The sequence below is a fragment of the Avibacterium endocarditidis genome (assembly GCF_965138825.1).
Lineage (GTDB): Bacteria > Pseudomonadota > Gammaproteobacteria > Enterobacterales > Pasteurellaceae > Avibacterium > Avibacterium endocarditidis.
In genome coordinates, this window is the sequence record NZ_CBCSDH010000008.1 from 56,190 (window position 1) to 102,812 (window position 46,623).

39 protein-coding genes, 7 tRNA genes and 2 pseudogenes (1 of these 48 cut by a window edge) are annotated in these 46,623 nt (G+C 42.2%); 19 read left to right on the forward strand and 29 right to left on the reverse strand.

Features of this window, described 5'->3' with window-relative positions:
* A protein-coding gene (locus tag ACNAV8_RS06265) for an ABC transporter permease (protein ID WP_103855520.1) crosses the window boundary here: on the forward strand, nucleotides 1-1,441 show its 3' portion. 215 nt of this gene lie to the left of the window's left edge; 1,441 of the gene's 1,656 nt are visible here — the last part of the coding sequence; its start codon lies off the left edge, out of view; the stop codon is at nucleotides 1,439-1,441.
* A 2-nt stretch (nucleotides 1,442-1,443) separates the two neighbouring features.
* Nucleotides 1,444-2,469 carry an ABC transporter ATP-binding protein gene (locus ACNAV8_RS06270; protein ID WP_415777399.1) on the forward strand — a complete coding sequence of 342 codons (1,026 nt, stop codon included), beginning with the start codon at nucleotides 1,444-1,446 and terminating at the stop codon, nucleotides 2,467-2,469.
* Nucleotides 2,470-2,543: 74 nt separating this feature from the next.
* Here the strand turns inward: ACNAV8_RS06270 and ACNAV8_RS06275 are convergent.
* A tRNA-Ala gene (locus ACNAV8_RS06275) sits at nucleotides 2,544-2,619 on the reverse strand.
* Between the two features lie 94 nt (nucleotides 2,620-2,713).
* Nucleotides 2,714-4,156, reverse strand: coding sequence for a glutamate--tRNA ligase (gene gltX / locus ACNAV8_RS06280; RefSeq protein WP_415777400.1), 1,443 nt, complete (start codon nucleotides 4,154-4,156; stop codon nucleotides 2,714-2,716).
* Nucleotides 4,157-4,332: 176 nt separating this feature from the next.
* Between gltX and ACNAV8_RS06285 the strand changes: the two genes are divergently transcribed.
* From ACNAV8_RS06285 to ACNAV8_RS06295, 3 genes are all read left to right on the forward strand, one after another.
* Nucleotides 4,333-4,408, forward strand: a tRNA-Val gene (locus ACNAV8_RS06285).
* A 40-nt stretch (nucleotides 4,409-4,448) separates the two neighbouring features.
* Nucleotides 4,449-4,524 (forward strand) — tRNA-Val (locus ACNAV8_RS06290).
* 68 nt (nucleotides 4,525-4,592) lie between these two features.
* Nucleotides 4,593-4,668: transfer RNA gene (locus ACNAV8_RS06295), tRNA-Val, on the forward strand.
* 152 nt (nucleotides 4,669-4,820) lie between these two features.
* Here the strand turns inward: ACNAV8_RS06295 and mreD are convergent.
* The 4 genes from mreD to uvrA form a co-directional block, all read right to left on the reverse strand.
* Nucleotides 4,821-5,309 carry a rod shape-determining protein MreD gene (gene mreD, locus ACNAV8_RS06300; RefSeq protein WP_103855256.1) on the reverse strand — a complete coding sequence of 163 codons (489 nt, stop codon included), beginning with the start codon at nucleotides 5,307-5,309 and terminating at the stop codon, nucleotides 4,821-4,823.
* Entirely contained in the window at nucleotides 5,309-6,355 is a 1,047-nt protein-coding gene (mreC, locus tag ACNAV8_RS06305) for a rod shape-determining protein MreC (RefSeq protein WP_415777401.1), read from the reverse strand. Before mreC ends, mreD begins: the two co-directional genes overlap by 1 nt.
* Before the next feature lie 70 nt (nucleotides 6,356-6,425).
* A complete protein-coding gene (locus tag ACNAV8_RS06310) occupies nucleotides 6,426-7,472 on the reverse strand; it encodes a rod shape-determining protein (protein ID WP_103854180.1) in 1,047 nt (348 codons plus the stop codon).
* 148 nt (nucleotides 7,473-7,620) lie between these two features.
* Nucleotides 7,621-10,449 (reverse strand): excinuclease ABC subunit UvrA, encoded by a 2,829-nt coding sequence (gene uvrA, locus ACNAV8_RS06315; RefSeq protein ID WP_415777402.1) that lies wholly within the window; start codon nucleotides 10,447-10,449, stop codon nucleotides 7,621-7,623.
* A 171-nt stretch (nucleotides 10,450-10,620) separates the two neighbouring features.
* On the opposite strand from uvrA, the gene ssb reads away from it, so the two are divergent.
* From ssb to ACNAV8_RS06340, 5 genes are all read left to right on the forward strand, one after another.
* Entirely contained in the window at nucleotides 10,621-11,157 is a 537-nt protein-coding gene (gene ssb / locus ACNAV8_RS06320; RefSeq protein WP_103855258.1) for a single-stranded DNA-binding protein, read from the forward strand.
* A gap of 334 nt (nucleotides 11,158-11,491) precedes the next feature.
* Entirely contained in the window at nucleotides 11,492-13,363 is a 1,872-nt protein-coding gene (locus ACNAV8_RS06325; RefSeq protein WP_103855259.1) for a PTS mannitol transporter subunit IICBA, read from the forward strand.
* A 67-nt stretch (nucleotides 13,364-13,430) separates the two neighbouring features.
* A complete protein-coding gene (locus ACNAV8_RS06330) occupies nucleotides 13,431-14,585 on the forward strand; it encodes a mannitol-1-phosphate 5-dehydrogenase (protein ID WP_103855260.1) in 1,155 nt (384 codons plus the stop codon).
* 45 nt (nucleotides 14,586-14,630) lie between these two features.
* On the forward strand, nucleotides 14,631-15,140 hold the full coding sequence (locus ACNAV8_RS06335) for an MltR family transcriptional regulator (protein ID WP_103855261.1): 510 nt from the start codon (nucleotides 14,631-14,633) through the stop codon (nucleotides 15,138-15,140).
* Nucleotides 15,141-15,269: 129 nt separating this feature from the next.
* Nucleotides 15,270-15,923 (forward strand): IS1595 family transposase, encoded by a 654-nt coding sequence (locus ACNAV8_RS06340; protein WP_415777404.1) that lies wholly within the window; start codon nucleotides 15,270-15,272, stop codon nucleotides 15,921-15,923.
* Nucleotides 15,924-16,114: 191 nt separating this feature from the next.
* Here ACNAV8_RS06340 and ACNAV8_RS06345 read toward each other — a convergent pair whose 3' ends face one another.
* Together ACNAV8_RS06345 and ACNAV8_RS06350 are read right to left on the reverse strand one after the other, a co-directional pair.
* Nucleotides 16,115-16,852 (reverse strand): ADP-ribosylglycohydrolase family protein, encoded by a 738-nt coding sequence (locus tag ACNAV8_RS06345; RefSeq protein ID WP_219827889.1) that lies wholly within the window; start codon nucleotides 16,850-16,852, stop codon nucleotides 16,115-16,117.
* Nucleotides 16,853-16,885: 33 nt separating this feature from the next.
* Nucleotides 16,886-17,323, reverse strand: coding sequence for a GNAT family N-acetyltransferase (locus ACNAV8_RS06350; RefSeq protein ID WP_103855262.1), 438 nt, complete (start codon nucleotides 17,321-17,323; stop codon nucleotides 16,886-16,888).
* A gap of 158 nt (nucleotides 17,324-17,481) precedes the next feature.
* Between ACNAV8_RS06350 and polA the strand changes: the two genes are divergently transcribed.
* Nucleotides 17,482-20,343 (forward strand): DNA polymerase I, encoded by a 2,862-nt coding sequence (polA, locus tag ACNAV8_RS06355; protein ID WP_415777405.1) that lies wholly within the window; start codon nucleotides 17,482-17,484, stop codon nucleotides 20,341-20,343.
* Nucleotides 20,344-20,417: 74 nt separating this feature from the next.
* Here polA and ACNAV8_RS06360 read toward each other — a convergent pair whose 3' ends face one another.
* Together ACNAV8_RS06360 and ACNAV8_RS06365 are read right to left on the reverse strand one after the other, a co-directional pair.
* The gene (locus tag ACNAV8_RS06360) at nucleotides 20,418-22,202 is read right to left on the reverse strand and encodes a cation:proton antiporter (RefSeq protein WP_103855264.1); all 1,785 of its coding nucleotides are present in this window, start codon (nucleotides 22,200-22,202) and stop codon (nucleotides 20,418-20,420) included.
* A gap of 111 nt (nucleotides 22,203-22,313) precedes the next feature.
* Entirely contained in the window at nucleotides 22,314-24,341 is a 2,028-nt protein-coding gene (locus tag ACNAV8_RS06365; RefSeq protein ID WP_103855265.1) for a BCCT family transporter, read from the reverse strand.
* 442 nt (nucleotides 24,342-24,783) lie between these two features.
* Between ACNAV8_RS06365 and copM the strand changes: the two genes are divergently transcribed.
* Entirely contained in the window at nucleotides 24,784-25,134 is a 351-nt protein-coding gene (copM, locus tag ACNAV8_RS06370; protein ID WP_103855266.1) for a CopM family metallochaperone, read from the forward strand.
* A 159-nt stretch (nucleotides 25,135-25,293) separates the two neighbouring features.
* Nucleotides 25,294-26,424, forward strand: a complete 1,131-nt coding sequence (gene dprA / locus ACNAV8_RS06375; RefSeq protein WP_103855267.1) for a DNA-processing protein DprA — start codon at nucleotides 25,294-25,296, stop codon at nucleotides 26,422-26,424.
* A 7-nt stretch (nucleotides 26,425-26,431) separates the two neighbouring features.
* Here the strand turns inward: dprA and rsmD are convergent, their stop codons facing one another.
* Nucleotides 26,432-27,043 (reverse strand): 16S rRNA (guanine(966)-N(2))-methyltransferase RsmD, encoded by a 612-nt coding sequence (gene rsmD, locus ACNAV8_RS06380; RefSeq protein WP_103855268.1) that lies wholly within the window; start codon nucleotides 27,041-27,043, stop codon nucleotides 26,432-26,434.
* Nucleotides 27,044-27,381: 338 nt separating this feature from the next.
* Here rsmD and ftsY point away from each other — a divergent pair.
* Nucleotides 27,382-28,611: pseudogene (gene ftsY, locus ACNAV8_RS06385) on the forward strand (signal recognition particle-docking protein FtsY); the annotation flags it as partial.
* Between the two features lie 64 nt (nucleotides 28,612-28,675).
* Here ftsY and glpQ read toward each other — a convergent pair.
* Together glpQ and glpT are read right to left on the reverse strand one after the other, a co-directional pair.
* Complete coding sequence (gene glpQ, locus ACNAV8_RS06390) at nucleotides 28,676-29,773, reverse strand: glycerophosphodiester phosphodiesterase (protein ID WP_415777406.1); 1,098 nt, start codon at nucleotides 29,771-29,773, stop codon at nucleotides 28,676-28,678.
* A 93-nt stretch (nucleotides 29,774-29,866) separates the two neighbouring features.
* Nucleotides 29,867-31,312 carry a glycerol-3-phosphate transporter gene (gene glpT, locus ACNAV8_RS06395; protein WP_103855269.1) on the reverse strand — a complete coding sequence of 482 codons (1,446 nt, stop codon included), beginning with the start codon at nucleotides 31,310-31,312 and terminating at the stop codon, nucleotides 29,867-29,869.
* Nucleotides 31,313-31,597: 285 nt separating this feature from the next.
* Between glpT and glpA the strand changes: the two genes are divergently transcribed.
* From glpA to glpC, 3 genes are read left to right on the forward strand one after another with little or no spacing between them, the layout of a single operon-like run.
* Nucleotides 31,598-33,289, forward strand: a complete 1,692-nt coding sequence (gene glpA, locus ACNAV8_RS06400) for an anaerobic glycerol-3-phosphate dehydrogenase subunit A (protein ID WP_103855270.1) — start codon at nucleotides 31,598-31,600, stop codon at nucleotides 33,287-33,289.
* Nucleotides 33,279-34,586 (forward strand): glycerol-3-phosphate dehydrogenase subunit GlpB, encoded by a 1,308-nt coding sequence (gene glpB, locus ACNAV8_RS06405; protein WP_103855271.1) that lies wholly within the window; start codon nucleotides 33,279-33,281, stop codon nucleotides 34,584-34,586. The genes glpA and glpB overlap by 11 nt, the downstream gene beginning before the upstream one ends.
* Nucleotides 34,586-35,854, forward strand: a complete 1,269-nt coding sequence (gene glpC, locus ACNAV8_RS06410) for an anaerobic glycerol-3-phosphate dehydrogenase subunit GlpC (RefSeq protein ID WP_415777407.1) — start codon at nucleotides 34,586-34,588, stop codon at nucleotides 35,852-35,854. The genes glpB and glpC overlap by 1 nt, the downstream gene beginning before the upstream one ends.
* A gap of 43 nt (nucleotides 35,855-35,897) precedes the next feature.
* On the opposite strand, the gene ACNAV8_RS06415 is transcribed toward glpC, so the two are convergent.
* On the reverse strand, nucleotides 35,898-36,656 hold the full coding sequence (locus tag ACNAV8_RS06415) for a DeoR/GlpR family transcriptional regulator (RefSeq protein WP_103854240.1): 759 nt from the start codon (nucleotides 36,654-36,656) through the stop codon (nucleotides 35,898-35,900).
* Nucleotides 36,657-36,683: 27 nt separating this feature from the next.
* Entirely contained in the window at nucleotides 36,684-37,550 is an 867-nt protein-coding gene (locus ACNAV8_RS06420; protein WP_415777408.1) for a rhomboid family intramembrane serine protease, read from the reverse strand.
* A gap of 46 nt (nucleotides 37,551-37,596) precedes the next feature.
* Between ACNAV8_RS06420 and ACNAV8_RS06425 the strand changes: the two genes are divergently transcribed.
* Nucleotides 37,597-37,917, forward strand: a complete 321-nt coding sequence (locus ACNAV8_RS06425; protein WP_103855832.1) for a DUF5389 domain-containing protein — start codon at nucleotides 37,597-37,599, stop codon at nucleotides 37,915-37,917.
* A 145-nt stretch (nucleotides 37,918-38,062) separates the two neighbouring features.
* On the opposite strand, the gene purT is transcribed toward ACNAV8_RS06425, so the two are convergent.
* From purT to ACNAV8_RS06450, 5 genes are all read right to left on the reverse strand, one after another.
* Complete coding sequence (gene purT / locus ACNAV8_RS06430; protein WP_415777409.1) at nucleotides 38,063-39,244, reverse strand: formate-dependent phosphoribosylglycinamide formyltransferase; 1,182 nt, start codon at nucleotides 39,242-39,244, stop codon at nucleotides 38,063-38,065.
* 26 nt (nucleotides 39,245-39,270) lie between these two features.
* Entirely contained in the window at nucleotides 39,271-39,777 is a 507-nt protein-coding gene (luxS, locus tag ACNAV8_RS06435; RefSeq protein WP_103855833.1) for an S-ribosylhomocysteine lyase, read from the reverse strand.
* 375 nt (nucleotides 39,778-40,152) lie between these two features.
* The gene (locus ACNAV8_RS06440; RefSeq protein WP_103855834.1) at nucleotides 40,153-40,608 is read right to left on the reverse strand and encodes a YqaA family protein; all 456 of its coding nucleotides are present in this window, start codon (nucleotides 40,606-40,608) and stop codon (nucleotides 40,153-40,155) included.
* Nucleotides 40,601-41,209, reverse strand: coding sequence for a sugar O-acetyltransferase (locus ACNAV8_RS06445; RefSeq protein ID WP_103855835.1), 609 nt, complete (start codon nucleotides 41,207-41,209; stop codon nucleotides 40,601-40,603). Before ACNAV8_RS06445 ends, ACNAV8_RS06440 begins: the two co-directional genes overlap by 8 nt.
* Complete coding sequence (locus tag ACNAV8_RS06450) at nucleotides 41,210-41,812, reverse strand: beta-phosphoglucomutase family hydrolase (RefSeq protein WP_103855836.1); 603 nt, start codon at nucleotides 41,810-41,812, stop codon at nucleotides 41,210-41,212.
* Between the two features lie 156 nt (nucleotides 41,813-41,968).
* On the opposite strand from ACNAV8_RS06450, the gene ACNAV8_RS06455 reads away from it, so the two are divergent.
* Complete coding sequence (locus tag ACNAV8_RS06455; RefSeq protein WP_103854248.1) at nucleotides 41,969-42,340, forward strand: hypothetical protein; 372 nt, start codon at nucleotides 41,969-41,971, stop codon at nucleotides 42,338-42,340.
* Between the two features lie 78 nt (nucleotides 42,341-42,418).
* Here ACNAV8_RS06455 and ACNAV8_RS06460 read toward each other — a convergent pair.
* The 9 genes and pseudogenes from ACNAV8_RS06460 to ACNAV8_RS06500 form a co-directional block, all read right to left on the reverse strand.
* Nucleotides 42,419-42,495: transfer RNA gene (locus ACNAV8_RS06460), tRNA-Arg, on the reverse strand.
* 62 nt (nucleotides 42,496-42,557) lie between these two features.
* Nucleotides 42,558-42,634 (reverse strand) — tRNA-Arg (locus tag ACNAV8_RS06465).
* A gap of 10 nt (nucleotides 42,635-42,644) precedes the next feature.
* Nucleotides 42,645-42,734, reverse strand: a tRNA-Ser gene (locus ACNAV8_RS06470).
* Between the two features lie 111 nt (nucleotides 42,735-42,845).
* Nucleotides 42,846-44,858, reverse strand: coding sequence for a DNA helicase Rep (gene rep / locus ACNAV8_RS06475; protein WP_103855838.1), 2,013 nt, complete (start codon nucleotides 44,856-44,858; stop codon nucleotides 42,846-42,848).
* Nucleotides 44,855-45,076, reverse strand: coding sequence for a YceK/YidQ family lipoprotein (locus tag ACNAV8_RS06480; RefSeq protein ID WP_103855839.1), 222 nt, complete (start codon nucleotides 45,074-45,076; stop codon nucleotides 44,855-44,857). Before ACNAV8_RS06480 ends, rep begins: the two co-directional genes overlap by 4 nt.
* Nucleotides 45,077-45,176: 100 nt before the next feature.
* A complete protein-coding gene (locus ACNAV8_RS06485; protein WP_415777410.1) occupies nucleotides 45,177-46,025 on the reverse strand; it encodes a DMT family transporter in 849 nt (282 codons plus the stop codon).
* 16 nt (nucleotides 46,026-46,041) lie between these two features.
* A complete protein-coding gene (locus ACNAV8_RS06490) occupies nucleotides 46,042-46,251 on the reverse strand; it encodes a hypothetical protein (RefSeq protein WP_219827912.1) in 210 nt (69 codons plus the stop codon).
* Nucleotides 46,230-46,436, reverse strand: a complete 207-nt coding sequence (locus ACNAV8_RS06495; RefSeq protein ID WP_219827913.1) for a hypothetical protein — start codon at nucleotides 46,434-46,436, stop codon at nucleotides 46,230-46,232. The genes ACNAV8_RS06490 and ACNAV8_RS06495 overlap by 22 nt, the downstream gene beginning before the upstream one ends.
* 88 nt (nucleotides 46,437-46,524) lie before the next feature.
* Nucleotides 46,525-46,623: pseudogene (locus ACNAV8_RS06500) on the reverse strand (IS1595 family transposase); the annotation flags it as partial.

A 46,623-nucleotide genomic window follows, 5' to 3' on the forward strand; every position in this document is an offset into this window, starting at 1 on the left:
TTTATGCTTTGCCTTGCCCTGCGCATTTTTGGTGTCGCGTTATCATTTTGTTGGCAAAACGCTGTTGCAATGGTTACTTTGCCTGCCCCTTGCCATTCCTGCGTATTTATCTGCCTATCTTTACACGGATTTTTTAGACTATCCCGGCATCGTGCAACAAAGTTTACGCACTTGGTTTGATTGGCAAAGCAAGCAAGATTATTGGTTTCCTTCCATTCGCAGTCTAGGCGGCGCTTGCTTTATTTTGGCGCTGTCGTTGTATCCTTATATTTTCTTATTAGTCAGAATGGCGTTGATGGAGCAAGGCGACAATTTACAGCAAAGCGCAAAACTGTTGGGCGCAAGCCGCTGGCGTGTGTTTTACAAAATTACCTTTGCCCTTATCCGACCAGCTATTGCGGTGGGTTGTGCTTTGGTGGCAATGGAAACCTTGGGCGATTTTGGCACGGTAGCGTTTTTTGCCATTCCTTCACTCACTACGGCGATTTACGACACTTGGCTTGGCTTTGGCGATTTGCAAGCCGCAGCGCAGATTTCTCTGTTTATGCTCGGGTTGTTAGTGCTATTTATCAGCATTGAGCGTTATGCACGCCGCCAGCAGCGCTATTATCAACGTTCAGGACAGCGTCCTGCGCAAACCCAACGGCTCAATGGACTAGGCTGGGGATTATTGTTATTCAGCACACTGTTAATTATTCTTGCATTTTTTATCCCGCTCTTTCAGCTGAGTTATTGGTCAATTATCTATTTTGAACAAGCGTGGACAGCAGATTTCTGGCAATATAGCCAAAACAGCTTGCTAGTTTCTGGGCTAGCAATGATCATCTGCGTATGCTTAGCGTTATTAATGCACTTTTGGGCAAGGTTACGCCCAACACCTTTGGCAAAAATAGCCGTGCGCTTTTCTGCGCTAGGTTACGCTATTCCCGGAACAGTTCTGGCAATCGGCTTGTTAATTCCTTTTACCTTTGCCGATCATCAACTTAACCGCTTGTTAAAATGGCTTGATTTGCCAATGCTGGGCTTGGTGTTTTCAGGCTCAATTTTCGCCTTGGTGTCCGCTTATGTGATCCGCTTTTCAGCAATGGCTTTGGGTAGCTTAGAAACTAGCTTGAGCCAAATTCCGCCGTCTTTAGATATGGCAGGCAGAATGTTAGGCTATAAATCTGGGGGAATTTGGCGCAAAATCCACTTACCCCTAATGCGCAAAGGCATTTTCACTGCATTATTGCTGGTTTTTATTGAAAGTATGAAAGAACTCAATGCGTCTTTATTGTTGCGTCCGTTTAATTTTGATACGCTCGCCACCCACGTTTTCACCTTTACTTCAGATGAACAGCTTGAACGCGCCGCTTTGCCCGCCTTAGTGCTTATTTTAGTGGGGATTATTCCCGTGTTGATTTTAACTCGTTCTTTACTGCAATCAGGGAAAAAAGCTTAATAATGAATACCTTAGATATTACCCATTTAACCTGCTGCTATAACAATCAGCCCATTTTGCAAGATCTTAATTTATCCATAGAAAATGATGATATTGTGTGTTTGCTCGGTGCAAGTGGCTGCGGAAAAACCACCTTGCTCAAAGCCGTTGCAGGATTAATTCCGCTAAGTGCAGGTAATATTCGTTTGCAAGACAAAGAAATCCAACATCTTGAGGCGAATGAGCGAGAAATAGGGCTGATCTTTCAAGATTATGCGCTTTTCCCCCATTTAACCGTGGCGGAAAATATTCTATTTGGTTTGCATCAAATAAATAAAAGCGAGCAAACAAAAACCTTACAAAAAATGACCGCACTTGTGCATTTACAAGGGTTGGAAAAACGCTATCCCCACGAGCTTTCGGGCGGCCAGCAACAGCGCGTTGCCATTGCCCGCGCGCTAGCTTGTCAGCCCAAATTATTATTGCTTGATGAACCTTTTTCTAACATTGATAGCCAAGTTCGCCATCAAATGATCGAAGAAATTCGCCATATTCTAAAACAACAGCATATTCCCGCCATTTTCGTTACCCATAGCAAAGAAGAAGCCTTTCTCTTTGCGGATAAATTAGCGGTAATGAACCAAGGGAAAATCTGCCAAATCGGCGCGCCAAGCGCGGTTTACCAACAGCCAAACTGCCCTTTTGTCGCCAACTTTTTGGGGGAAATGAATTATCTGCCTTGCCAGCCTATTGATGATCAGCATTGCCAATCGATACTTGGCGTGCATTTGTGTTCCACCCATCAATCACAACAAGCACCGAGTTATCTCGCAATCCGCCCCGAACAACTACAATTATGCGTGCCAGATGCCCCAATACAAGCCAATGGCATTATTCGCCAACAACGTTTTCTAGGCGCTTATTATAAATATCAAGTGGAAATGACTGGCTTAGAACTCATCATTACAAGCAAACAATCTTTGCCCCTAGGTGCGAGGGTTCAAGTATTATATGAGAAAGAAAGTGGGGTAATCTTTGCTGAAAAATAATGCGTTGAAAATTGGAATGTTATATAGGCTATAAAAAGTAAAAGCCTTGAAATTTCTTTCAAGGCTTTAAAATCTGGTGGAGATAATCGGGATCGAACCGACGACCTCTTGAATGCCATTCAAGCGCTCTCCCAACTGAGCTATATCCCCGTAAATGTGTCGCTTATAATAATTAGCAGAATGAATGCTGTCAATATTAAATTCACTGCATTCATTCGCTAGATTAAATATTAAGCGCTTTATATTAGGCGTTTTGTGCCTTGATAAAATCAATCGCTTTTTGAATGCGGGCGAGGGAGCGCTCGCGCCCGATGCCAACTAGGGTAACGTCCATTGATGGAGATTGCCCTGCGCCTGTTACCGCAACACGCAATGGCATACCTACTTTGCCCATTCCTACGCCGAGTTCTTCTGCTGTTTGTTCAATAGCTTGGTGAATTGGCTCAGCCGCCCATTGAGAAAGTGCGGTCAATTTTTCTTTGACTTTTTCAAGTGCTTCAACCGCTCCAGATTTAAAGTGTTTTTTCACCGCACTTTCGTCAAAATGATCAAAATCTTCAAAAAAGTAACGGCTTGCAGTTGCCATTTCTTTTAACGTCTTACAGCGTTCACCAAGCATTACAACAATCTCGCTTAATGCTGGCCCATTGCTAGTGTCAATGCCTTGGTGCTGATAATGCCAGGCAAGGTGTTTAGCCACATATTCAGGCGGTAATTCACGAATATAATGATGGTTTAACCATAACAATTTTTCTGTGTTAAATGCGCTGGCAGATTTGCTTACCTGAGTTAATTCAAACAACTTGATCATTTCTTCTACGGAGAAAATCTCTTGATCGCCGTGTCCCCAACCTAAGCGTACTAAATAGTTGAGCAAGGCTTCAGGGAGAAAGCCATCATCGCGATATTGCATTACGCTCACTGCACCGTGGCGTTTAGACAATTTCTGTCCGTCATCACCTAGGATCATTGAAACGTGTGCATAAGTCGGAATTGGCGCATTTAACGCCTTCAAAATATTAATTTGACGAGGAGTATTATTGATATGATCTTCACCGCGTACAACGTGCGTAATGCCCATATCCCAGTCGTCAATCACTACGCAGAAGTTATATGTTGGTGAACCATCAGTACGGCGAATAATTAAATCATCAAGCTCGCTGTTGCTGATCTCAATGCGTCCACGCACGGCATCATCAAATACCACGGAACCTTCTTGTGGGTTTTTGAAACGCACAACGTGAGGAGCATCTGGATTCTCAGGCGCGTGATGTAAGCAATAACCATCATAACGTGGTTTTTCTTTATTTTTTTCTTGCTCATTGCGTAAATTTTCTAAACGCTCTTTGGAGCAATAACAACGATAAGCCAAGCCCTGTTCAAGCATTTGATCAATTACTTGATTATAACGATCAAAACGTTTCGTTTGGTAATAAGGGCCGTGATCCCAAGCTAAGTTAAGCCATTCCATTCCTTCTAAAATCGCTTGCGTGGCTTCTGGCGTAGAACGTTCTAAATCAGTATCTTCAATGCGTAATACAAATTCACCTTGGTTATGTTTTGCAAATAGCCAAGAATATAATGCGGTTCTTGCACCGCCAACGTGCAAATAGCCTGTTGGGCTAGGCGCAAAGCGAGTACGAACTTTCACGGACGGATCTAAATTAAATAGCGGTTCTGCTTTCATTTTATTTATAACCTTTGTTTACAGTAAAATTAAATCGGCGGTATTGTACTATGAGTTCATCTAATTCACGATAAAAAAAGCAAGTTTATGTTTATTTTTACAACACTTAAACAAAAATATGCAAAAACTTATTGACTGTGTTTTGAGAACACTTATAATGCCAACCCACAACACAAGGGCGATTAGCTCAGTTGGGAGAGCACCTCCCTTACAAGGAGGGGGTCACTGGTTCGAGACCGGTATCGCCCACCACTTTTTTTAAGGACTTGTGTTGTAATGCTTAAACTAACGTGGGCGATTAGCTCAGTTGGGAGAGCACCTCCCTTACAAGGAGGGGGTCACTGGTTCGAGACCGGTATCGCCCACCACTCTAGTTTAAGTTCCCAGTTTAACTTTTCACAAAGTTAAATCCGATAGCTAGAAATAGCATTCTGTCGGGCGATTAGCTCAGTTGGGAGAGCACCTCCCTTACAAGGAGGGGGTCACTGGTTCGAGACCGGTATCGCCCACCACTCTTTTTCTTTTATAACTCTATTACATCTGAAAACTTTACTGGTTTTTGTTATATTTCTTATTCAACAATAAAAATCTCTTTCAATTTAATTTACTAATTAAGTTTATCCAATTAAAAGAGATCTAAATTATTTCTAATTCATTAGCAGTATTATCCAATATGGAATTGCTTTGCTACTTTTCTCAATAACAAGAATATCCAAGGCCATAATACGCCAGTGGTAATTGCGCCAAAAATCTCTTGCCAATTAAAGACTGCACTATGCAAGAATAGCTCAACAATAAAAATTCCTATTCTTACACCAAAAACAGCGAGAATAACAAATATTCCTTGCATCCATAAAGATAAATTCCGGATTAATACGCTATTCACTGCAAGCAAATAAGCAAAAACAGAAAGCACTAACGCGTGGATTCCCAAGGTTGAACCGAGTACAAGATCCCAAGCAATTCCCATAAGAAATGCTGTACCGACACTAATTTTTGAAGGCATTGCTAAGATCCAATAAGTTAAGACCAGCAATAACCACGCAGGCTTGAAATTATGCAGGCTAGTTGGCCAAGGTGCAATTTCTAACACCATTGCAATTAAAAAGGTGGATACAATAAACAATAATTGTAAAACAGCACGACCTCGCATTAATCTTCCTCTCGATAATGTTGCAATTCAGGATCAACAGGTTCAGAAGGCATTTCCATTTGTTCCGTATGAATCTCCTCTAAAGTTGGAGTTGATGATTTTTCTTCTGGCTCTTCCGCTGTCATAGACGGTTGCACAATTTCTTGCTTTTTCTGAGTTTCAAGACGCTGACGAACGGCTTTGCGCACATCTTCTGGCGTACTAGAATTTACTTTACGCATATCTTCATTGGTTGGCCATAAAAGTAAGACATAACGTAAACGCTCAATCGATGCGAGTGGTTTTGCCGTGATAGTGGCGAAATAATTTTTTCCATCGCGCGATACATTTTCCACAATAGCCACAGGATACCCCTCGAGGAAACGTCCACCTAACCCTGATGTAACCAATAAATCCCCTTTCACAATATCCACTGATCGTGGCACGTTGTCTAGGGTGAGTTCATCACTGTGTCCTGTACCACTGGCGATCACACGCACATCATTACGCAATACTTGCACAGGAATGGAATGGGTAACGTCCGTTAGTAACAGCACGCGACTGGTGTTGCTTCCTACAGAAATAATCTGCCCTACTACGCCTTTTTCATCAATAACTGGTTGCCCCACATAAGCACCGTCATTTTCCCCTTGGTTAATGACCACTTGCTGGCGATAAACATCAGTTTCTGCGGTTAAAACCTCAGCGATTTTTTTGTATTCATCGGTGCGCAATGGCGAATTTAGCAATAAACGTAAGCGTTGGTTTTCTACTTTTAGTTGATCCAATAACAGTAAGTCGGCATTTTTTTCGCGCAGTTGTTCTCTTAGGACTTTGTTTTCGATTTGTAATTTGTTGGTATCAACAAGATTGTAGGACACACCATCTAATACGGTTCTTGGGGTGTTGGCAAGATAATAAACGCCACCAATTGCTGTTTCCATTATGCTACGTGCTTTTATCATTGTGTTGGTTTGCCCATCAAATAAAATCAGCACAATAGAAGCAATCACGGCAAAAATTAAACGAATGCCAAGGTAGGGAGCTTTTCCAAAGATCGGTTTCATTAATATGGCTCAGAAAGAAGTGCGGTCAAATTTTTAGCATTTTTTGACCGCACTTTTATAACATTGCAAATTAAATATCGTCGCTGAAAATATCAGCACCGTGCATATCTAATGCTTCGCCACCACCACGAGCAACACAGGTCAGTGGATCATCAGCAACAATCACAGGCACGCCAGTTTCTTTCGATAATAAAATATCAATATTACGCAATAACGCACCACCACCTGTTAGCACGATACCGCGTTCAAAAATATCCGCAGCGTGTTCTGGTTGACATTCTTCAAGCGCAGTACGCACAGCAGTAACAATACCGTTTAATGGCTGTTGGATAGCTTCCAACACATCGCGTGAATTTAAGGTAAAGGTTCTTGGCGCACCTTCTGCAAGGTTGTGTCCGTGAACTTCTAGCTCTTTAATTTCATCACCTTCTTGAATATAGGCTGTACCAATTTCTTCTTTGATGCGCTCTGCGGTTGGTTCGCCAATGATAGAACCAAAAGTACGGCGTACATAGGCGATAATGGCTTCATCAAAACGGTCGCCACCAATGCGCACAGAAGAAGAATAAACGATGCCGTTTAAAGAAATCACCGCGACTTCCGTTGTACCGCCACCAATATCAATCACCATTGATCCTGTTGCTGTGGAAACAGGCAATTTAGCCCCGATTGCCGCAGCCATCGGCTCTTCAATTAAGTACACTTCGCGCGCGCCTGCACCTAAGGCAGATTCTTTAATCGCACGGCGTTCCACTTGGGTTGCGCCTGCTGGTACACAGACTAAAACTCGCGGGCTTGGGCGCATAAAGTTGCCGCTATGTACTTGTTTAATGAAGTATTGCAACATTTTTTCGGTTACCGAGAAATCCGCGATAACGCCATCTTTCATTGGGCGAATGGCTAAAATGCTTTTCGGTGTACGGCCGAGCATTAATTTTGCTTCTTTCCCTACTGCCGCAATGCTTTTCATCGATCCTGCACGGCCTTGACGAATTGCCACCACAGAAGGTTCATTTAGCACGATTCCTTGCCCTTTCACATAAATTAATGTGTTCGCTGTACCTAAATCAATAGAAAGATCGTTTGAGAATAAACCACGAATTTTTTTAAATAACATAAGAATTCCGTTAAAGTAACTGTATAAAAAACACTCACGCGTAAGTGTGAGAAAAATTGCGCTAAATGTATCAAAAAATCAGCATTGATAACAGCTATTTTTATCAAATAGCTGGAAAAAATTAGCGAACTTTCGTTTCCTTACATTTTTACTTCGCAAGGATTTGCTTAAGAAAGCGTGCGGTGTGTGATCCTTTCACTTTTGCCACCTGCTCTGGTGTACCTGTGGCAATGATCTCACCACCGCCACTTCCCCCTTCAGGGCCAAGATCTACAATCCAATCTGCGGTTTTAATCACATCTAAATTATGCTCAATTACCACAATGGTGTTGCCTTGATCACGCAAGCGGTGCAGCACTTCAAGGAGCTGTTTAATGTCCGCAAAATGCAAACCTGTTGTTGGTTCATCAAGGATATATAAGGTTTTGCCCGTATCTCGTTTTGATAATTCCGTGGCTAATTTCACCCGTTGCGCTTCACCGCCAGATAGGGTGGTGGAAGATTGCCCTAGACGAATATAGGATAGCCCTACGTCCATCAAGGTTTGCAATTTGCGCGCAATTTGTGGAATGGCATCGAAAAATTCTCGCGCTTCTTCCACCGTCATATCCAACACTTGATTAATGGTTTTGCCTTTGTAGCGAATTTCCAAAGTTTCACGATTGTAGCGTTTGCCTTTACATTGATCGCAAGGAACATACACATCAGGTAAAAAGTGCATTTCTACTTTGATCACCCCGTCCCCTTGGCAGGCTTCGCAACGTCCGCCACGCACGTTGAAACTAAAGCGTCCGGGATTATAGCCACGCGCACGGGATTCTGGCACCCCTGCGAATAATTCGCGAATTGGCGTGAATAATCCTGTGTAAGTAGCAGGATTAGAGCGTGGCGTGCGTCCAATTGGGCTTTGATCAATATCGATCACTTTGTCAAAAAATTCTAATCCTTGAATGGATTTATACGGTACGGCTTGCGCATTTTCCGCGCGGTTTAAAGCACTTTGCGCCAGTGGAAATAGGGTATCGTTAATCAGCGTAGATTTGCCTGACCCTGAAACCCCTGTAACACAAGTAAACAAGCCCACAGGGATTTCTAAATTGACATTTTTCAGATTATTGCCCGCAGCGCCTTTGAGTTTTAAGATTTTTTCTTTATCAAGTGCGGTGCGTTTTTTTGGAATTTCTATTTTTTCTTTGCCTGATAAGAATTTCCCCGTCAGTGAGTTTGGATTTAGCATAATTTCTTGCGCTGTACCTTGAGCCACCACGCTGCCGCCGTGCACGCCAGCACCCGGGCCAATATCAATAATATGATCTGCCGCTAGAATAGCATCTTCATCGTGTTCCACCACAATCACCGTGTTACCTAAATTTCTTAGGTGAATCAAGGTGTTAAGTAAGCGTTCATTATCTCGTTGATGCAAGCCAATGGAAGGCTCATCAAGCACATACATCACGCCAACCAAGCCCGCACCAATTTGGCTAGCTAGACGAATACGTTGCGCTTCACCACCAGAAAGGGTTTCTGCAGAACGAGAAAGAGAAAGATAATTCAGCCCCACATTGACCAAAAATTGCAAGCGCTCTTTGATTTCTTTGAGAATTTTATCGGCAATTTGCGCGCGCTGTCCGCTTAGGGTAAGGCTATCCACAAAATTAAAGGCTTCACCAATGCTTTTTTCGGAAACCTCAGGCAGATTTGTTTCGCCAATAAAAACATTACGAGCTTCAGGGCGCAAACGCGAACCACCGCAATCTTTACAAGGACGCGTGCTGATATTTTTCGCCAATTCTTCACGCACAGACATTGATTCTGTTTCTTTATAACGGCGCGCCATATTATTGAGAATACCTTCAAAACTATGACGGCGTAGCACCACATCGCCACGGTCATTCATATATTGGAATTCAATTTCTTCTTTGCCTGAACCGTGCAAAATAATGTGTTGAATTTTTTTAGGTAAATCTTCAAACGGGCTTTCCACGTCAAAACCATAATGTTTGGCGAGAGAAGTCAGCATCTGGTAATAATAGAAATTACGCCGATCCCAACCTTTAATCGCACCACCTGCTAAGGAAATGCTTGGATTTTGCACCACGCGTTTTTCATCAAAATATTGCTGAACCCCCAAGCCATCACAAGTCGGGCAAGCCCCCGCAGGATTATTAAAGGAAAATAAACGAGGCTCAAGTTCTGGTACAGAATAGCCACAATGCGGACAAGCAAAGTTTGCGGAAAACAGCAATTCTTCCGCTTTCGGATCGTCCATATTCGCCGCCACTGCCGTGCCGCCAGAAAGTTCTAACGCAGTTTCAAAGGATTCCGCTAAGCGGGTTGCCAAATCTGGACGAACTTTAAAGCGATCCACCACCACTTCAATGGTGTGCTTTTTCTGTAATTCTAATTTTGGTGGATCAGAAAGATCGCAAATTTCCCCATCAATTCTGGCGCGGATATAACCTTGCGCGGCAATATGTTCTAAAATTTTAATATGTTCCCCTTTGCGATCTTTCACCACCGGGGCAAGCAACATCATTCGGCTTTCTTCCGGCAATGCCAGCACCTTATCCACCATCTGGCTAATCGTTTGCGCCGCTAACGGAATATGATGATTTGGGCAACGTGGTTCGCCCACACGAGCAAATAGCAAACGCAAATAATCGTGGATTTCCGTGATCGTCCCCACCGTAGAACGCGGATTATGCGAGGTGGATTTTTGTTCAATGGAAATCGCAGGGGATAGCCCTTCAATATGATCCACATCGGGCTTTTCCATTAACGATAAAAACTGACGCGCATATGCTGAAAGGGATTCCACATAACGGCGCTGTCCTTCGGCATAAAGGGTATCAAAGGCCAGTGAAGATTTCCCTGAGCCAGAAAGCCCGGTAATCACAATTAATTTATCCCGCGGAATCGTCAGATTAATATTTTTTAAATTATGGGTTCTCGCCCCACGTACTTCTATTTTTTCCATAATCTTTTTGTCTGTTCAAGCAATTTAAGGTTATTTTACGATCATTATCGCATAATCTGAAATAACTGTGCAAATATCCAGTTAATTTGTCTGGAATTAATAGCTTTTTCTCTTTTTTTAGGGCAAAATAACGAAAATTTTTATCGCACTTAACATCAGACAGAGGAATTTATGGCTGGAGTAAACAAAGTTATTATCGTAGGAAACCTAGGAAACGATCCTGAAATTCGCACAATGCCAAACGGCGAAGCCGTGGCGAACATTAGCGTAGCAACCAGTGAAAGCTGGATGGATAAAAACACCGGTGAACGCCGTGAGATCACCGAATGGCATCGCATTGTGTTCTATCGCCGTCAAGCTGAAATTGTGGGGGAATATTTGCGCAAAGGCTCAAAAGTTTATGTTGAAGGGCGTTTAAGAACGCGCAAATGGCAAGATCAAAATGGCCAAGATCGCTACACTACAGAAATCCAAGGTGATGTGCTACAAATGCTAGACAGCCGCGCAGAACGTGGTCAAGGCGGCTATGCACCACAGGGTGGAGGATATGCCCAACAAGGTGGTGGCTATGCAAGCTCACAAGGGGGAAATCAATATGCTCAACCTGCACAACCAACATACCAAGCATCAAAAGCAGCGCCACAGCCAATACCAGCTCCACAGCCAGTGATTGATGATGTGCCATTAGATGATGATATTCCTTTCTAATTCATTCCAAACTGCTTGGTGGGCACCAAGCAGTTTTTGTTTTTCTTTGTAAAATCTCAATATCCCTTTTTACCTATTTTATTTCTCAATATAACATTGATGAAATAAATCCTTCTCTACACTTTCTACAATCAATTTATGTGATATAGATCACATAAAATTCTACCTCAATAAAATTATGTGATCTTCATCACATTTTACTTTTGTGCAGCCAAAAATATCTTGTGATCTACTTCACATTTTTAAACTTAAAAATTTTGGCTTTGATTTTGCCTTTGCTATGCTTTCGTTCATTAAATGGACACAACTCACTTCACAATTAATGAGGTTAATTATGTTATCTGCAAATGCAAAGCTTAAGGTTCAAAGTTTTGGACGCTTTTTATCGAATATGGTAATGCCAAATATTGGGGCATTTATTGCGTGGGGATTTATCACCGCACTTTTCATTCCAACGGGCTGGGTGCCGAATGAAACCTTGGCGAAACTCGTTGGTCCGATGATCACCTATTTATTGCCATTATTAATTGGTTATACTGGGGGGAAATTAGTCGGTGGCGATCGTGGTGCGGTTGTGGGTGCGATTACCACGGCTGGGGTGATTATTGGGACAGATATTCCAATGTTCCTTGGTGCAATGATTGCAGGGCCAACAGGTGGTTGGGCGATTAAACACTTTGACCGTTGGGCTGATGGTAAAATCAAAAGCGGTTTTGAAATGCTGGTGAATAACTTTTCATCAGGCATTATCGGAATGTTGCTTGCTATTTTATTCTTCTTAGTGGTAGGCCCTGCGGTAAAAGTGCTTTCCACAACCTTGGCTGCAGGGGTAGATGTATTAGTACAAGCGCATTTGTTGCCACTCACTTCTATTTTTGTTGAGCCTGCGAAAATCCTTTTCTTAAATAATGCGATTAACCACGGAATTTTCTCACCACTAGGTATTCAACAATCACAAGAACTTGGTCAATCTATTTTCTTCTTGATTGAAGCAAACCCAGGCCCAGGTTTAGGGGTATTATTAGCCTATATTTTATTTGGTAAAGGTTCAGCGAAACAAACCGCAGGTGGGGCGGCTGTGATCCACTTCTTCGGTGGGATTCACGAAATTTATTTCCCTTATGTGTTAATGAATCCACGTCTATTAATCGCGGTTATCGCAGGAGGAATGACAGGCGTATTTACCTTGGTGTTATTTAATGCAGGGCTTATTGCACCAGCTTCACCGGGTTCGATTATTGCTGTATTGGCGATGACTCCTGCCCATTCTATCTTTGGCGTACTTTGTTCCGTGGCATTAGCGACCTTGGTTTCTTTCCTTATTGCCGCGTTCTTCTTAAAAATTCAAAAAGAAGACACATCAGATAAATTAGAAGAAGCGCAAGCAGCATCAAAAGCAATGAAAGGTGGTGTGGCAAAACCAGTAACTGACTACAAAGGCTTGCAAAAAATCTTTGTATCTTGCGATGCAGGAATGGGATCAAGTGCGATGGGTGCAAGTATGCTACGCAAAAAAGTGAAAGATGCAGGCTTGCCAATTGAGGTGGCGAACTGTGCAATCAATGACTTGCCAGATAATGCAAGATTAGTGATCACGCATCAAGACTTAACTTTACGCGCACAAAAACAAGTGCCAAATGCAATGCATCTTTCTTTAACCAATTTCTTAGATAATAAATTCTATGATAATTTGGTGAATGAATTAAAAGCACATTTCGCAGAAGCAGCCGCAAAATCGGCAGACAGCGTAGAAGTGGCAGAAATGGACGGTGCAACCTTCAACCTAAGTGCGGATCAAATTTTCTTAGGATTGAAAGCAGAAAATAAACAAGATGCCATTCGTTTTGCTGGTGAACAATTAGTGAAAGCAGGTTTCGTGTTGCCAAGTTATGTGGACGCAATGTTTGAACGCGAAGAATTAGTTTCCACTTACCTAGGCGAAGGCTTAGCCGTGCCACACGGTACGGTTGATGCAAAAGATGCCGTATTGAAAACAGGTATCGTAGTATGTCAATATTCTGAAGGCGTACGCTTTACTGAGGAAGAAGACGGCGTAGCCAAATTAGTGATTGGTATCGCCGCGCGCAATAATGAACATATTCAAGTGCTAACTGCTATCACTAACGCCTTAGACAGCGAAGAAGCGATTGCAACACTGACCACCACAAATAATGTGGAAGAGGTGTTAGCCTTACTTAAATCTTAAAGTGCGGTCAAAAATGGCATCGTTTTTGCGATGCCATTTCTCATTATTGATGTTATTGGAGAAAAAAATGAAAGCATTACATTTTGGGGCAGGAAATATCGGACGAGGTTTCATCGGAAAATTGCTCGCAGACAGTGGTATTGAAGTGATTTTTGCCGATGTGAATGATGATGTTATTCGATTATTACAAGAACAAAAAAGCTACAACGTAAAAGTGGTGGGGGAAACGGTTAATCGAATTGAGCAGGTGTCTAATGTAACAGGCGTTAATTCAAAAGATGAAAATGCTCTGATTGACTTATTTAAACAAGTGGATTTAGTCACCACTGCCGTTGGGCCAAATGTACTAAAAATTATTGCTAGCACCATTGCCAAAGGCTTGGTGGCACGTCTTGAAGCAGGCAACAAACAGCCACTCAATATCATTGCGTGCGAAAATATGGTGCGTGGGACAACCTTCTTAAAAGAGCAGGTTTTTCAATATTTAGATGAAAAACAGCAGCAACAAGTGGACGCATTGGTTGGCTTTGTGGATAGCGCGGTGGATCGCATTGTGCCACCAGTACAGATTGATCCGCAAGATCCCCTTTTGGTTACCGTGGAAGAATTTAGCGAATGGATTGTGGATAAAACTCAGTTCAAAGGGCCAATCCCAAAAATTGCGGGAATGGAACAAACGGATAATCTGATGGCGTTTGTAGAACGTAAATTGTTTACGCTAAATACGGGCCACGCGGTAACGGCATATTACGGCAAATTAAAAGGCTACCAATTTGTCAAAGAAAGCATTGAAGATCCGCAAGTGCGTGCTTTTGTTAAAGCGGTAATGGAAGAAAGTGGTGCAGTTCTGATTAAACGTTACGGATTTGATCCACAAGCACACGCCGCTTATATTGAAAAAATCTTGGCTCGATTTGCTAATCCTTATTTAGTTGATGATGTAGATCGTGTAGGACGTGAGCCTTTGCGTAAACTCAGTTATAATGATCGCCTAATCAAACCATTACATGGAACGCTAGAATATCAACTGCCACATCAACATTTAGAACAAGCTGTGGCAACCGCACTGTGCTATCGCAATGAAAATGATCCGCAGGCGCAAGAACTAGCGCAATCCTTAACGCAAAATGGTGTGATTAATACGCTAGAAAAATATACGGAATTGCAAGATAAGACAGTGATTGAGCAAATTGCTCAAGCCTATCAACAACTTGCAGCGTAAAAGTGAACAGCAGTATCTTTATTCACCCTATTTAGGAAGGCATCATTGGACGATCCTATTTACGAAAAACTCAGTGAAGCCACGTCTATTCGTGGCTTTATTACCGCCAGTGTCGCATTATTTGATGACGCTGTGGACAGCCTTATCAATCGTGTTTTCCGCAAAACGGATTTTGCGGTGAAATCCGTGGTGGACTCGTTATTTATGACGTCAGGACCACTTTTTGATCTCGCCATTCGCCTGAAAGTGTTATTGGGGCTTGGTGTGATCGATCATCACGTTTTTGAAGATCTTAATGCCTTCATCAAATTCAAAGAAAAGCTCAATAATGATGAAAAAGAATACCGCTTTTTTGATCCGCTAGTGATTGAATTTATGCAAGGTTTACATTTACAGCAAGACAAAACTCTGCTGAATTTTCCCGAAGACAAAGAAGATCTCGATTCTCTTAGCTACCAAATTAAAATGCAACGCAAAGAAAAGTTGGTGCGTTCTTGTTTAATGCTCACCATTAATGAAATTTACGAACAGTTGCAGGTGGAAAGCCCGTTGTAAAAACTTGGCCAAAAAGCACCGCACTTGTTTATTTTTAAATCAGGGGTTGCACTAAGTACTAGCCCAAACTCTCCTTAACTAATTATTTAAGGGGCTGTATTAGATTAGCAGTTATGTTAGTCTATAAAAATGAAGATAACTCTTTGTAAACTCAAGAAATCTATACAGAAAAAACTGCTCGAATTTTTTGTACTTGAAGTAACAGCCCGTTCAGCGGCAAATTTATTAGAAATTAACCCTAATTCAGCTGCCTTATTTTATCGCAAAATCAGGGAGGTGATTAGCTACCATTTAGCTCAATATGTCAATGAAATTTTTGCTGGTGAAATTGAACTAGATGAAAGTTATTTTGGTGGTAAAAGAAAAGGAAAACGGGGGCGAGGCGCGAAGGGTAAAACAGCTGTTTTTGGTATGTTAAAGCAAGAAGGAAAAGTTTATACCGTTGTCGTTGAAAATACCAAGACAGATACCTTACTCCCTGTTATTAAAAGGAAAATTATGCCTGATAGCATTGTTTACACCGATTATTATCACTGTTACGACGTGCTAGATGTGAGCGAGTTTAAGCATTTCAGAATTAATCATTCAACCCATTTTGCCGAAGCCAAAAATCACATTAATGGGATCGAAAATTTCTGGAATCAAGCTAAAAGAGTGCTCAGAAAATATAACGGAATTGATAAAAAATCCTTTCCGTTATTCTTGAAAGAATGTGAATTTCGGTTTAACTGTGGGACACCAAAAGAACAGCTAAAAATTCTGCGACTTTGGTGTGGAATTTAGGGCTTATCTAATACAGCCCCTTATTTAAAAATGGAAATTTTAGCTAGCTATCTAGTACAGCCCTTAATTTTTTGAACTCGGACTAACAAGTTGCTCAGCTAATTCTAACGCATCAACTGGCCAAAAACATTTAGGGCGTGGTCGTTTTATAGAAGGAAGATCTATAGAAGGGCGACAGTTTAAAATCGCTGTTAGCCATTGTTCAGGAATGGCCTTAATGCCATAAACTGCTCCCAGGCGTGTTGCAACTGCCATAGCATATTGTGAAAGGCAATGATCACCCAACCCTGTTGAGTAATGTAATCTTTTGGTGGGGCAATCTCTGATTCTTCAATAGCTTGGAGTAATAAATCGTCGACTGCCAACGCCTGAGCCCAATGTTTGATTTTAATAAACAACGTCTTAGCATCGGTGTTTTGATTAATGGCTTCGGCGATAGCCCTAGCCATTAGCGCATTTGCTTGCAAGCAAACAGGATTCGGATGAGTCAGTTGAGCATCTTGTATTGCCCAATTTTCCACGGTTGCTAGTGGATAATTTGTCCCCAAAATACCTAAAGGACTAATGCGCATCAAAGCACCATTGGCTTGACTATTTGGATTTTTTCTCCCTAACAGCGCAGAAGCAATGGTCACTCCACAATCAAATGGTTGCGAATTAAGCCAAAACAGATTAGCATTTTGCATCGCTTTCGCATTATAAGTACTTGTTTTCACTAAGTAGCGTGCTAGCAATAAAGCCATTTCAGAATCATCTTTCGGTTGACCTGGAATGGTATCCCAAGTGCCGCCATCTTCTAATTTACGGACACCGTTAGGATATTTTTTGTGAATCATTTGTGGCGGTAAAAATTCTACCAAACTATCCAGTGCATCACCTACCAGCTGTCCTAATAAACAGCCTTGTGCGCGTTGGATTTTTTCTTGCATTGTTGCTTAATCTCTCAAACCAAAATTCAAGTGTTATTTTTTCATAATTAAAATCGGATACGGATTCCCTTGTTCGTCCAACTCGTGACGTTCTACTGTCTGAAAGCCCATATTCTGGTAAAAGCCCACGGTTTGTGGGTTTTGTTCATTGACGGTTAGGCTGTTCACACCAAATTCTTCAATGCTGTGCAGTAATAAGGCCTTGCCGATGCCTTTGCCGCGCTGTTCTGGGGCGATGAAGAGCATTTCTAATTTTGTGCCGTTGATGCCCATAAACCCCACGATTTCACCGTCTTTTTCCGCCAGTAATAAATGCTCCACGCCTTTGAGGGCTTCTGGCACATAGGGACGGATGGCAGTGATTTCTTCTTTAGATAAGAAATGATGAGTGGCTTCCACACTGGCTTGCCAGAGATTAAGCAAGTGGTCTAAGGGCAAGGTTTCGCGGTCTGTTACGGAGATGATATTCATAGTTTGTGTTTCACTTTTCTGCGTTCAGTAAATTAATTCGGGCGATTATAATGAGGTGCGTTGTGCATTGTCAGCTTATTCTTGCAAAATTTTTCAAAATCCCACCGCACTTTCCGCTATAATATCCCCCATTTTTCATCACTGTTATTGAGAATTTTATGGCTAAAATTGCAGAAAATCCACTTGTGTTAGTTGACGGATCGTCTTATTTGTATCGTGCGTTTCACGCGTTTCCACCGCTCACCAACTCCCTTGGCGAGCCAACGGGGGCGATGTATGGCGTGTTGAATATGCTGAAAAGTTTGATTGCGCAGGTGCAGCCGAGCCATATTGCGGTGGTGTTTGATGCTAAAGGGAAAACTTTCCGTGATGAATTATTTGAGCAATATAAATCGCACCGTCCGCCAATGCCAGATGATTTGCGCAAGCAAATTCAGCCCTTGCACGCCATTATCAAAGCCCTTGGCATTCCACTTTTATCCATTGAAGGGGTGGAAGCGGACGATGTTATCGGCACGCTTGCGGTGCAGGCTTCTCAGGCAGGCAAAAAAGTGTTGATTAGCACGGGCGATAAGGATATGGCGCAGTTGGTGGACGATAACATTATGCTCATCAACACAATGAATAATAGCCTGCTGGATCGCGAGGGCGTGATTGAAAAATATGGCATTCCGCCTGAATTGATTATTGATTATTTGGCCTTAATGGGCGACAGTGCGGACAATATCCCCGGTGTGGCTGGTGTGGGCGAAAAAACTGCGCTTGGGCTTTTGCAAGGCATTGGCAGTATGGCTGAGATTTATGCCAATTTGGAAAAAGTGGCGGAGCTACCCATTCGTGGTGCGAAGAAATTAGGCGAAAAATTGCTTGCCGCCAAAGCTGATGCAGATTTGTCTTACATTCTTGCGACCATCAAAACCGATGTGCCGTTAGCGGTGAAACCAGAAGAACTCACACTTGGGCAAAATCAGCGTGATGAATTGGTGGAATATTTCGCGCGCTATGAGTTTAAGCGTTGGCTGAATGAAGTGATGGACGGCGAAAGCGGTTTAACTAAAGGGGATTTGCAAAGCGCCAAATTTGCAACGCCAACAGCACAAGAAAATGTAGCAAAAAGTACGGTGAAAAATTCGGTAAAAATCGACCGCACTCTGTATGAAACCGTGGATAGCCAAGCCAAGCTTGATGAATGGCTGAATAAAATTCAGCACGCCAAACTCATTGCGGTGGATACGGAAACTGATAATTTAGACGTAATGCAAGCCAACTTGGTGGGCATTTCTTTTGCTTTAGAAAATGGCGAAGCCTGCTATATCCCCCTTGATCATTTGCACGAAGTGGCGCGTGAAAGTCAATCACAAGGGGATTTATTCGGCAGCGCAGACGCAACCGAAACCTATTTTGAACGTGTGCCGAGCCAGTTAGACAAGCAGCAATGTTTAGCGGCGCTCAAGCCTTTATTGGAAAATCCGCAGATTGAAAAAGTGGGACAAAATATCAAATACGATCTCACCGTGTTCGCCAATCACGGCATTGTGCTGCAAGGCGTGCGTTTCGACACAATGTTGGAATCCTATGTGCTAAACAGCACAGGGCGACACAATATGGACGAGCTTGCCAAACGCCATTTGGATCATCAAACCATTGAATTTGAAGCCATTGCCGGCAAGGGCAAAAAGCAGCTCACTTTTGATAAAATTGCTATCGAACAAGCCAGTGAATATGCCGCGGAAGATGCGGACATCACGATGAAATTGCACCAAACCCTATGGCCAGAATTGGCGCAAACGGAAAGTTTGGTGAAGTTATTTGATGACATCGAAATGCCGTTAGTGGGCGTGTTATCACGCATTGAACGTAACGGCGTGTTGGTGGACAGCCAAACCTTGCTCGCACAATCGCAAGAAATTAGCGAAAAATTGACCGCACTTGAAAGCCAAGTGCATCAGGCGGCGGGAGAAAATTTCAACCTTGCGTCCACCAAACAATTACAAGAAATCCTGTTTGAAAAGCTCGGTTTGCCGATTATCGCCAAAACCCCAAAAGGCGCGCCTTCCACCAATGAAGAAGTGTTGGAAGAGCTGGCGCAGCAAGGGCATATTGTGCCGAAATTGCTTATTGAACACCGTGGTTTAGCGAAGTTAAAATCCACTTATACGGACAAACTTCCGCTGATGATTAATCCACGCACGGGGCGGATTCACACCTCTTATCATCAAGCGGTAACAGCAACGGGGCGACTTTCGTCTAGCGATCCAAACTTGCAGAATATCCCTATTCGTAATGAAGAGGGACGCCGCATTCGCCAAGCCTTTATTGCGCGCGAAGGGTATAAAATTATCGCGGCGGATTATTCTCAAATCGAACTGCGCATAATGGCGCATTTATCGCAAGATCAAGGCTTGATTAGTGCATTCCAGCAAGGCAAGGATATTCACCGTTCCACCGCGGCAGAAATTTTTGGCGTGCCACTTGATGAGGTTACCAGCGAACAACGCCGCAGTGCGAAAGCCATTAACTTTGGGCTTATTTATGGAATGAGCGCGTTTGGGCTTTCTCGTCAGCTTGGCATTCCCCGTGGTGATGCGCAAAAATATATGGATTTGTATTTCCAACGCTACCCCAGTGTGCAAACCTTTATGACTGATATTCGCGAAAAAGCCAAACAGCAAGGCTATGTGGAAACCTTGTTCGGACGCCGTTTGTATCTACCTGAGATTCAATCGAGCAACGCAATGCGCAGAAAAGGTGCAGAGCGTGTTGCGATCAACGCCCCAATGCAGGGCACGGCGGCAGATATTATTAAACGTGCGATGATCGCCATTGACAGCGCCATTGCGCAAGATCCGAATATCGCAATGATTATGCAGGTTCACGATGAATTGGTGTTTGAAGTGAACGCAGCGCAGATTGCTCATTACAGCGATCTCATTCAATCTTTAATGGAAAATGCCGCGGAGCTTGTGGTGCCGCTGATTGTGGACGTGGGCGTGGGCAATAACTGGGACGAAGCCCATTAATTCGCGTTGATAAGCGTGCAATCAGAAAAACAAAGTGCGGTGAAAAATTTCCATTTTTTCCACCGCACTTATTTTTATGCGCTTTTCGCCGTTTCTTCTTCCGCCACTAACGCCACGATACGGCAATTAGTTGGGATCGTTTGTTCGTCATTGATAATAGAAATAAAGCCTTTATCATCAATGGTATATAACGGCACAAATTGTTTGTTGGTGGTTTTGTAATCTTGATAAGTGTAGCTATCAGTAAGATTGGTTACCTTAACACGCGCATTTTTTGCCAGCATACTGGCTAATTTCGCGTAAGTTACATTTTTGCCGAAAAGCCAGTTGGAACGGTAGTTGTCTTGAATATCATAACGTTCCGTTGGATTGTTATCATCGCTAAAACGAATGCGGTAAATGTTTTCTTTATCAAATTCGTGGCGATAATGAATTTCCGACAAGGTGTTGAGTTCTTTGTCCGTACTAATAGCGAACATATTGCCCAACCCGATAAGATCTAAATGCCCATCGGCGTGGGTGGAAACTGGGTTGCCGTAGTAAGTGCGCAACCCCAACATTCTGGCTTTCGCTACTTCGTTATAATGGCGGCTTGCCACCAATACGTCCACATTTTGATCTTTTAAGGATTTCGCAATGGCTAGCGCTACAGGGTTTGAACCAATAATCAACACGCCTTTGTACACCGATTCTTGCACATTCAACAATTTTGCAATGGTTTTTGCCCCTAAGCCTTGAATTAGCACTGTACCAATAATAATCGTGAATACTAACGGCACGAGCAATTCCACGCCTTGAATTTGGGTTTCTTGCAATTTAATCGCGAAGAGAGAAGAAATGGCTGCGGCGACAATCCCGCGCGGTCCAATCCAGCTAATCATCAACTTTTCATTTAAAGTTAAACTTGAGCCAATAGAAGAAAACCAAATGGCAAGTGGACGAGCGATAAACATTGCCACAAATAACAGCAAAATGCCTGCCATTCCCACGCTCGCTAAATGTTCTAAATTCACCCGCGCGGCTAAAATGATAAACAGGGTGGAAATCAGCAGAACGGTCAGGGATTCTTTAAATTCTAAAATATGATCTTTCGGGAAGCCTTTCCAGTTCGCCAATGCCACGCCTAGCACGGTAACCGTTAATAGCCCTGATTCGTGGGCGAAATGGTTTGATGCAGTGAATAACAGCAAAATGTAAGCAAGCACGAACACGTTGCGCAAATATTCAGGGATCATATGGCGTTTAATCAGATTAGCCAGCAACCACGCACCTGCCATTCCAATCACGCCTGCTACGGCAATGATTTTGGCAAAGGTGCCGATTTCACTGGCTTCACCGCCAGAAATAATGTATTCATACACCAAAACCACGGCGATCGCCCCGATTGGGTCAATGATAATGCCTTCCCATTTGAGAATATTGGCAATGTTGCTGTTTGGGCGAACGCTACGCAACAATGGCACAATCACCGTTGGGCCAGTTACGCACACCAATGTACCGAACAGTAAGGCGATGCGCCAATCCACATCAAATAGAAAATAAGTGGCAACGGAAATCACGCTGACGGTGATAAGCATTCCGAGCGAAACCAAGAGCTGCACCACCTTGCCGTGTTGTTTTATTTCGTCAAACTCTAGCGTGAGCGCCCCTTCAAAAAGAATCACGGCAACGCCAAGGGAAATAAACGGAAAGAGCAAATCGCCCAAAATCACATCGGGATTAAACAAGTTCAGCACAGGGCCGACAATAATCCCAATCAGCAATAAAAATAAAATTGAGGGCTGTTTCAAATACCAAGCTAGCCATTGCGCCACAATCCCTAAGCCCACAATGGCAGATAAAATAAATGCGGTATCCATAAAGTTCTCCATAAATAATCAAAAGCGAGAAAAGTTCGCGTAAAAAAGTGCGGGCAAAATTCTATCATTTTTTTGACCGCACTTTGTTTTTATTCGTTGCTACCGCTTAAATTATTCCGCCAGCTCCGTTTGCTCGTGCGACATTAGCTCTTGCCCCACGTCTTCTAGCAAGCTGAGATAGCGTTCATATTGACGCAACATATCGGCGATGAGTTCGTTGCGTGTCATATATTGCACATCATAGCCCGTACGACCGTCAGCGAAGTAAGTCATCGGCTGGTAGGTTACGGAATGCTGAATATGCGGGAGGTTTTCATCATCAACCAACTGTGAGGCAATTTCGTGGCTTACGGATTTCACTCCATACATAAAATCACGCATTGATTCTTTCTTGATGATAAGCTCCACGCTTGGTTCGTCAGAATCTAAGGCTTGCACTACCTCCACGTTCAAATTATGCACATTAACCAATTCTTGACGCAACTCACGCATCGCAGGCAAAGCAGTGCGGTTAAGGAATTTTAAAATATCCTTTTCTTGCGTTTGATTAAGCATTTGCCCCAAACGCTCTCGCCATTTTTCCCCTGTCCATAACAAGCTGGTTGGGGTTACTTTGGCGGCGAAGTATTTTTGATCCGCATTCAAGCCTTTCCATAGGCTCACACACATCACTAACATCAGCATTGCAAAAGGCAGTGCCACCAGTAAAGTCATTGTTTGTAGCGTGCCTAGCCCGCCTTCACGCATTAGCACAATGGCAAGCACCATCATCACTAAGCCCCACATCATCGCTTGCCAACGCGGTGCGGAAAGGCTTTTATCGCGTGATGCCATATTATTTAGCACATAAATTCCTGAATCTGCTGATGTGATGAAAAAGAGCGAAATAATCACTAAGGCTAACGTGCCAGTGAGAGCTGAGAGCGGTAAATAATCTAAGAATTTAAACAATAATTTTTCTGGTGCAGAAGTAAATTCGTGCAATGCACCGTTGGCAACGTTTAATTCTAACCAAATGGCGCTATCACCGAACACGGTAAACCATAGAATACTGAATAAACTTGGTACGGCTAGCACGCCGAAGATAAATTCACGAATGGTGCGACCACGGGAAATACGCGCGATAAACAAGCCCACAAATGGCGCCCACGAACACCACCACGCCCAATAAAGCACTGTCCAACCAGTGAACCACGCAGTGTTTTCTGTTTCGTACGCATAGGTTTTAAAACTTAGGCGTACTAAATTGCTCAAATAAATGCCAATGTTATCGCTAAATGTGGTGAGCAAATACAGTGTTGGGCCTGCGATTAAAATAAACAACATCAAGGCAAGGGCTAAGCCGAGATTGATCTCACTAAGTAATTTCACCCCTTTGCCTACGCCAGAAATAGCGGAAAATACCGCAATGGACATCACTACAACGATAATCACCGTTTGCAAGCCGAAACTATTTTCAGCCACCACGCCAAGCTGAGTTAGCCCCGCACCAAGCTGTGCGGCACCAAATCCGAGGGTGGTGATGATCCCGAATAGGGTAGCGACTAACGCCATAATATCAATCACATCGCCGATCTTGCCGTTAATGCGATCTTTCAATAAAGGATAAAAACAAGAACGCAACGCCAACGGCAATTTATAACGGAAACCAAAATAGGCGAGCGCTAAGGCAATCACGCCATACACTGCCCAAGCGTGAATTCCCCAGTGGAAAAAGGTATGCAATAAGGCTTCTTGTTGTTTGTGTTCGGCAGATCCTGTGGTGATGGCGGAAAAATAATGGGTGAGCGGTTCTGCTACGCCGAAGAACATCAATCCCACTCCCATTCCTGCAGCGAACAGCATTGCCAACCAAGAAAGGAAAGAAAATTCAGGCTCTTCTTCATTCGTTCCGAGCTTGATATTACCCAAACTACTGACCAATAACACGAATAAGAAACAAAGAAAAACGGAAAAGGCTAAAATATAAAACCAGCTAAAATTAGCAAACACGCCCGCTTTCGCCCAGTTTAAAAGTGCGGTGGTTTTTTCTGGCAAAATTAACGTTGCAACGAGCAACAAAATAACCAGTAATAAAGTTGCCCCTATAACAAAGGGGTTAAACGATGATCTTTTATGAATAAAAGCAGAAAAAGACACAATAATGATTCTCCTTTAAGTTAATGTTTTGTGCACATATCAATCTCAACAAATAAATTGAAATAGCCGCTAAATAGCTCGCTTAAATAAAGAATACAAAACAAATTGATGAATGAAATTGCTTCAAATTTGAGCTAAAAAAGACGTTCATTACGTCTTTCTTAGCAATAAACGTTTATACAACGCATTGAGTTGTACCTCACAGTACAAAAAGACGAAAAAATCATACTTTGTCGATATGAAATTCTCAAAAACAAATAGATTATAGCATAAAATATCGAAAACTGACAGAGTTTATCATTTTTACTTATACATCAATAAGATAACCCTAAATTTATCAAAGAAATGTATGAGAAGAAGTCTTGGTTTTTTCTTGACCTTACCCTAAGGGTAAGGTTTATTATTTTGGCTCATTTAATCATACAAAAATAAGGTACTCACAATGAAAAAAGCACTATTGATTTTAATCGGTTTAATTTCTAGCACTGCGATGGCTGAAATGCCACATCATCACGCTGCACATCAACCTAATGCAATGCAAAGTGAATTAATGGCAAGTATGTCTGCAATGCACGCGGATATGGAAAAAGGAATGCAATATCAAGATGCTGATGTCGCGTTCGCAGCCAGTATGCTGCCACATCATGAAGGTGCAGTGAAAATGGCTGAGATAGAATTAAAATATGGCAAAGATCCTGAATTACGTCAGCTAGCAGAAAATATCATCAACGCACAACAAAGCGAAATCCAATTTATGCAACAGTGGTTGGAAAAACATCAGGCTAAACAATAATGCTGAAATAACGCCCTCAACCCAGGGCGTTATTACTTTTCTAATTCCCCAAATAGGAATTAAATTCTCGATCACTGTCGCAAAACGCAAACAAAGTTTACTTTTCTTCTTTCCTTTCTTTTAAGCTACAACTCTATTTTGCCAATTTCTAAAATATCAATGCTAAAAAACGAGATCTTACTCCGCTTATTACAAGTGCCAAAACTTGGCGCGAATACGATACAAAAAATACTGGCTGAAATTAGCCCTGAACAGCTTTTAGACTATGACGCGATTGCTTTCAAACAAATGGGGTGGACAGAAAAACAAATTCAGCGTTGGTTTAATCCTGAGCGTAAATTTATCGAGCCGGCGTTAGATTGGGCGCAAAGTGCGGGCAATTTTTTGCTTAATTTTACTGAGCAAGATTATCCTTATTTGTTAAAACAAATTCCGTCAGCGCCGCCGCTGTTATTTTTACAAGGAAATTTAACCGCACTTTCGCAGCCACAAATTGCTATTGTGGGCAGCCGTTATTGCTCTAATTATGGGGAATATTGGGCGAAGTTTTTCGCTCAAGAATTAAATCAGGCTGGTTTTGTCATTACCAGTGGCTTGGCGCTAGGCATTGACGGTTTTTGTCATCAAGCGGTGGTAGCGCAAAAAGGGCAGACTATTGCCGTATTAGGCAGTGGATTGAATGCGGTTTATCCCGCTAAACACCGTGGTTTAGCGCAACAAATTATTGAGAATAATGGGGCATTGGTTTCTGAATTTTTGCCCAACCAACCGCCCGTGGCAGAAAATTTTCCACGCCGCAATCGTATTATCAGCGGACTTTCTCTTGGCACATTGATCATCGAAGCCACAGAACGAAGTGGCTCATTAATCACCGCACGTTACGCCCTTGAGCAAAATAGAGAAATCTTTGCGCTTCCTGGTAATATCCAAAATGGCTTTAGTGAAGGCTGCCATAAATTGATTAAACAAGGGGCAACATTGGTGGAAAATGTGCAGGACATTGTGGATAATCTGCCGAATTACGGCTATTCTGCATCATTTTATGCACAGCCAAAACAGCAAGCTCTCCCATTTAATCAAAATAGCACTCAAGAAAAAAGCGTTACCCCACAACAAGCTGAACCACCAAGCCACCCCGAACTTTACGCCCAACTTAGCCATATTGCCATCAGCCTTGATGAGCTTTCCGCCCGCTTGTCTTTGCCCATTGATGCACTACTCACTCAGTTATTAAGTTTGGAATTACAAGGTTTGGTGGTGAGCGAAAATGGCTTATATCGAAGGGGTTAAAGAAGTATTATTCGCCCAGCAAATATTGATACAACCGATAACTCACTTGCCCGGTGGTTTTTTCTTTTAATATTTGCCAATTATCAGGCAGGCTTAGAGTTTTGTTTTTTTCCGTTTCCACATAAATTAGCGCATTGGGCTTAAGCCAATTAAATTTAATCAGCAAATCAACGGCTTGCTGTGCGAGATCAAAATGAAAAGGCGGATCGAGAAATACCAAGTCAAATACGGGTTCTTGCTGCGCTTGCTGTAAATAATGCAAGCTATCTTGGTTGATTACACGCCCTTGCTGCGGCGTGCATTTAAGCTGTTGTAGATTTTGCGTGAGTTGCTTTGCCACTTGCTTATTGAGCTCTAAAAAGGTCACTTGCTTGGCTTGGCGTGAAAGGGCTTCTAACCCCAATGAACCGCTGCCGGCAAAACAATCTAAACAAATTGCGTCCACAATATAAGGCATCAGCCAGTTAAATAGCGTTTCTTTCACGCGATCACCTGTTGGGCGCAATCCTTCCGCATTCAACACAGGTAATTTCCGCCCACGCCAAAGCCCTGCAATAATACGAACTTCACCTTTTGCCAGATTAGTATGTTGCTTGCGTGTCGCAGGATTTTTTTTCATAGGGATTCGCCAAATTATGATAAACTATACAAACTTTTCGCTGAACTTAATGTCCATTTTCAGCCGACTTTTGCATTCGGTAACAGAATAAAATCAGGTGGCATAGTTTAGTATAAAATTCAGAAAATCAGTAATTTTTTCATAATAGCGAGTAATTTATGGCAGAAAAAAATAAAAAAGGTGGTTTTTGGTCTTGGTTTGGATTAGGAAAAAAGAAAGAAGAAACATCGAACCAAGCTGACGTGCAAGAAACAGAAATCACTGAGCAAGCCGAACTTCTGCAAGAACCAAGTGCGGTGGAAAATCCTGAAGTTTTAGTGCAAGAAACAGAAATCANNGAGCAAGCAGAGCTTCCGCAAGAACCAAGTGCGGTGGAAAATCCAGAAGTTTTGGTGGAAGAAACAGAAATCATAGAGCAAACAGAGCTTCCACAAGAACAAAGTGCGGTAGAAAATCCAGAAGTTTTGGTGGAAGAAACAGAAATCGTAGAGCAAACCGAGCTTCCGCAAGAGCAAGTTGCGGTAGAAAATCCCGAAGTTTTAGTACAAGAAACAGAAATTGTAGAGCAAACAGACCTTCCACAAGAGCAAAGTGCGGTGGAAAATTCAGAAATTTCAACGCAAGAAAAACCAAGCGAAGGGGGCTTTTTTAGCCGTTTGGTGAAAGGCCTAATTCGTACCAAACAAAATATCGGTTCGGGCTTTTTCGGGCTATTTTCGGGCAAAAAAATTGATGACGATCTGTTTGAAGAATTGGAAGAACAGTTGCTCATTGCTGATATTGGTATGCCAACAACTACGAAAATTATCAATAACTTAACGCAGCACGCCAGTCGCAAGCAGCTAAAAGATGCAGATTTACTGTATCAACAATTAAAATTAGAACTCGCAGAGATTATCAAGCCTGTGGCGCAGCCTTTAGAAATTGATACCAGCAAAAAGCCTTATGTGATTTTGATGGTGGGCGTCAATGGCGTAGGGAAAACCACGACCATTGGTAAACTCGCACGCCAATTCCAAATGCAAGGCAAATCCGTGATGTTGGCGGCGGGCGATACTTTCCGTGCCGCTGCGGTGGAGCAGCTTCAAGTGTGGGGAGAACGCAATAATATTCCTGTGGTGGCACAAAGCACGGGAGCAGATTCCGCTTCGGTGATCTATGATGCAATGCAATCTGCGGCTGCACGCAATATTGATATTTTGATTGCCGATACCGCAGGGCGTTTGCAAAATAAAAATAATCTCATGGACGAGCTGAAAAAAATCGTTCGTGTAATGAAAAAATACGATGAAACTGCGCCGCACGAAATTATGCTTACCCTTGATGCGGGCACTGGGCAAAACGCCATTAGCCAAGCCAAATTATTCAATGAAGCAGTGGGCTTAACAGGAATTAGCTTAACCAAATTAGACGGCACAGCCAAAGGCGGCGTGATTTTCGCCATCGCCGATCAATTCAAATTACCGATTCGTTATATTGGTATCGGCGAAAAAATTGAAGATCTGCGTCCATTCCAAGCAGAAGAATTTATTGAGGCGTTGTTTAATACTGAAACAGAACATCATTAACTAAAAAAAATCGGAAAGTTACCTTTCCGATTTTTTATTTAACGTTCACATAAGTGGTTCAAACTTACTCCCCTTTCCCCAAAAACTCCACCGCGGTATCTGGGAAATCGGTGAAAATGCCTGTTGCGCCAGCTTGGTTTAATAGGGCATCGTACATTTGGTTTACGTTAGTAAAAAATGTTGGTAAGGCATCTTTGCGTACGGTGTAAGGGTGTAGTTCCATATTGTATTTTTTCAATTCTTGCACAAGTGGGGTGTAAACTACTTTGTCTTTTGTGGATTGATCTTTATCGATCAACATATACCAACCCGGCCCTACGCCGTCTGCATATTTTGCTACCTCTGCCATTGCGCCATCTTTGAACATCCAGCCATAATCATAGTTTACCCATTCACCCTGCGGATTTTTTTCTTCCGTTTCGTGCCAATCGGTGTAAGCCACAAGTTGAACTAATTTCAGATCCATACCTAATTGTGGCAATAATTCTGTTTTGATGCGTTTAAGTTCATTAAAATCAAAGGTTTGCAAATAAACGCGATCAGATTTTTGGGTATAGCCATATTTTTTCAGCACTTCTAAGGTGGCTTTGGCAATGTCTTTACCTTCTTTATGGTGTAGCCAAGGCGCTTTGATTTCAGGATAAATCCCAATTTTTTTCCCTGTGGATTTTTCTAGCCCTTGAATAAATTCAATTTCATCTTCAAAAGTGTGAATTTTGAAATGGGATTTCCACATTGGAAAACGATCTGGATAAACCTGAACTTGTTTGCCATCTTTCACTTCAAAATTTTCTGTCATATTCAAAGATTGAATTTCTGCAAGGGTGAAATCTACCACATAATAACGTCCGTCTTCCCGTTTGCGGTCTGGGAATTTTTTGGCAACATCCGTTAATCCATCTAAGAAATGGTCGTGAATAACAATAAGATGATCGTCTTTTGTCATTACCAAATCTTGCTCTAAATAATCCGCTTTTTGTCCAAAGGCAAGGGCTTTACTTTCTAGCGTATGCTCGGGTAAGTAACCACTTGCACCACGGTGAGCGATAACAAGTTTTTCATTATTATTCATTGTTGGCATTGCGTTTACTGCTTGCACACAAGTGAACGCTAAGGTGGATAAGACAACAACTTGAGCTAATTTTTTTAATTTGAATGTCATAAGAACTCCTTTTATTAAAGTGCGGTGCTTTTTCACCAAATTTTTGCGAATAAAAAAGGAAGGGCATTGCTGCACTTCCTTTCTAATTATTCACTATTTACCGTAGTGATCGCCTAATGTGGCTTTATGTTTTGCTTCTTGAATAGTTACGATTAAGAGTAACAATACTGCCAAGATACCGCCAGTGATCATTACATAGAAACCACCGTCCCAGCCGTAGTATTCCGCAGCCCAACCCACAACAGCTGAAGCGGAAACGGTACCACCGAGATAACCAAATAAGCCAGTGAACCCTGCTGCTGTACCTGCGGCTTTTTTCGGTGCAAGTTCAAGGGCGTGTAAACCAATCAACATTACTGGGCCATAAATTAAGAAACCGATGGTGGTCATTAAGATAAAGTCAGTTAATTGATACGGATTTTGATACCACGCTTTGCCTGTATATTGCGCAAGTTCAGATTCTGGTGTTGCTGGGTTTAACCATAATGCCACTACCGCAATGGTAGTTAAGATCATAAAGATGAAACCCGTTAAACCACGTTTACCTTTAAATAGGTGATCGGATACCCAACCACAAATAAGCGTTCCCGGAATCGCCGCTAATTCATAAATGGTGTATGCCCACGCCGTACCTTTGATATTGAAATGTTTCACTTCACCCAAATACACTGGCGACCATTTTAATACACCATAACGAATGAGATAAACGAACACGTTAGCAATGGCGATGTACCATAACAATTTGTTTTTTAAGACATAAGTAACGAAAATATCTTTGGTGCTGAGATCGTTTTCGTAGGTTTTTTCGTTGTAATCATCTGGGTAATCATTACGCCATTTTTCAATGGCTGGTAAACCGCAAGATTGTGGCGTATCTTTCATTACTAAGAATACTGGAATGGCCGCAATCATTGCCGCAATACCCGGATAGTAAAGTGCTTGTTGCCATACATCTTTTGCAGTGGCTTGCACGCCGTGCTCACTGAAATAAATCGCACTGGCTAATAGCACCATTGCGCCCGGCACCATTCCCCCTAGATTGTGCGCGGTATTCCAGATAGAGACGATTGTTCCGCGTTCATTTTTCGACCACCAGTGTACCATTGTACGTCCGCACGGTGGCCACCCCATACCTTGGAACCAACCATTAAGGAAGATCATCACGAACATCACTAAAATGCCTGATGTCGCCCAAGGCATTAAGCCCATTAGGGTCATACATAAACCTGAAAGCAACAAACCACAAGGTAAGAAAACTTTCGGATTTGAGCGGTCAGAAATGGTTGCCATAAAGAATTTTGACAAACCATAAGCTAAACCTGCCCCAGTCCCGATAATACCCAGTTCAGCTTTGTTATAAAGCCCTGCTTCAATCAACCCTTTTTGTGCTAAATCGAAATTGGCACGCACGAAATAATACGCGGCGTAACCAAAGAAGATCCCTGCAAACACTTGCCAACGCAAGCGTCTATAAGTGGAATCTATCTTTTCTTTCGGCAGCTCCGCAATGTGAGGAGCTGGTTTAAATGGTCCAAACATAGATATTCTCCAAGTTGTTATTTTTTTATAGATGAAATACGTTCTTTTACGAACATTTCCAACATATCATAGCGAGAAAATAAAAAACGAAAAGAAGATAAAGTTTAAGATGTGATGTTTATCACAAAAAAATAACAAAAACTTTTCAATGACGGATAAATAGTGATCTACCTCACATAATTTAATACAAATTCGCTCATTTTATTTTCTAAAACGAACATTTATCGTATGATAGAGCCGTTAATCTTATCTTTTTATTTACAAATTTAATGTGGGGGAAAAGCGATGAAAAAATCACCGCACTTTTATCAAAATGCACAGGACTTTTCGCCTATCAATACGGACGTGATCATCATTGGCGGTGGTGCAACGGGCGCGGGAATTGCACGCGATTGTGCGTTGCGTGGCATTAATTGTGTGTTGTTGGAGCGCCGTGATATTGCCACAGGGGCAACGGGACGTAACCACGGGCTGTTGCACAGTGGCGCCCGTTATGCGGTGAATGATGAAGAATCTGCGCGCGAATGTATCCAAGAAAATCTCATTTTAAAAAATATCGCCCACCATTGTATTGAAGACACCAAAGGGCTATTTATCACGCTGCCTGAAGATGATTTGGCCTATCAAAAAACCTTTCTTACCGCTTGCGATAATGCTGGCATTGAAGCAGTGGCGATTGAGCCTGATTTAGCTAGACGCTTAGAGCCTTCGGTCAATCCAAATTTAGTGGGCGCGGTGGTGGTGCCTGATGGTTCTATCGATCCTTTCCGCCTTACTTCCGCCAATATGCTTGATGCCAGCGAACGTGGGGCAAAAATTTTCACCTATTGCGAAGTCAAAGGGCTAATCCGTGAAGGCGATCGCGTGATTGGAACAAAAGTTTACGATCATAAAAATAAAGTAGAACGTTTGTTTTTCGCTCCTGTGGTGGTGAATGCTGGCGGAATTTGGGGGCAAGGCATTGCCGAATATGCGGATCTGAAAATCCGAATGTTCCCCGCTAAAGGGGCGTTGCTGATTATGGGGCATCGCATTAATAATCTAGTGATTAACCGCTGCCGTAAGCCCGCCGATGCGGACATTCTCGTGCCGGGGGATACCATTTGCGTGATCGGCACAACTTCAAGCCGTATTCCTTATGATCAAATTGATAATATGGTGGTAACGCCTGAAGAAGTGGATATTTTGTTCCGTGAAGGGGAAAAACTCGCTCCTTCCCTACGCCATACCCGTGTGCTGCGTGCTTATGCGGGGGTACGCCCACTAGTTGCTACTGATGATGATCCCTCAGGGCGAAATGTGAGCCGTGGCATTGTGTTGCTCGATCACGCTGAGCGTGATGGGTTGGAGGGTTTTGTTACCATCACAGGTGGGAAATTAATGACCTATCGTTTAATGGCAGAATGGGCAACGGATTTGGTGTGCAAAAAACTCAATAAATCTGCCACTTGTACCACTGCTAGCCAACCTTTACCGGGTTCAGGCACAACACAAGAAGAAACCTACAAACAAATTATTTCCCTCCCAACCCCGATTAAAATTTCTGCGGTTTATCGCCATGGGCAACGAGCCACGAAATTATTAGAAAAAGAACGCCTTGATCGCTCGTTAGTGTGCGAATGCGAAGCGGTGAGTGCAGGGGAAGTGCGTTATGCCGTTGATGAACTCAAAGTGAATAATTTGGTGGATTTACGCCGCCGTACCCGTGTGGGAATGGGAACCTGCCAAGCGGAACTTTGCGCCTGTCGTGCGGCAGGCTTAATGGCACGTTTTAATGTTGCCACACCACGCCAATCCACCACTCAACTGGCTTCTTTTATGGAAGAACGTTGGCGCGGCATTCAGCCTATCGCTTGGGGAGAAGCGGTACGCGAAGCAGAGTTTACCAGTTGGATTTATTACAGTTTACTTGGTTTAAATGATGTTAAACCACTTGATGAACAAGCCACACAGGGGACAGATAGCAATGAAATTTGATGTAATTATTATCGGCGGTGGCTTAGCAGGCTTAACCTGCGCCATTGCGCTGCAACAACAAGGTAAACATTGTGCCATCGTAAACAACGGACAAGCGGCGATGGATTTTTCCTCTGGCTCGTTAGATTTACTCAGCCTGCTTCCAGAAGGAAGCGAAGTAAAAAATAGTGCGGTGCAAAATTTCGCTGAAATTTACCCGCACTTTGCTGAGCAAGTGCCACAGCATCCTTATTCGTTATTGGGAAAAGATCAGGTGCTTGCTAAAGCAGAACACTTTGAACAATTAGCCCAATCGCTCAATTTGGATCTGATTGGCTCACATAAAGAAAATCATCTCCGTGTTACTCCTTTGGGCGGTTTACGTCGCACTTGGCTTTCGGCAAACAGCGTGCCAACCTTGCCATTATCACAAGCTGAATTTCCCCATAAACGCATTGCAGTGCTAGGTATTGAAGGCTATCACGATTTTCAACCGCAATTATTGGCGGATAACCTAAAACAAAATCCGCAATTTGCCCATTGTGATGTGAGTATTGGCTATTTGCACATTCCGCAATTAGACCAACTTCGCAACAACGCACGGGAATTTCGTAGCGTCAATATTTCCCAAGTACTGGAGCATAAACTGGCGTTCGGCGAGTTAGTACGAGAGATCCAACAAGCCGCAGGAAACGCAAGTGCGGTGTTTTTACCCGCCTGTTTTGGAATGAGCGACAATCATTTCTTCAACAGCCTCAAACAGGCGACAGGGCTAAATTTATTTGAACTACCAACACTACCGCCTTCTTTACTGGGAATGCGTCAGCGAAAAGCCCTGCGAGATCATTTTGAAAAGTTGGGCGGCGTAATGCTCAATGGCGATAAGGCGTTGCGGGCGGATATTGAGGATCGCCAAGTGAAAGCCCTTTACACACAATTACATCAAGATGATGCGCTTTATGCTGAGCATTTTGTGCTGGCTTCAGGGCATTATTTTAGTTCGGGGATTGTGGCGGAATTTGAGCGGGTTCTCGAGCCTATTTTTGATCTCGATATTATCGGCAACGGCGATTTTGATAATGGCAACCGCCTTTCTTGGACAAGAGATCGCTTTTCCGCTCCGCAACCTTATCAAAGTGCGGGAGTAAAAATTAATGAAAAATGCCAAGTGCAAAAGTGCGGTGAGATTTTAGCGAATTTATACGCTATCGGCTCAGTGATTGGCGGTTACAATAATTTAGAACTCGGTTGTAGCTCGGGCGTGGCGGTGGTTACCGCACTCACCGTAGCAGAACAGATTCTTGCAGGGGGCAAATAATGAACATTCAACAATTAATCGAAAATGCGAAACAAAATGCCGCCTTGCCACCTAGCCACCAATATGTGGATAACAGTTTTGAAAGTTGCATAAAATGTACGGCTTGCACGGCGGTTTGCCCCGTGTCAAAACAAAATCCGCTTTATCCTGGTCCGAAGCAAGCTGGCCCAGATGGGGAACGTTTTCGCCTAAAAAGTGCCGCATTCTATGATGAAGCACTGAAATATTGTACCAACTGCAAACGCTGTGAAGTGGCTTGCCCTTCTGATGTAAAAATTGGCGATTTGATCGTGCGGGCGAGAAATAACCATTTGAAAGAGCAGAAAAAATCGCTCATTCATAAATTACGCGATGCCGTGCTGAGTAACACCGATATTATGGGCAAACTCAACACGCCATTTGCCCCTGTGGTGAATACCATTACAGGCTTAAAAGCCACGAAATTCTTACTGGAAAAAACCTTAAAAGTAAGCCAGCATCGTAGTTTGCCGAAATATTCTTTTGGCTCATTCCGTCAGTGGTATAAAAATAATGCCCTTGAGCGTCAGCGTTATTACAAAGACAAGGTGGCATACTATCACGGCTGTTACGTGAACTATAATAATCCGCAACTGGGCAAAGATTTGATCAAAGTTTTCAACGCCTTAGACATTGGCGTGCTGTTATTGGAAAAAGAAAAATGCTGTGGACTGCCACTGAGCGTAAATGGCTTTCCAAAACGTGCTAGACAACTTGCCGAATTTAACCTTGCTCAGCTAGAAAATACCATTATTAATCAAGAGCTTGATGTGGTGGGAACGTCCTCTAGTTGCACAATGAATTTACGTGATGAATATCATCATATTTTGGGAATGGATAACGCAAAAGTACGTCCACATATTAATATTGTAACGAAATATTTGTATCAATTATTTCAACGTAAAAACGCACCGCAGTTTAAATCAATGCCGTTGAAAGTGGCATATCACACCGCTTGCCACGTAGATAAAGCGGGCTGGGCGCCTTATACGCTTGCGTTATTAAAATTGATCCCAGATCTTGAAGTGGTAATGCTACCAAGTCAGTGCTGTGGCATTGCGGGAACCTATGGCTTTAAAGCAGAAAACTATGAAGTTTCCCAAGCCATTGGTAAAACCCTATTTGAGCATATTGAAGAAGGTCAATTTGATTTTGTGATTTCAGAGTGCGAAACCTGTAAATGGCAAATTGATATGTCCACCAGCCTGACCTGCCTACACCCGATCACATTGTTGGCGAAGGTGATTTAATCTTCGCACCTATTATAAAAAATTGGGCAAATTGCCCAATTTTTTATTCACAAATATGCACTAACGTATTACTTGCTTCTAACAGCTGAATAATGCTCTCTGACGGTGGGGTATCGGTAAACAAATGGCTCAGCTCGGTGAGTGATCCCAAACATACCATTGCGCGGCGGTTAAATTTGGAATGATCCGTTGCCAAAATGGTGCTACGCGAGCTTTCCATAATTGCACGTTTTACTTGCACTTCGTGGTAATCGTAATCTAATAATGTGCCGTCGCTGTCAATGGCACTGATCCCCAAAATGCCGAAATCTAAGCGAAATTGTTTGATAAAAGCCACAGTGGCTTCGCCGATGATACCACCGTCTTGTCGCAGTGAACCGCCCGCCATTGTGATGTCAAAACTTTTATTTTGCATTAGGATATAAGCGGCGTTCAGGTTGTTGGTCACAATACGTAAATTTTTGTGATTTAACAAGGCATTCGCCACCGCTTCTGGGGTTGTGCCAATATCCATAAATAACGATGAACCATTGGGAATAATTTTCGCCACTTCTTCGGCAATGCGTCTTTTTTCTGTTGAAAAGAAGTGCTTACGTTCCACATAATCGGAATTTTCTGATGTGGAAGGGGAAGCCGCACCACCGTGATGACGGCTGATTAAATTATTTTCTGCCAGTTCATTCAAATCACGGCGAATGGTCTGTGGACTAACCCCAAGCAGGCTAACTAAATCTTCCGTGCTTAAATAACCATTCTGTTTTACCAGCGAAATGATCTTTTTATGACGAAGGGATTGTTTCATTGCTTCTTCCTGATGTTGTGTTTATTTTTAAATTGTTTTTTGTGGCTTGGCAAACAAGATTTTTACCCCGGCTAATACAACGCCCGTTAATAAGCCCGTGATGTGCGCGGTGTTCCCCATAGAAACTCCAATCAAAGGGCTAACAAAACCAAAGGCGATACCAACAAGGAGCATTGTAAAAAAGCCTTGCGGTAAATGAAAGGGGTGCTGACGACTAAATTTATCCAATACCAGAACATAACCTAGCACCGCATACACCACGCCAGATAAACCAAAAAATGCAGGCCCTGATGCCATATTTTGCGCAAAACCACTGATAAACGCAGAAAGTAGATACAACAGCACCAGCGTTGCTGTGCCAAATTTCTGTTCAATTTTCCCAGCAAAAATCCACCACCATACTAAATTAAAGGTGATATGCCACGGGGAAAGGTGGACAAGGCTATGCGTAAAATAGCGCCAAAGCTCTGATTGTTCCGCATAGCTCTCTGGATAATGGGTGGCTAGCAAAATGTCTTGGTTAAAACCAAGTAGCTGAAAAAGATAAATAATCAGACAAAGTGCGGTTAAAAAAACAGTAAATTTTTGTTGTTTCCACTGGGAAAAATGAGGAAATTTCCACCGCACTTTATTTTCATCAGCTTGTTCAATTTTGCCCGTTTCCCAGCTGGCTTGTTGATAACGCGAATGACTAGGATCTTGCAAAAAGGCCTGTGCTTCTTGTTCTATTTTGGGGAATAGTGGATCATTTTCATCAGCAAACACGGCAAAAATCGCTGGTTGCCCCTGCTGTGAAATTTCTTGAATGGATAAATTACGTTGATACTTCGCCAAAATATAATCACGAAAATGAAAAGCAAAGTTACGAATTTCACTACCAAATAAATATTGCATTTGCTATATTTCAACTCTTTAATTTGATGATGTTATGGTGAAATAAATGAATAACCAAAAAATGCCCACTGGCTTTAGCCCTTTTACTTGGGCGCTCGCTATTTTTTGCCTGCCTATTTTGCTTTGGCCCTTGGCGCTACTTATCTCGCCAAATTTACTGAAAAACCCCAGTTTAACTGATTTGCAAACTACGTTGATGTCGATTTTTTTCTGGGTTTATCCTTTTATTTTAGGCATTAGTGCAAGAATACTTTACCTCATTCATCAACGCAATGCCCAACAAGGCAAAGCCTTGCTTATCCTAAGTGCGGTGATTTTTTACGGCATTTTAGGCTATGTGGCAACGGTAGGGTTTCGGGTTGCATAGGCGTTAATTGTTTACGCATTTTTTGTCATTGCTTCATTTCTGCTCCCGTTACAGAAACAATTCTGTGTGTTCTAAAATTCACACGCATTTTCCACCGCACTTATTGTTAAATAGGTAAGAAAGGCGAACTCTGTTCGCCTACTCGTTATAAAATAATGTCTAGTTCATTGTAAGCACGTTGCACTTTTTGCAAGGCTTTTTCTACACTTTCATCGCGAGCTAGCACTACACCCATTCGGCGATGGCCTTGTACTTCCCCCTTACCAAATAAACGAATATCCGTATTGGGTTCAGCCAACACCTTTTCTAAACCTGCAAATTGTACTTGGTTGGAATGTCCTTCCACCACAATGGCTTTAGATGCCGCTGGGCTAATAAGATTAATTTGCGGAATCGGCAAACCTAAAATCGCACGGGCGTGCAAGGCAAACTCAGACAGCTCTTGCGAGATAAGGGTAACCATTCCTGTATCGTGCGGACGCGGTGAAACTTCATTGAAAATCACATCGTCCCCCGCCACAAACATTTCCACGCCAAAAATCCCACGTCCGCCAAGTGCGGTGGTAATTTTCTCCGCAATTTGCTGCGCTTTGGCTAATGCCTCCGCTGACATTGCTTGTGGCTGCCAAGATTCACGATAATCGCCGTTTTCTTGACGATGACCAATTGGCGCAAGGAACGAAGTGCCACCAATATGGCGAACCGTAAGCAAGGTGATTTCATAATCAAATTTGACAAAACCTTCCACAATCACACGCCCCGCTCCCGCACGTCCGCCTTGTTGGGCATAATCCCACGCGGCTTGTAGCTGATCAAACGATTTCACGATACTTTGCCCGTGTCCTGAAGAAGACATAATCGGCTTCACCACACAAGGAACGCCAATTTTTTCCACCGCACTTTGAAAATCTGCAAAATTATCCACAAATTGATAAGGCGAAGTGGGCAGCCCTAATTCTTCCGCCGCTAAACGGCGAATACCTTCGCGGTTCATTGTTAAGCGTGTGGCTTTCGCCGCAGGCACAACATTAAAGCCAGCTTGCTCTAATTCCACCAAAGTTTCTGTGGCAATCGCCTCCACTTCTGGCACGATATAATCTGGCTGCTCTTTTTCAACCAAGGCTTTCAACGCCTCGCCATCAAGCATTGAAATGGTATAAGCACGGTGCGCCACTTGTTGCGCTGGCGCATTTTCATAACGATCCACTGCAATCACTTCCACACCTAAGCGTTGCAATTCAATTACCACTTCTTTACCCAGCTCACCAGAACCTAACATCATCACTTTGGTGGCTTTTGGTGTCAGTGCAGTCCCTAATGTTGTCATTGTGTTTTCCTTCTATCAGTGAGAATTTACTGTGCTAACAAACTTTCATCGAGTAGCAGATCTTCATTTTTGTTTACGCCTACACCGCGTTCAAGAATGTGTTGTGCGATTTGATGGGCTTCGGGTAGGGAATGTTCGGTGTAAGTACCGCATTGATATTCGTTTAATTCTGGAATCTCTTTTTGATCTTTCACCTGTAAAATATCTTTCATTGAAGCGAGCCACGCCTGCGCTACTTGTTGCTCGTTTGGTGTGCCGATGAGGGACATATAAAATCCTGTGCGGCAACCCATCGGTGAAATATCAATAATTTCTACATTTTCGCTGTTTAAGTGATCACGCATAAAGCCAGCGAAAAGGTGTTCCAAGGTGTGAATACCCTTTGGTGGCAGAATTTCTTTGTTTGGGATACAAAAGCGCAAATCGAAAATCGTAATATCATCGCCTTTTGGGGTACGCATTGTTTTGGCGACACGCACTGCAGGGGCGTTCATTTTAGTGTGATCCACTTTAAAGCTATCGAGTAATGGCATAATTTTTCCTTTTCCTAAATAAAATGTAAATTTTTGTAAAAAAAATTCAACTTATCGTGAACTTTTCTGTTATTATTCGGTCTGACAGTATAGCAACTTGCAGTTGTTTTAATAAATTTGATTCCTTAAGTTATTTTTGCCACTCTTTATGGGTGGCTTTTTCTTTCCTTGATCAGCTAAAACATCTTGTTTGACACCGTTCTAGTATAAGCAAAGTGCAAAAAGCGAACAACCTGATTTATTTTTTGTAATTTTTTGTAAATTTTCTTAAATTTATGTTAGTATAGCGTTCCACAACAAATAGCAACTTGCAGTTGTTTAATAAAAATTGGTTCCTTAGGTTATTCACCACCTTTCGAGGTGGCATTTTTTTACTTAAATTTGGCTAATTAATAATAACAACGTATAGCGAAACAATTTCCCAATCATTATTAATAATAATGATTTCAACCAGTTAAAACGCAACCAGCCTGCCATTGCGCAAAAGGCATCGCCCACAATGGGCAGCCAGCTTAATAATAATGTCCAAATGCCATACCTCTGAATGTTGTTCAATGCCCAGCTGCGCTGCAGATTTTTTTGTTCTAATTTGGGAAACCAACGTCCAATCATATAAGTGGTCATTCCACCTAATGTATTACCAAGTACGGCAGCAACAAGCAATTCAAAAAGATCAATAGAGAAAACCGCGCCAATAAAAGGTGCGGTGAGAAAAAGGAAAATAATTTCCGAATTGCCGGGCAATACCGTGGCACTAAGAAAGGCGCTGCTAAACATTAGCCATAGACTATTTTGCGATCCCAATAGCCCATCAGTCAGCCAATCAAGCATAGCCTGCCATATATTTGTTAATATAATTTAGCCTATCTTGCTCGGTAATTTGGCGAATCACTTTGGCAGGATTGCCCACCACAAGGCTATTAGCAGGAATATCTTTGCTCACCACTGAACCTGCACCAATCACCACGTTATCGCCGATGGTTACGCCACCTAAGATAATGGCATTTCCCCCAATCCACACATTATTGCCAATGGTAATCGGCAGCGCCTGTTCCCAATCTTGGCTGCGTAATTCCGCATCAAGGGGGTGGCCTACGGTATAAAGGCTCACATTCGGCGCGAGCATCACATTATCACCAATGGTGATGCCACCGTTATCCAACATTGTGCAGTTATAGTTGGCAAAAAAGTTTTCGCCCACTTCAATAAAACAGCCGTAATCGCAAAAAAACGGCGCGTTAATATGGGGTTCATTTTTGCATTTGCCTAAAATTTGCTGAATTAGCACCGCTCTTTTTTCTGTTTCAGAAGGGCAAATTTGCGTATTGTATTGAAAAAGGCGCTTTTTATTTTCGATGCGAAGTTGCGCTAATTCCGGATCATGAGGTTTATGTGCCAGCCCTGCGAGCATTTTTTGCTTATTGGATAACATTTAATTGCCCTTAATCAGCTGATTGATACGCACATCAAACACGTCCATACCTGCTGCAAGCCCTGCTTTCACGCCAAGATCCGCATCTTCAAACACCACGCAACGTTGTGGATTCACTTTGATTAATTCCGCGCAACGCAAAAATGTATCGGGTTCTGGCTTGTGCTTTGCCACATCTTCTGCGGTAACCACGGCATCAAAATAAGCGTGTAAATCAAATTTATCGAGTAATAAATTGGTCACATTGCGGTGCGAGCCTGTTCCCAGCGCCAAAGGTTTTTGTCCAGCAAATTTCTTTACCACCTGCGCCGCTGGCAACAAGGTGGAATGTTGCATAATCAATTCAATTCCATATTGGCGTTTTAGCTGAATCACTTGATCAAATAATGCCATCGGCATTGCAGCTTCTTTCATCATTTCTTCGGCAACAACCTTGACTGGTGCGCCACCCAATTTATAAATAATGTTACCATCAAGAGGATAACCTAAGGTTTCGCCCACTTTATCCCACGCTTTTTTATGGCTTGGCATTGTGTCGATTACCGTGCCGTCCATATCAAAAATTAAGCCGTCATAATCGGCAAAAAACTCCAAATCCGTCATTCATTACTACCTTTTTTAAAATTTCCTGTATTTTGCTACAAATTTGTGATCCCTGCACTGTTTTATTTAATGAGATTTCGGTAAAGTTAAGCGTAAATAAAATTTATCGCAAAAAATCACCGCACTTTCTAACCTGAAAATGATGTCGAGGTGGCAATGAGGCTGCAACAACAATTAACGTTTTTATTACAACGAAAATTGATCGATGAAGAAATCGTGCAATGGATGTTGCATATCCGAGATCATTTGCACACACAGTGGCACGCTGATGTGGAAAGCCCACAAGTTTTTATGCTGTTTAATCATTTTGCAATGGCGTTAGGACGAATTAAGCGCGGTTATGCTGCCCACCCTTTAGCCCAAGAAATTTTGGCTGAAATGCAAAGTGCGGTGGTTTTTCCGCAAGTTTTTCAGCGCTATTCAGAATTAGTATCCTTGCTGCCAATCCCTATTCCAGAAAGCGAACAAACCCATTTTATTGCCAATATTTATGCTCTGTCATTAAGCCAGCCACAGATTCTAGATTAAAAAACAATAGAAAATAAGAAAAAGTAATAGAATTGTTTGAAATAAGAGTGAAAAAATATAAAAGAAATTAAAGTAGGATGGCGCACCCGAAAGGATTCGAACCTTTGACCGCTCGGTTCGTAGCCGAGTACTCTATCCAGCTGAGCTACGGGTGCGTATTTGAATGTTACTTACCAATCATTTAATCATTTTAATTTTGTTGTAGAGTTCAACAAAATGGCGCACCCGAGAGGATTCGAACCTCTGACCGCTCGGTTCGTAGCCGAGTACTCTATCCAGCTGAGCTACGGGTGCCCTGAGTAAATGGCGGTGAGAGAGGGATTCGAACCCTCGATAGAGTTTCCCCTATACACCCTTAGCAGGGGTGCGCCTTCAGCCTCTCGGCCATCTCACCGCAATCGGTTTGTGGGCGGTATAATACGGATTGCCCTCACATAAGTCAAACGATTTTTTGCAAATAATCGTTTGTTTGAATGATTTATCTACAACGAAGAATAAATATCAACTAGCCTTTCAAAATCGCTCGTAAATTAGCAAGATTTTTCTTTGTTTGGGTTTGCTTTTCTTCTGCTGTCATTGCTGGTTTGTCTTTTTCCCATTGCACATCATCTGGCGGTAATTCCTCTAAAAAGCGACTTGGTGTTGGTTTAAAAATTTCGCCAAATTGTCGCCGCTCTTTGCATAAGGAAAAGGTCAGCGTTTGTTGCGCGCGTGTAATGCCGACATAAGCTAAACGGCGTTCTTCTTCCACATTGTCTTCATCAATGCTGGTTTGATGTGGCAGGATATTTTCTTCCATTCCCACTAAGAAAACGTGGGGAAATTCCAGCCCTTTTGACGCGTGCAGCGTCATCAGTTGCACCTGATCGCTTTCATCATCTTCTTCTCCACGTTCTAACATATCACGCAAAGTTAAGCGCGCGACTACTTGGTTGAGCGTCATTGGCTCATTAAACTCATCGCCTTTGAGCATTTCTGCTACCCATTGGAATAAGGTCGCCACATTTTTACTTTGCACTTCCGCCATTCTTGGTGAAGTAGCGGTTTCGTAAAGATATTCTTCATAATGCAATTGGCTCAACATTCGGCGAATAGCATCTTCTGGCTCAGCACGCAAAATTTCATCATTCAGTTCCACAATCCAGCGAGCAAAATGCTGTAAAGCGTTATAGGCTTTTGGGGTAACGCGTTGAATTAACTCAAAATCAAAAATCGCTTCAAATAAACTAATATGTTTTTCCGATGCCAATGATCCCAATTTTTCAAGAGTTGCCGTGCCGATTTCTCGCTTTGGCGTATTAATAATGCGTAACAGCGCGGCATCATCATCTTGATTCACCAACACGCGCAAATACGCCATCATATCTTTAATTTCAGCCCTTGAGAAAAAAGACGTGCCGCCCGAAATTTTATAAGGAATACGGTTTTGCATTAGCACTTTTTCAAACAAGCGCGATTGGTGGTTGCCACGATACAAAATGGCGTAATCGCGGTATTTGGTTTTACGCATAAAGCGATGGGCGATAAGTTCCCCCACCACGCGCTCGGCTTCGTGTTCTTCATTTTTTGCTTCGATCACCTGCAATTTTTCCCCTTCGCCTAAGGTGGAAAATAATTTTTTGTCAAAAACGTGATCGTTATTGGCAATCAAAATATTGGCGCAATGCAAAATGCGTCCTGTGGAACGGTAATTCTGCTCAAGCTTAATCACTTCTAGTTGCGGAAAATCATTTTTCAGGCGCGCCATATTTTGTGGTTTTGCCCCACGCCAAGAATAGATAGACTGATCATCATCTCCCACCACGGTAAATCGCGCCGCTTCGCCCACCAACAATTTGATTAATTCATATTGACTGGTGTTGGTGTCTTGATATTCGTCCACCAGCAAATAGCGAATTTTTGCCTGCCATTTTGACCGCACTTCTGCATTTGCGCGTAACAACAAGGTTGGCTGCATAATTAAATCATCAAAATCTAGGGCATTATAAGCGCGCAACTGCGTAGCATAACGTTGATAGCATTGCGAAAAGGTCTGCTCTTGCGGATCTCGTGCGGTGGCAAGGGCTTGCGCAGGCAAAATAAGATCATTTTTCCAACGCGAAATCCGTGTCATCAAGGCTTTCAGCAGATCTTTATCTTCTTGTAACAAATCCTTAGTCAATTCTTTCAATAACGCCATTTGATCGGAATCATCAAACAACGTAATAGCCGATTTTAGTCCTAAATGCTTGTGTTCGCGTTTTACAATATCGAAACCAAGGGTGTGAAAAGTGGAGATCGTCAAGCCGCGGCTTTGATCTTTACCGATGGAATGTGCCACCCGCTCTTTCATTTCGCGTGCGGCTTTATTGGTAAAGGTTACCGCTGCAATATGCTTGGCGGAATAACCACAATTTGCGATCAAATGGGCAATTTTATTAATGATCACCCGAGTTTTGCCAGAGCCTGCGCCCGCCAAAACCAAGCAAGGCCCAGACACATAATGAACGGCTTGTTGTTGCTGTGCGTTTAATTTCATTTTGATTCTTCCGCCCACGCATAGGGCAATAATGCGGTGTCTAATAAAAAAGATAACGGCAAATCTAAAATTGGCAGCCCCCACTTTTGGGTCATTTCCCAATCGTATTTCGTGCCAGCATAACTTTCATAAGGTTCGGTAGGATCAACCAATTTCACCACCGTGCCACAACCGTTTAATAATAAAAGTGCGGTGGAAATTATCGCTATTTTTTTCATTAATGTAAAAAGGAGAGAGCTCATAACGCCTATTATAAGAAAATCTGAAGCTGATTGGAAATGGCATAATAGGCTATTGTATTGAAGATACGTAGTTTATTTAAACTGACTTTTTATTTGCAATATATAAACCAAATAAAACAACAAACATACTCATTACTTCTAATTGAGATAATGCCTCATTAAAAATAATATACGCGTATAAAGCAGAAATTAATGGTTGCGTTAATACCAATAAAGATGCATAACTCGCTTTTACTTTGCCTAAACAATAACTTAATCCCCCTTGTCCTAAAATTTGGGATAATAATGCTAGCCCTAATAATGGATAAAGTTGTTGGAAACTCACTGGAATAAAAAATCCTTCTACAACTAAAGAAACAGGTAGCAATACAAATAAACAGCCTATACTTGCATAAGTCATAATTTGGATTGTTAAAAATCGATTTCTTAATTTATAAATTGAAACAATAAATAAACCATAGAATACGGAAGTTAATCCTGCCAAAAAATCCCCTTTAAAATTATTTATACTTGGTGAAACTTTTCCATATAAAAGAAACACAACACCTAAAATAATTATAGCCGCACCAATAATAAAATTCAGATTTATTTTTTCTTTATAAACAAAATAGGAAATAGGCACTACTGTAAAGGGAACCAAATTCGCTAATAAATTCGCATTTGCCACGGTGGTATAATGAAAAGAAATATTCCATAAAATTAAATCCAATGCTAAAAAACCCCCTGCCAGAATCGAAATCACAATTTCTTTTCTGTTCATTTTATTTTCACTATTTGAAAACTTATTTAATAAAAAGAATATTGGCAGAGAAAATAACACTCGATACATTCCAGTTGTTATTGGAGGAAGCACACTTAACTTTACAAAAATACCGCCTAGAGCTAAACAAGATATTGAAAACATGATATATAAAATATAACGCATTATGAGTTTCCTTTTATTAATTGACTTTCAGTTTTAACATATAATTATCTGGTATACTCTCAGTTATTACACAACCCGAACCAATAAAAACATTATTCCCTATCGTTATTGCCCCGAATAACTTAGAAAATGATCCTATCTGAACATTATTTCCTATCCTTGGATGTCTAATTCCTTCTGGGTTATTAGAAATTCCCTTTGCACCTAAAATAACTCCACCAAGCATATAGCAATCATCACCAATTTCGCTGTTTCGCCAATAACCGTGCCAATCCCGTGATCCAAAATAAATCTTTTCCCAATTTTGGCATAAGGGTTAATTTCTGCTCCTGATAGTAATTTACCTTTAGAAGATAAAATAAGTGCATATTGATACTTATTTTTTATAAAATCTAAATTATTAATATTCATATTAAGCAAATAATTAGATATTCTATAATAAAAAACTGCATTAAATGATGTATATCCATATAAAATATGGGGCTGTAGTAGATTAGCCCTAAATTTCACACCATTTTCGCAATATTTTTAACTGCTCTTTTGGTGGCCCAAAGTTAAACCGAAATTCACATTCCTTCAAGAATAAAGGAAAGTTTTT

What these genes read in the sequence shown, in the direction of transcription:
- luxS (WP_103855833.1), bottom strand. Translation starts at nt 39,777, where the DNA reads ATGCCATTACTCGATAGCTTTAAAGTGGATCACACTAAAATGAACGCC.
- ACNAV8_RS06340 (WP_415777404.1), top strand. Translation starts at nt 15,270, where the DNA reads ATGAAGATAACTCTTTGTAAACTCAAGAAATCTATACAGAAAAAACTG.
- ACNAV8_RS06485 (WP_415777410.1), bottom strand. Translation starts at nt 46,025, where the DNA reads ATGCGTTATATTTTATATATCATGTTTTCAATATCTTGTTTAGCTCTA.
- ACNAV8_RS06350 (WP_103855262.1), bottom strand. Translation starts at nt 17,323, where the DNA reads ATGAATATCATCTCCGTAACAGACCGCGAAACCTTGCCCTTAGACCAC.
- ACNAV8_RS06445 (WP_103855835.1), bottom strand. Translation starts at nt 41,209, where the DNA reads ATGTTATCCAATAAGCAAAAAATGCTCGCAGGGCTGGCACATAAACCT.
- ACNAV8_RS06450 (WP_103855836.1), bottom strand. Translation starts at nt 41,812, where the DNA reads ATGACGGATTTGGAGTTTTTTGCCGATTATGACGGCTTAATTTTTGAT.
- ACNAV8_RS06440 (WP_103855834.1), bottom strand. Translation starts at nt 40,608, where the DNA reads ATGCTTGATTGGCTGACTGATGGGCTATTGGGATCGCAAAATAGTCTA.
- glpC (WP_415777407.1), top strand. Translation starts at nt 34,586, where the DNA reads ATGAACATTCAACAATTAATCGAAAATGCGAAACAAAATGCCGCCTTG.
- ACNAV8_RS06490 (WP_219827912.1), bottom strand. Translation starts at nt 46,251, where the DNA reads ATGCTTGGTGGAGTTATTTTAGGTGCAAAGGGAATTTCTAATAACCCA.
- ACNAV8_RS06480 (WP_103855839.1), bottom strand. Translation starts at nt 45,076, where the DNA reads ATGAAAAAAATAGCGATAATTTCCACCGCACTTTTATTATTAAACGGT.
- mreD (WP_103855256.1), bottom strand. Translation starts at nt 5,309, where the DNA reads ATGCGAGGTCGTGCTGTTTTACAATTATTGTTTATTGTATCCACCTTT.
- ACNAV8_RS06455 (WP_103854248.1), top strand. Translation starts at nt 41,969, where the DNA reads ATGAGGCTGCAACAACAATTAACGTTTTTATTACAACGAAAATTGATC.
- ACNAV8_RS06420 (WP_415777408.1), bottom strand. Translation starts at nt 37,550, where the DNA reads ATGCAATATTTATTTGGTAGTGAAATTCGTAACTTTGCTTTTCATTTT.
- uvrA (WP_415777402.1), bottom strand. Translation starts at nt 10,449, where the DNA reads ATGGAAAAAATAGAAGTACGTGGGGCGAGAACCCATAATTTAAAAAAT.
- ACNAV8_RS06325 (WP_103855259.1), top strand. Translation starts at nt 11,492, where the DNA reads ATGTTATCTGCAAATGCAAAGCTTAAGGTTCAAAGTTTTGGACGCTTT.
- ACNAV8_RS06495 (WP_219827913.1), bottom strand. Translation starts at nt 46,436, where the DNA reads ATGAATATTAATAATTTAGATTTTATAAAAAATAAGTATCAATATGCA.
- gltX (WP_415777400.1), bottom strand. Translation starts at nt 4,156, where the DNA reads ATGAAAGCAGAACCGCTATTTAATTTAGATCCGTCCGTGAAAGTTCGT.
- ACNAV8_RS06360 (WP_103855264.1), bottom strand. Translation starts at nt 22,202, where the DNA reads ATGGATACCGCATTTATTTTATCTGCCATTGTGGGCTTAGGGATTGTG.
- ssb (WP_103855258.1), top strand. Translation starts at nt 10,621, where the DNA reads ATGGCTGGAGTAAACAAAGTTATTATCGTAGGAAACCTAGGAAACGAT.
- polA (WP_415777405.1), top strand. Translation starts at nt 17,482, where the DNA reads ATGGCTAAAATTGCAGAAAATCCACTTGTGTTAGTTGACGGATCGTCT.
- glpB (WP_103855271.1), top strand. Translation starts at nt 33,279, where the DNA reads ATGAAATTTGATGTAATTATTATCGGCGGTGGCTTAGCAGGCTTAACC.
- rsmD (WP_103855268.1), bottom strand. Translation starts at nt 27,043, where the DNA reads ATGAAAAAAAATCCTGCGACACGCAAGCAACATACTAATCTGGCAAAA.
- glpT (WP_103855269.1), bottom strand. Translation starts at nt 31,312, where the DNA reads ATGTTTGGACCATTTAAACCAGCTCCTCACATTGCGGAGCTGCCGAAA.
- purT (WP_415777409.1), bottom strand. Translation starts at nt 39,244, where the DNA reads ATGACAACATTAGGGACTGCACTGACACCAAAAGCCACCAAAGTGATG.
- ACNAV8_RS06425 (WP_103855832.1), top strand. Translation starts at nt 37,597, where the DNA reads ATGAATAACCAAAAAATGCCCACTGGCTTTAGCCCTTTTACTTGGGCG.
- glpA (WP_103855270.1), top strand. Translation starts at nt 31,598, where the DNA reads ATGAAAAAATCACCGCACTTTTATCAAAATGCACAGGACTTTTCGCCT.
- mreC (WP_415777401.1), bottom strand. Translation starts at nt 6,355, where the DNA reads ATGAAACCGATCTTTGGAAAAGCTCCCTACCTTGGCATTCGTTTAATT.
- glpQ (WP_415777406.1), bottom strand. Translation starts at nt 29,773, where the DNA reads ATGACATTCAAATTAAAAAAATTAGCTCAAGTTGTTGTCTTATCCACC.
- ACNAV8_RS06270 (WP_415777399.1), top strand. Translation starts at nt 1,444, where the DNA reads ATGAATACCTTAGATATTACCCATTTAACCTGCTGCTATAACAATCAG.
- ACNAV8_RS06345 (WP_219827889.1), bottom strand. Translation starts at nt 16,852, where the DNA reads ATGCAAGAAAAAATCCAACGCGCACAAGGCTGTTTATTAGGACAGCTG.
- copM (WP_103855266.1), top strand. Translation starts at nt 24,784, where the DNA reads ATGAAAAAAGCACTATTGATTTTAATCGGTTTAATTTCTAGCACTGCG.
- rep (WP_103855838.1), bottom strand. Translation starts at nt 44,858, where the DNA reads ATGAAATTAAACGCACAGCAACAACAAGCCGTTCATTATGTGTCTGGG.
- ACNAV8_RS06415 (WP_103854240.1), bottom strand. Translation starts at nt 36,656, where the DNA reads ATGAAACAATCCCTTCGTCATAAAAAGATCATTTCGCTGGTAAAACAG.
- ACNAV8_RS06330 (WP_103855260.1), top strand. Translation starts at nt 13,431, where the DNA reads ATGAAAGCATTACATTTTGGGGCAGGAAATATCGGACGAGGTTTCATC.
- ACNAV8_RS06310 (WP_103854180.1), bottom strand. Translation starts at nt 7,472, where the DNA reads ATGTTATTTAAAAAAATTCGTGGTTTATTCTCAAACGATCTTTCTATT.
- dprA (WP_103855267.1), top strand. Translation starts at nt 25,294, where the DNA reads ATGCTAAAAAACGAGATCTTACTCCGCTTATTACAAGTGCCAAAACTT.